The organism is Actinomyces minihominis, from assembly GCF_900187855.1.
Classification (GTDB): Bacteria; Actinomycetota; Actinomycetes; order Actinomycetales; family Actinomycetaceae; genus Scrofimicrobium; species Scrofimicrobium minihominis.
Genome location: NZ_FYEG01000005.1, coordinates 1 through 57,671 on the forward strand (window position 1 = coordinate 1; position 57,671 = coordinate 57,671).

Sequence of the window (57,671 nt, forward strand, 5' to 3'; positions counted from 1 at the left end):
CCCACAAGGAGTCCTCCTTGTCAACGACCCACCCCTTATTAACTCTGTGGGAGTTAATAACAGCCACTAACACGCGCCACCACGCCACCAACCCCGATCATAAACACCACGTTCTGGCCTTTATCCCTAGGTTGCGAGCCGCTCCTGGGCGTGGGCGATCCCCAACCAGGTGTGGCGGTTGTTCCACCAGCACCAGCCTAATTTGGCTGCATTTCGCTTTTCCACGCCATCCCTGCCTGTACCGTTACTGATCCACAGGGCAGGTGTCCTTGAGTCGAAGGACCCCTTCGGCTTCTCTTTGGGTTTACGGGTGGCGATTGTCATGAAGCAGTGATTGCGTTCAAGCACGCCGGGACCTGCGGCAGTGGGAGGACACTGCAGTGCCCACATAATCCCCTCAGTAGCGGTGATTGCCACCCGGTTCCTCCCTTGAATCTCAAAGAGAGCCTCGGCAGGTGTGGCATTCTCGAACTCATCACCACGTTGAGGATCAACCAGGAGGTACCAGGTTTGGTCCGGGAGGGTGAGGGCTTGCATGCCGTCATAGGAACGGAAGTCTGTGAGGTCGATGAGATCCTCGACGATGAACCCGGGTTTACTGTTGAGGACGACAAGGCGCATGAGTTTGTCGTACGCCTTAATCGGCCCTCCGGGCACAAGAAGAGAGCCAGAGGGTGCGGAGGGTGTGAGTGCTTCAGCAGCTGCCTGCACCGTTGAGTCATGCTGTCCGAGTATGTTGGGCACACCCAGTGAAACTAGGCGCTGCGCCTGGTCAATCAGAGAGGGTATCGCAAGATCTGGCCGCGTAGTCATGGGTCTATTTTTCCACGGGTGGCGTCTGGTGCCCAGGGTTCAAAGATAACTGCCCCTCCGGCTCTGCTGGGGAGCGGAGGGGCAGCCCTTGAATGAATCGGCCCTATCTAGGAGCGGTGGCGACCAAGATGACGGCTAGCGTACCGGTACTGCAGAATCAGGGCGGTGAGCCCGGTGGCTATCAACCCACCTCCTCCTGCAAGAAGGAGCAAACTTCCGGAGGCGCCGGTGTTGGGGAGCGCGGGCAGCACGGGATCCGGAAGGACGGGGGTCTTCGTCTCACCCTTTTCATCAGGGAGGCCCGGAACAGAGCCGGTAGCGGTGTTGTAGACCTCTCCGTTGCTAACATCCTTGGCTAGCACCGTATAGGTGTACTTGGGGTTGCTGAGACATTTTGCCGTAGATCCGGGCTTCAGAACAGTTCCTTCGGCGAGGCAGCCGACCCCGGAGACTCCGAGTAGGGCATCGGAGATGTACACCTGTCTCAGGTCCACATTTCCGGTATTGGTTGCTGAAAATGCATAGGTGATTTTGTCACCCCTTGATGCCTTCCCACCGGTGACGAGTTTGCCGCTGGCATCTCTAATGCTCTCCACTGACTTGGAGAATGTGAATGCAGGTCGCACAGTCGGAGTGGTGGTTGAGTCTGTTTCGCAGGTAAGGCCGAGTTTTGGATCAACACAAACTGTTGCAGTGTTCGTTACTTGGCCCGCGCCGATGTCCGCCTTATCTATGGTGTGGGTAAAAGTTCCCGGGCAGGTGGTGCTCTTCCCCGGGGATAGTGGTCCTTTCAGACACTCCAGGTCCTTGAGTCCCAACTTGAGGTCAGTGAGCTTGGCGCTGCTAAGAACGGTCTCTCCGGTGTTCTTCACCGAAAATGAGTAGATGATCTTATCGCCCTCATCGCCAAGCCAACCGTTCTCATTGGTGTCCTGGACCTCAGAGGACTTTGTAAACGCGAACGAAGGTCGACCCAGTTCGGACGTAACCTGGGCCTTGCACACTGACTGTGCGTCACTCTCACCGCAGACCCCATCGGCCCTGTTGGTGACGATGTTCGTGACGGAAGGAACCGCTGGAACCTCCACTACCTCTGCTTTGACAGTGTCAGTGAAGTTACCGGTTGAAGTGAGGAGTCTAGGTCCCCAGGTAATAGTTTGGTCTGACGGGTTGAAAACACCACCATTGGTTGCAGATATGAACTTCAGACCTTTGGGCAAGCTATCCGTAGTCACCACATTCGATATCGAGCGGCCATTTTTGGGACCGGGTGAGGTCGTGATCGTGTAGGTGATGACGTCGCCGAGAGAAGGCTTTGTCTGCCCTGACGGGAGGGAGCTGGTTGCTGTCTTGGTCGTGGTTAGAGCTAGGTGATCGGCCTCGCTCAAGTCTCCCTGACCCGTTGTGGCTCGGAGGTTCCAGACAGTCTGCCCGCTAATCGCAACGTTTGAAGTTAGTCGAAGGGAGTATGAAGTGTTTGGTAGGGCGCCGTACATGGTCGTCCTGAGGTTGACCGGGGTCGACCCACTTGCGCCGAGGCTTTGCGCGAGCTCACGGGTAACAGTAAAGGTTTGAGAAGTAGCAGTGCAGGGGTTGCCATCCGTGTTCCCAGCCATGTTGTAGATCCATCCATTCTCATCGGCCAGCTGGACTTGGACACGGCCTAAGCAGGAGGCGGTGAGCCCAGGAGCCAGGTTGCTGATCGTTACCTTCCATCCCGTAGTGGGAATCCGATTGAAGGCAACACGAATGACAGGGGTGACGGTGGGTTTGCCATCCCCGAACCCACCATTGGCCGTGGCTGACTCTATCTGCATCCCGATGGCGGGGACGACCCAGTTGCCGGTGGTCCTAGTTAATTCAGTCGCTCCACTGGTCGCGATGATCGGACCCGTGAAGGAGGTGCGTCGTTGTGCGCTAGTGAGTGAAAGTTCAAGGAAGCCCCTGATTTCAGCGTGGGTATCCACAGCGTCAGTGAGGATGATATCGATGCCCCAGCGGGAGGTTTTGCCCTGCTGCACCGTCTCGGTCGGCTGCGCCACAGCAAAGACGATGCCATTGGCATCCTTGATCTCGGTTGCTCTAGTCGAAGTGAAGAACCAGGGTGCGTTCAAAGTGATGGGGTAGACGTCTCCAGACCGCGCAGTGGGTGGAAGAGCTAAGTCAACGCGGATCCTAGGGCTGGCTGTTGTTCCAACCGTTCCCGAGGCCGGACTGATCGAAGCCGATAGGACTTCTTGAACAGGGGAGACCGCAGCGAGCATCGGAATGGGAGCCTGGTCAACCTCACGCCAGTGGGTCACTCCGGACCGGGTGACTACTTCTTCGCCCGTCTCCGGGTCGATGTCTATCCGAACATCGGCATGACCAGGTTCGCTGTAGATGACCCCCTCTTCACTGGTGCTACTTCGTGGTGGACCGGCGTCCGATTGAGATTGTGGGAGGGCCAGGGCGCTTCCGCTGCCGATCATGAGTGCCAGCAGTGCGATTGTAGTAGTCAACCTACCGAGAGGTCGTAGGTGTTGTTTGGTTCGAACCATTCCTTGTCTTCCTGATCTTGGTCATATCCGCCAATGCGGCGGTTCATGTCGCGGAACCAAAATAGGGGGGAGACAGGCAAGCCAAAATGCTTCGGCCGGGTCCCTGTGGACTGCACCGAACTCCCGGCTAAGGGGATACCGGGATTGAAAGCAAAAAGTACGCCCTGGGAAACCAAACGATTTCCCAGGGCGTACCCGGAGTAGTTGCGCTATCCCTCTTTCAGGGAGTGCGTTAGCGTCTAGTAAAGGTGTTGATGATCTCTACGATGCCGTAGATGACACCCGCGATACCGAGAATCCACCAGAGCGCGAATGTGGAGTAGACGGGTGAAAAGATAACCATCAGTCCAGCGAGGATCGAGATGATGGCGTAGAAGACCGTCCATCCCTTGGATGCGGACGATCCCAAGGAGGCGAAAGCCACAAAGCCCTCATAGATCCAAGTCACGCCAATCATGATCGCCATGAAGACGAAGAAGAACGCGGAGGTAGCCTGCAGGCTAGTCAGAGCAATGATGCCAGAAGCAACGAAAAGTGCTCCGACGATCAGTCTCCAGAACCGGGAACCGAATGCCATGCCGCGGCTGAAGAAGCTGGCTCCGACATAAACGATTCCGGCAACGATCACGTACACGGCAAAAATGCCGGTAACGATCATGGCTGTCTTCATCGGCCAAAGCAGAATCGCAATACCTGCGGCAAGGGTGATGAGGCCGAAGACGCCCATCGCCACTCTTAGCTTATTGCGAGTTCTCTCAATAAGAGTTTCACTCATTAGTCAAAATCTTTCATTTGGTAACTGTCAAGAGATCGATGCGGAAACCACAGTAGATCAGGAAAGTGTTTACTTAGCCCAGATCCTCAACATCCAGAAGGCCCTTCTGGTATGCCTTGGCCAGACGACGGGGGACGCGGACCTCGCGACCACCGACCTTAATCGTCTGCAGCTCAGTCAGCTTGGCCTTCCAAGCCGAACGACGGGTGCGGGTATTCGATCGCGACATCTTGCGCTTGGGTACTGCCATGGCTCTGTCGCTCCTTCCGGATCCTAGTGGTCTTTGCCCCTACTTAGAAAGCAATTGTGCTGCCATTCTTGAGGAGCTGACGTCGTAAAACGTCCATATTGAACTGCTCAAGTCTGCCACGGATTCGCGTCAAACCGCCAGTTCCTCGGGGAAGCTCCAGTGTGAAGTTAGTCCCGAGCCGTGTAATGATAGCCCAATGCTGACCTTAGTTGCGGGAACCCGGTCCGAAGTGGAATCTGAGATCAAGAAATCCCGTTTTCTTGGTTACCTCCAGCCCGTGTACTCAGTCGCTGAAGCCCGAGATGTCATCGGAGAGGTGAAATGCAGGTACCCTGACGCGCGCCACCATTGCTCCGCTTACGTCCTCGAGTCCGAAGGCGCCACCCCACAAACTCACTTTTCCGATGACGGAGAGCCAGCGGGGACAGCAGGGGCTCCCATGCTTGAGGTACTTCTCGGGCGCGACCTCGTCAACGTCGTGGCTGTTGTGACTCGCTACTTTGGGGGAACCCTCCTGGGAACCGGTGGCCTCGTTCGCGCCTACTCAGGGGCAACCCAAGATGCAGTTGCAGCTGCTCGCCTCGCCCGGATTGAAGACCTCCCCTCTTACCTAGTGCTCCTAGAGCCCGATGTTGCCGGTCGGGTGGAATCCGAAATACGCAGGCGCAACTGGACCATCGAGGGGACGACCTGGACCAACTACGCCGAAGTTTGCTTCACGGTTCCCCCGGATGAAGTAGACGAGGTCGAACCGCTTATATCTTCTTTAACGAGGGGAGCAGCCCAGGCTAGGCGCGGCCCTGATCGCAGGGTCGAAGTTCCGCTCTAAGACCAAATCGTCTTCAATCGACGAGCACTTTGTTGGTGGAAGTGGCTCAGGGACATATGATTTACGTGATCCATCACTTTCGTAATGAGACAGGGGTTCCCCATGGCCAAGATCTACCCGTCGATCGCCGCAACCGTAGGAAACACTCCGCTGGTCCAGCTTGGGCGGACAGTTCCCGAGGATGTCACCGTCCTCGCCAAAGTCGAGTACTTCAACCCGGGTGGGTCTGTGAAAGACCGCATTGGACGGCAGATTGTGGAGGCCGCCGAAGCGTCAGGGCAGCTTAGGCCCGGTGGAACTATCGTTGAAGGCACCTCGGGTAACACGGGCATCGCCCTCGCGATGGTCGGTGCAGCCAAGGGGTACAAAGTCGTTCTGGCGATGCCGTCTTCGATGAGTAAAGAGCGCCGGGCGATTGTCCGCGCTTACGGTGCGGAGCTCATCCTCACTGAACCGAGCCTTGGAATGAAGGGTGCCGTCGCAGCGGCAGAAGAGTACGTGGCAAGTCACCCGGGATCCGTCCTCGCCCGCCAGTTCGAAAACATTGCCAACGTTGAAGCACACATGCAGACAACAGCGGAAGAGATTTGGAATGACACTGACGGTGACGTCGACATCGTCATTGGCGGGATCGGAACGGGCGGTACCATTACCGGGGTCGGGAAGGTTCTTCGTGAACGGAAGCCGGAGGTCGAGATTATCGCCGTGGAACCGGTTGACTCACCACTGCTGACAAAAGGAACGGCCGGCCCCCACGTCATTCAGGGAATCGGCGCCAACTTCATCCCGTCAATCCTTGATCAGTCGGTGATCTCCGAGGTGATTGACGTGGAGGGCGAAGACTCGCTTCAGGTCAGCCGCGAAGTTGCTGCTGAGGAGGGACTTCTTGTGGGAATCTCTTCCGGTGCGGCGCTGGTCGCTGCCAAGCAGGTAGCGGCCCGCCCGGAAAACAAGGGAAAGACCATCGTCGTGATCCTTCCTGATGGTGGAGAGCGCTACCTGAGCACCAAGCTCTACGAAGAGTACATGGTGTGATTGAAGGCTCCGGACATTCTCAGAAGGCATAGGCAGAATCAGATGCGTGGTTTCTTTCAGAAGGCCCTCGGCCTTGTTCGCGAGGACGTTCAGGCAGCGATGGATCGAGATCCTGCGGCTGCCAGCCCCTTGGAGGTGGTGCTCACCTACCCCGGATTGCACGCGATCTGGGGCCACCGATTGGCCCACGCGGTATGGGGTAGAGGCCTGAAGTTTCCGGCGCGTCTGATCCAGAACTCGACCAGGTTCTTTACAGGGGTGGACATCCACCCGGCTGCAATACTGGGCCGCAGGCTGTTTCTGGACCATGCCGAGGGAGTCGTCATTGGTGAAACCGCGGTGGTGGGCGAGGACGTCCTCATCTTCCACCAGGTCACACTGGGAGGAACATCCAACGAACCGGGGAAACGTCATCCAACTGTAGGAGACAGGGTCGTTCTTGGGGCGGGTGCAAAGATCATAGGGCCCGTGTCGATAGGTGATGACGCCAAGGTTGGGGCGAATGCGGTTGTCGTACGTGATGTGCCTAAGGGCAAGGTAGCCGTCGGAGTTCCCGCCCGCTTGCTTGAGGAAAAGCGCCGCCACAAGGTTCACTGAAATCCCTCGGCAGTTGCCGAACTGGGACCTTTGAAGCAGCCAGATATTCGAAGGGTTCCGTTAAGCTGGGATCATGAGCGAACTCACACTTCAAGCGGTTCGGCAAGAGATTCAGGATGGCTTGCGCCGAGAAGGGTTGGAAACTGCAACTCTGACGTTTTACGACATTCCTGCTTTGGCTGCACTCTCGGTTAGTGCTTACGGTAATCCGCAGACTGCGGAGAGTCTGTGGGAAGCAACTGATGAGATGCGGATGTACTTTGACGGGGCCTTTGGGACACCTCGAGATGACTCCTTCATTGGGGCTTGGCTCGATGGTGAACTTGTGGGGGCCGTCTTCGGGGTTCTCGACTCACCCATTGATGGTGTCCCCCGAGGCCCATTTGTCATTGATCTGATGGTTGATCCAAGGTGCCGTCGCCAAGGCATTGCCAGCACACTTATTAGTGAGCTCGCCTCGCGGGTCGGGGAGTGGGGGTACGACGACCTCGCCCTGCAGCTTGACTTACGTAGATCACCCGAGGCACTGCAGCTTTACCGCAGCCTGGGCTTCTCCGAGCTCGGAGGGTAGTTCCTACTTCTGGCAGGAAGAACACCAGAATAGATTGCGTCCCTGCATCACCTTTGTCTTGACGGGTGCACCGCAGACTTGGCACTGCTGATCGGCGCGCTTGTAAACGAACCACTTTTTGGCTTCGAGGTCATCGACTTCGACCTCATCACTTACTAGTTCAGGAAGAACCGTGCGAATCCGCCCGTCTGTGACCCCGTCTTGTAAGAGGACGACGAAGTCATCCCAGAGGCGCTTCAAACGAGCTTCAGAGATGTTGTTCCCGCGACGGAACGGAGAGATTCCCTGCCGAAACAGAGCCTCTGCCCGGTAGATGTTCCCGACTCCGGCAGCTACTGACTGATCCATGACCAGCTCACCGATAGGACGGCGGCTGTTGCGGACACGGCGTAGGAACTCGTTGCGAAGCTTCACGGGATCTGTGGTGTGATCCAAGGGATCTGGCCCGAGACGATCCAACACAGCTTCGACACCGGCAGCATCAAGAACTTCACATCTGGTCGGCCCGGTTAGATCAGCTGCAACCCTATCTGTGACAATGCGTAGTCGCACTGCCCCGCGCGGAGGAGGAGGCGTCCATGTGTCATCCTCCGGGAAGTAGTCGTCTTTGTCGGCTTCGGTCTGCTCAACGCCCCGGGCCTCGGATGCTTCCGCTGTCACAACTTGGAAGGCATCCCCGCCGGTGTCGCCAAGATCAGGGAGGAGGGCCCCATCCCCGTAGAGTGCGGGTACCTCTCCGTTCAGTGAGGTGACCCTAAAGCCATTAGTTGAGTTCGAACCTGGATCTGGTAGACGAGGGGCCCCGATTGAAGGTGTCACCCTCATACCCGGGCTGCCGTAGAACCGCCACGAACCATAGAGGCCGAGATGTACGTGCAACCAGAGCTGAGTTCCTGTCAGCCATGCGCCTTCAGTTGCGAGACTTTCAGTGGCTGACGTAGTTCGCTGATCCTCAAACTCAAGGAAGAGATGCTTACCCACGGACTCGGAGCCGACCAGCGTCATTCCGTTGAGGCGAGCTGCCCCCTGTGAGAACCTCCCCTGCGGGGAGGAGGTCTCACAGGTACTTCCGACAAACCACTCGCTAAATGCGAGTGCCAATCGCCTCAGCGAGTGACCTTCCGGCATGAAAGACCGCTACTTCTTCTGGGGGGTGACGAAGTTGACGAGCTTGGGAGCCCGCACGATGATCCGCATTGGTTCTTGGTCCCCCAGGGTTCGCTTGACGGGTGAGAGCTCACGTGCCAGGGCCTCAAGGTCTTCTGCTGAGATATCGGCAGGAACCTCAGCTTTGGCACGAAGCTTGCCGTTGACTTGAACGATGCACGTCACGGTATCTTCCACCAGCAGCGACTTGTCCTCGACGACTGGGAAATCCAGCAGTGCGAGCGAGGAGTCGTGGCCCAGCTTCTGCCAGAGTTCTTCGGCAACGTGTGGGGCAACTGGGGCAACCATCAGAACCAGGGGTTCAATGACCTCCCTGGGGACGGCAGGTAGCCCGGTGAGGTGGTTGTTGAGGACGATCATGCGGGCGATAGCCGTGTTGATGCGCATGTGCTCGAACTCTTCGGTGACCTCGGTGACGGTACGGGCCAAAAGCCTGCGCGTCTGCTCATCAGCCGGCTGCTCAGTCACAGTCAGCTCTCCGGTTTGCTCGTCAATCGCATTGCGCCACAGACGCTGCAGGAATCTGAGGGAACCTGAAACAGCCCGGGTGTCCCACGGGCGCGACAGGTCTAGCGGAGCCATTGACATCTCGAAGAGACGGAAGGCGTCGGCGCCGTAGCGGTCACACATCTCATCCGGGGTGACGGAGTTCTTCAGCGACTTGCCCATCTTGCCGTACTCGCGTTCAACCGGTTCGCCCCTGTAGGTGAAGCCGGTTTTCTCATCGCCCTCTACCTCTTCGGCTGGAACATAGACACCGCGGGAGTCCTTGAAGGCGTAGGCCAGAATGTATCCCTGGTTGAAGAGTCGGTGGAAAGGTTCAGATGCTTCGACGTACCCCAGGTCAAAGAGAACCTTCTGCCAGAAACGTGCGTACAGCAGGTGCAGCACCGCGTGCTCAACGCCGCCTACGTAAAGGTCGACGCCCCCCTGCGGCTTCCCCTCGCGGGGGCCCATCCAGTAGGTATCATTGGTGCGCTCAATGAGGTGCTCAGAATCGTGGGGATCCACGTAACGCAGCTCGTAGTAGCAGGAACCGGCCCAGTTAGGCATCGTGTTGGTATCGCGGCGGTAGGTTTTCAGGCCGTCACCCAAGTCCAGCTCAACATTCAGCCAGTCTTCAGCACGTGTCAGTGGGGTTTCAGGTGAGGATTCTGCATCATCTGCGGCGTAGGTCTTGGGGGAGAAGTCATCCAGGTGAGGAAGAGTTACAGGCAGCATGGATTCAGGAAGATCATGTGCTCGACCGTCCTCGTCGTAGACAACCGGGAACGGTTCGCCCCAGTAGCGCTGGCGAGAAAAGAGCCAGTCACGTAGACGGAAGGTCGTAGTGGGCTCACCGATCTCACGGGCGGCTAGCCAGTCGATCACTTTGGCAATGGCTGCGTCCTTACCCAGCCCGTTGATCGAGAAACCATCGTGCTCGGAGTTGATAATGACGCCGTCCCCAGTCCAGGCGGACTCATCGATGCTGAAGCCCTCAGGGACCTCAACGCCCTCAACTCCGGTGGGGTCAATCGTCTGGATGATGTCAATATCAAACGCCTTAGCGAAGGCGTAGTCGCGGTCATCGTGTGCTGGAACCGCCATGATGGCCCCCGTGCCGTAGCCCATCAGGACGTAGTCAGCAACGAAGACCGGAACGAGGGTCTCATTCACCGGGTTGACGGCATAGATGCCTGTGAACACGCCGCTCTTGCCACCGGCCTCAGCCTGGCGTTCAGCATCGGTCTTAGCGGCAGCCTGTGCGCGGTACTCCGCAACGGCCTCCGTAGGCGAAGCGAAACCACCAGTCCAAGCTTCGCGAGCACCCGCAGGCCACTCGGCTGGTACAGCGTCGGTTTCTAGCAGCGGGTGCTCCGGCGAAACAACCATGAAGGTGGCGCCAAACAGGGTGTCAGGACGGGTCGTGAACACCTCTAGCTTCCCGTGGTCAGGCACTGTGAAGTTCACCTTGGCACCCTGCGACTTACCGATCCAGTGACGCTGCATCAGGCGGACCTTCTCAGGCCAGTCAATATCTGACAGTGCTTCTGCAAGCCGATCAGAGTAAGCCGTGATCCGCATGTTCCACTGGCGCAGGTTTCGTGTGAACACAGGGAACCCACCGCGCTCTGAAAGCCCCTCGGAGGTCACCTCTTCATTCGCGAGAACAGTTCCCAGCCCGGGGCACCAGTTCACCGGAGACTCAGACAGGTAGGCCAGGCGGTACTCCGAGAGAACGTCACTTCGTTCGCCCTCGTCAAGATCAGCCCAGGAGCGACCATCTGTGGTGAGGCGCTTTCCGGACTCAAACTGAGCCACCAAATCGGCGATTGGGCGTGCCTTACCCTTCGATCCCTCTTCGTTAGGCATATCAGGGTCAAACCAGGAGTTGTAGATCTTGAGGAAGATCCACTGTGTCCACTTCACATAGTCATCATCAATGGTGGCGAGACCGCGGCGCTGGTCATGCGACAGGCCCAGGCGACCCAGCTGCCGCGCAAAGATCTCCATCGCGTGCTCAGTTGTGACGCGGGGGTGCTGCCCGGTCTCAATCGCATACTGCTCAGCCGGCAGACCGAATGCGTCAAAGCCCAGGGTATAAAGGACGTTCTTCTGGTTCATTCGCTGGTAGCGCGCCAGAATATCCGTGGCGATATAGCCTAGGGGATGGCCAACATGCAGGCCCGAGCCCGAGGGGTAGGGGAACATGTCCATAATGAACCAGGGCTGAAGCTCAGCGCGTGGACCCGCTAGATCACCCGTCGGGTTATCAGCGTTGAAGACACCGTCACGGGCCCAGATTTCCTGCCACTTCTGCTCAATTTGTTCCGCCATCTTCGCGTCGTAACGGAAGGGGGGAGTATCCAGTGCAGATGTGGTGCGCGCGCTATCAGACATCGTTTACTTTCCTCCTGAAATGTTGCCAGTTCCAAGGTTAGCGCAGGGCCCCGACATCTCCGTTTCTCATGGGGACAATGAGAGAGAATGTACCCATGAGTACTGTTTTTGAACTGATAATGGGCGGCAAGATTCCAGGGCGATTTGTCTGGTCCGATGACATATGTGTTGCCATCATGACCATCGAGCCCGTTACCACGGGCCACGTCCTAGTCATTCCACGGAGTCCAGTTGATAAGTGGACGGACCTAGAACCGGCCGACCTCGACCATCTGATGCGAGTCGCTCAGATTCTTGGCAAGGCGCAGGAACAGGCCTTTGATGTTCCACGTTCCGCTGTGATTATTGCTGGATTTGAGGTACCCCATGCTCACATCCACGTCATCCCGGCCCGGTCGGAAGCCGCAGCTTCGCTAAGTAATGCTCGAGCCGAGGACGCAGTAGCGCTAGATGAGGCCGGTCATGCTCTACGTGAAGTTCTTCGCAACCAGGGACACACGGCTCACCTGCCACTTGTCATGGAGTCCCCGAGGACGTTCTGACTCCTAAGCTGAGACCAGTAAATGAATGAGGGCGACGCCGGAGTGATCCGTGATCGTCGCCCTCTTCAATCTGGAGACTTAGAACAGCTGGGCGATCTTGTCGGACATCGTGAGAACGATGGTGAGGACGACGACCAGGTAGAGAACCAGAATGATCAGCCAGGAGTAGCGCAGAACCGTTCGCCCTCTCTCTTCCGAACCTTCACCAAGGGCGCCAGACGCCAATGCTCCTCCGAGGACCAGTGGGAGCAGACCGAGGGTTGCCACCCACATAACCATGCAGTAGGGGCAGAGAGCCTGGAACGTAGACACCGAGGCGTAGACAAAGAAGACGACGAATGCTAGCCCGGCGACAGCGCCCGCAACCATTCCCCACCACACGACCGTCGGAAGAGAACCTCGAAACAGTAGGACTACGGCGAGGGCAGCGAGGGCTCCGAATGCCATAAGTCCCACCGCGGCATTGGGTAAGCCGAGGATGTGCGCTTCGGGAGAAAGCAGTGACGACGAGCAACCGATCAACGGGTTCACATCACAGATCAGGCTGGCTTCAGGGTCCTGAAGGATCTGCAGCTCCGACTGAATAAGCATCCCTGAGGAGAGCAGTCCAAGTATCGCAAAGGCGAGTAGCGCGAGGCCCAGACCTGGACTTGTCCACCTTGAGGCGCGAGATGAGCTGGCGGCCATGTTTCCCCCTGAGCTTTCTGTTGGCTAGCTGTAACGCAGAGTGTATATGCAGGCTCGGTTGATAGGAGCAGGCTCACAGTGGGAGAGACCCATTCAGATTTGCCCCGGGCGGGATACTCCTACTAGAGTTTCTATTCGTTACGAGGGTTGTTCGCAGCCCTAGAAACAAGCGCCATTAGCTCAGTTGGCTAGAGCAACAGACTCTTAATCTGTGGGTCCAGGGTTCGAGTCCCTGATGGCGTACCAAACCGAGAAGCCGCACTATCCGTTGAGATGGTGCGGCTTCCTCGTTATCCGAACCACAGGACCCGCAGGTTCAGCCGAAAGCTAGCGGCAGACCCGAATCCAACAGGCGAGGGCGTGGCTGCGGTGTTAGCATCCAAAGAGCGGCCCCCGTCCGGTGGCTGAAGCGCGTTGTGCAACTCGACCGACCTGCGCAGAAGCGTTGTAAAACGCGCTGTTCGCAGAGCGTGCCTAGGCGGGGGTGGCCCCGCACTCGACTTAAGAAAGGGGATCACGAATGTGCACCGTAGTTGTATGGGCTGATAACGGCCAGGCAGTTGTTTCCTCCAGGAACATGGACTGGTTTGAAAAAATGGACACCAAACTGTGGGTGGTACCCGCGGGGCGTGAGGTCGACGGCGCAGGGGCCGGCGATCCGAAGCCGCTGACGTGGACGTCCAAGTACGGAAGTGTCATCGCCTCCGTTTACGACCTTGGAAGTGCCGACGGGATGAATGAGAAGGGGCTCGGCGCTCACCTGCTTTGGCTGACGCCGACTGAGTACGGGGACCGCGATCCTGACATCTACGGCCTTTCCGTCAGCCTGTGGGCCCAGTACTACCTGGATAACTACGCCACCGTCGCGGAAGCCGTGGAGGCGTATGAGAAGGAGCCTTACCAGATCATCGCGGCGGACCTGGCGGGCCGTGAAGCTGTCGTCCACTTGCAGATCAGTGATGCGACGGGCGACGTGGCGATCTTTGAGTCGATTGGTGGAAAGATGACGATCCACCACGGCAAGGAATACACGGTCATGACCAATAAGCCGACCTTCGATGAGCAGCTCGCCTCCTTGAAGCTCTACAAGCCTTTCGGTGGCACCCAGGAGCTGCCTGGGACCACGCAGTCCGAGGCGCGGTTCGCCCGGGCCACCTACTACCGCAACCACCTCACCACCCCGGTTACAACCGACATGGCAGTCGCCGAAATCCTGTCTGTGCTGCGCAACGCAGCCCAGCCGTTCGGGGCAGCTTCTGAGGATCAGCCGATGATCGCTCCGACCATTTGGCGCGCAACCTTGGATCACACGAACCTGCGCTACTACTTCGAGTCCATGTACACCCCGTACTTGATTTGGCTAGACCTCTTGGATCTAGACTTCACTCCGGGGGCGCCCGTCAAGTGCCTCGACATGATCGAGATGTCAGACCGGATCGGGGACCAGGTGGACGCCCTGGTGGACGCGGAGCTCTTTAAGTTCTCGGAACCGGTGGAAACCCACCCGACCGTGAACCCCGCGTAGAGGCGCCCGCTTCATACGTGACCGCTCAACTTCTTCAGGGGAGAACTTAATATGGGAACTCAAAGCCCGGGAACGCCGCCAGGCGGCAACGCAACGTCGGCGGGTGCTCCGAAAGGCAAGAGCTCGGACCACTCTATCGGGATGATTTCTCTGATCGCCTTCGCGGTCGGAACCATGGTCGGTGGCGGCGTGTTCGCACTGTCTGGCATGGTCGTGAAGGACGCTGGAGCCGGGGCCATCATCGCGTACATAGCGGCGGGGATCGTCATGACCCTTTCTGCGCTGTCGTTCGCGGCGGTGGCGTCCCGGGCTAAGCCAGGGGAGACCGGCTACGCGCCAATCGGCACCGTTTTATCGCCGGTGTGGCGGTTCGTGACCATGTGGGCCTTCTACATCATGGGGGTCACTGGCGTTGCGTACGTGCTGATGTCCTTTGGCAGCTATTTCCTGGTGTTCGTCCCGAAGTCGCACGCAATAATCGTCGCGATCATCGCCGCCCTCGCCCTTATCCTCTTGAACTACGGGCCCGCGGGCCTGGTAGGTAAGGCGGAGACGGTGATGGTGGGATTCAAGCTCACCGTACTTTTGATCCTCATCGTGTTTGGTCTGAAGGCGTTCAAGCCCACGTTCTTCGACCACTGGACGCCGGACGGTATGGGCTCTGTCTTAGCAGCTACGGCAATCCTGTTCACCGCCTACTCGGGCTTCAACGTGATCACCAACATGTCGGGCTCGGTGAAGAACGCACAGAAGAAGGTGCCGCTGGCCATCGTGTTGTCGTTGGTGATCGTTGCGGTCATCTACATCGGCGTGGCTGTGGCGCTGGTCGTGTCTGGAACGTCCTCGGAATCGGGGTTCGAAGAACACGGTCTGACTTTGGCGGCGGAGAAGCTCATGGGGCACTGGGGAGCGGTCCTGGTTGGCATAGCGGCTTTGGTCTCGACCCTGTCGGGCGCCAACGCGAACCTTCTGGGTTCCTCTGACCTGATCGTCCGCATGGCGCAAAACGGCGACATTCCCTCCAAGTTGGGGCGTCTGTCGAAGAAGGGAAACCCAATCTCGGCCGTGACCTTGTCGGGAGCGATCATTTTGGTGCTGATGGTGGCCGCTCACCTCTCTGGCTCGGGCGGCATGAAGATGATCGTCGTGTTCACCAACGTTTCCGGCATCATTGCGCTGGTGATCGTTGACATCACGGCTGCGAAGATGGGCTTCCAAGGTTGGAAGACACCGGGAATGAAGCTGTTTGGTGGCGGCGTCATCCCGGTCCTGGCCGTTGCTGCGGCCTCTTTGCAGATCCCTTCACTCGGCGAGTGGTGGCAGGTAGTCATCGGCGTGGCTATGGTGGCGGTCGGTTTCCTGATTTGGGCCAGGCGCGCCAACTCTGACCCCCGTGACGTTCAGGACATCACGAATCATGTGTCCAACATGAGCACACCCCTGCTTCGCGTGGCATCGGCGCGCAGCAACAACCCGAATTAGGCAAGAGAATCGCCGGGTGCCCCGTGGAGCCTTCACTGGGCCGCGGGGCACCCGCGTACCTGAGGTGGGTTGGGCATGCGGCCAGCGGTAGTATCTGGCTTGGGAGCGTGACCACTGGTTCAAGGGGGATAGTCGGTGAAGGGGAGTCGAGAGTCAAACCTGGGGGACGTCGCGGCCCTTGCGGGGGTGTCTCCGACTACGGTCTCCCGCGTCCTGAATAACCGCGGCTACTTGAGTTAGGCAACCAAGGACGCGGTGGCAGAGGCCATCGAGCAGTTGAACTACCGGCCCAATGAGGTTGCGCGCTCGCTGCTGGGCAAGGCGACTCGCGTGGTCGGGATTATCGTTCCCACGACCGCCCACCCTTTCTTCGGTGAGATCAGTGCCGCTTTGGAGAACGCCCTGGCAGCCCGCGGCTACCGGGCGCTCATTTGCAACAGTCAGGGCCGGCGTGACAAGGAGATCGACTACCTCCACCAACTGGAGGGACGGCGCGTCGACGGTTTGATCGTGGGCGCCCACAACGACTCAATCGAAGAGTATGAGACGACCCGGCTGCCCATCGTCATGGTGGATCGGCAGGTAGCGGACCAGATCCCGAATGTTCGAGCAGACAACCTGGAGGGTGGTCGGCTGGCCACGCAGCTGCTCCTTGACGCGGGCAGCACGCGCCCGGCTTTGATCACGTCCAGCCTGGGGCCAGCGAATCTGAGGGAGGAAGGCTACCGTCGCGCGGTCGCGCAGGCCGGAGTTGAGCCCCTGGTGGCCTGCGTGGAGTTTGGGACGCCGGAACCCCGTCACACGGAGTTGCTGTCAGCCGCCCTCGACCGGCTCCGAGATAAGGCGGACGGTGTGTTCGCGACAGATGATCTTACGGCCTGTTCGGTAGCCGACTGGGCCAGTGGCGCTGGACTGCGCGTGCCCGAAGATCTGAAGATCGTCGGATTCGACGGGACCAGCGCAATCCGGATAGCCGCACCTTGGCTCTCCACGGTTCTTCAGCCTATTTCTCAGATCGCTGCGACGGCGGTAGAGGTTCTCCTGGCGCGTATTGGCGAGGGCGGAGGGGACATCCCCCCGCGCGAATCCCTGGTACTCCCGGTGTCGGTTCTGGAAAGCCGCTCCACTGGAGGAGCCAACGCAGCGCGGCAGACGCCGCCGTCCGTGTGGAGCCTGTAACGGCCCGAGAATTGAGACCGGGGGTGGGCCTCCGTGTCCTTTGAGTCCCACCCCCGGCGTCATCACCTGTCAGTCGGCCGCCGGTTTTTTCGGCTCAACGACAAGTAGCTCATCTCCGAAATCAATCGGTCCGCCCGCAACCAAGTCTACGGCGGAGAACCGCCGACGGTTGGTTACTAGGACCGGGGTTATGGGGGAATACCCGGCCGCTTCTATGGCGTCTCGGTTGAAGGAGACGAGGGGAGTGCCAAGGTCGACAGAATCTCCCTTGCGTACATGGACCTCGAAGCCTGTCCTATTCATCTGGACGGTGTCTATTCCTATGTGGATTAGCACCTCCAGCCCGCTGTCCAGTCTCAGGCCCACCGCGTGGCCGGTTGGGAAGTTCATTACTACTTTGCCGCTGCCGGGGGAGCGCACCAGGTTCTCGGTCGGGTAGATTGCTGCGCCGGCCCCCACGGCGCCGGAGGCAAAGCCGGCGTCTGGCGTGTTCTCCAGTGCAACGACGATTCCCCGTAGAGGTGAAGCCAGTGGGACATCATCGCGGGGGCCGAACAGCCCCTGCGCCGTCATCACGTTATTCAGCGACATCATCAAGCCGCCAGCAACCAGGGCGGGGAGCATCGGCACGAAGATGTCCGCGATCATCTTGATGAAGCGGGATAAGGCATTCTGGTTCTGGGCGGCCTCCGACTTGGCGTCGTCTTTGGAAACCTCCCGCACGTCCTCGCCCGTCATGTCCTGGCTGAGGTCACGGAAAGACGGAACATTCCCGTTGGCAACTGTCACGGGACGCAGGTCAACCGTGTACAGGACATCACCGGCATTAACCAGGTCGCCGGTGCTCACATTCAGCGACGTGAGAGTACCTTCTGCGCCGTTGACACCCAGCGGTGTGGTGTCCCATGCGGCTGTTACCGGAAGCGGTACTGTCAGGCCGACCTCGATTATCTCCACGGTGACTGAAGCGGGAGCCTCCTCCACACTTTCGATTGCCGGAGGAGCAAAAGCCCACCAACCAAACAGGACCCCGAGGCCAACGCCTCCCAACAGGAAGGCCACCCAGGTCAGAGCAGACCACACACTGCGACGTCGCGAAGGGATGGTTTCGTCAACTCCCCTTGAACCGTGGGCTCCGCTAGAGAGTGGTTCGTGCTGCATCACTATCCTCTGGGCTACAGAGCGGGGGCAACCGCTTCGATGACCATTCCCCCGCCCTGAGGGCAGACACTATTGAGTCGAGAGAGCTCCTCCCACGAGACCTCGACGTAATACGCGGAAGACCGATCGGAAAACACCACATAAGGGCTGTAAGCCGACGCGCCCGTGACCGAATCAATCCACACTTGAGCCGAAGGAGCTTCCGGAATTTCATACCCCTGGTCGATCAGACAGGCCCGAGTATCCAAAACGCGCTGGTACATCTCTTCATTGACCGCTCCAGTCAAAAGACCCGGTTCAGTAACTTGCCCACTGCAGTACTCCGAGGCGGCCTCAGCCAAAGCCGCCTGCGCCGGATCAGTCTTACCTTCACTGTCAGTGGGTGTACTGACCCCAACCATTCCCGTACTTGTAATCGCAGCACGCACCTGGCTAGAGAGAGCATCCGGGGCCGCCACACCTTGAGTTTCCAAGCAGGAGAGCATCGCCAAACGGCTCTCCTCAACCTGCTGACGAGCAGTCGCCATCCACACAGGCTCCTCGTAGGAGTTACTCACCGACGTCGTGGTTGAGGCACACCCCCGGCCAGCAGCGCGAATACTGCCACTGCGGCGCCTACTGAAAGCTTCCAATAGCTCACTACTCGTCGTCCATTAGCTGCAGAAGTAGGATCCCGAATCGATATTCGCCCCAAATCTGGACCAGTTGCCTACTGGAGCGTTACCGTACACTTCCGGTGTGAACGCATATGCCCAGTTAAGCGTTGTGCTAGCAGCAGTGCGCTAACAGTCGATGCAAGTTTCTTCGGTGTTTCCCCCGCTTCTATGCGTGGTGTCCCAAGCATTTCTTGAGATTTACACCATAATAACAGGCAAAGTTGCTCGTTACTTTGAGCAAAGGTGCAGGGTTAGACTCTAGTTCCCTATCGCAGCCATTTCATCAGGGCCGCCTTTGCAGCCTCAACCACGAGGAACGTCGCCAGGGACAGCCCCAAGATGAGCCCCCACGCGCGCAGACCGATGGAAGCCGACCCGAACCATGTGTGCATAAACGGCGTATACACAAACACCAGTTGCAGGGCGATCATGATCCCAGCCGCCAACCAAATCAAGCGGTTACCGGTCAGGACACGAACCGTCAGCGCGGAAGTGTTGATGAACCGGGACGAGAACAGGAAAGCGAGTTGCGCGAAAGCCAGCATGGTGACAGCCGTGGTCTGGGCCTGCGCGTGAGTTTGTCCGTGGGATGAGGCGTAGAGGAAGACTCCGAACGTCAGTCCGCCAATAAGCACGGAAGCAAGAGCGATGATCAGCAGGTGGCGGGCACTAAGTAGCGGCTCATCCGGGTCGCGCGGACGACGATTCATTATGCCGGGTTCGGCCGGTTCCGCGGCGAGCGGCAGCGAAAGAGTCACCGCGGTGATTAGGTTGATCCAGAGGATCTGGACGGGGGCCAGCGGCAGGGTCACCCCGAAGAGGACAGCAACCAGGATAACCAGGGACTGGGCGCCGTTAGTGGGGAGGAGGAACACCAGGGACTTACGTATGTTGTCGAAGATGCGCCGACCTTCTTCAACAGCGCGCTCGATCGTGGCGAAGTTGTCATCGGCGAGGACGATGTCGGCGGCTTCCTTGGTGGCCTCGGTTCCCTTGATTCCCATTGCGACACCGACGTCAGCGCGCGTCACCGAGGGTGCGTCGTTGACTCCATCTCCGGTCATCGCCACCACTTGACCGCGGGACTGCAGGGCCCTCACGATGCGGATCTTGTGTTCGGGGCTGGTTCGGGCGAAGACATTCACGTCCTTGACGCGCTGACGTAGCTCATCTTGCGTCATGGCTTCGATCTCTGCGCCGGTGATCGCGAGTTCTGCCGGAGTGCCATCTCGCTCCGCGATTCCCAGCTCTTGGGCGATTGCCACCGCTGTTCCTGAGTGGTCGCCGGTGATCATCTTGACGTTGATTCCCGCACCGTGCGCCTTGGCGATAGCAGCAACGGCTTCGGGGCGGGGTGGGTCGACAATCCCAAAAAGGCCGAGGAAGGTGAGGTCCTGAACATCATCAAGACTCAAGGTTTTGGGGTCGAGGTCGGTGGCGTCCCGGCTTGCCGTGGCAAGAACACGGAGGCCGTGGCTCGCAAGCTCCGCGTTGTACTCGTCCCAACCCGGCTCATCAACTGGGTGCTTCGTGCCGTCGCTATCCACTTCCCAGTTGGAGCGGGCCATGATTCTGTCGGGGGCGCCCAGAACGTGCAGGACGCGTGATCCGTCGGGCATCTGGTCGAGGGAGGCGGAGAACTTGTGCTCGGAATCAAATGGGATCTCTGCGAGTCGCACGCTTTGCGAAGCAAGTCCCGCTTTGCGGGCCAGGGTTGTCAGGGCACCTTCGGTCGGGGCGCCGACCAGCGTCCATTCCCCATCTTTCTGTTGGATCTCCGCGTTGCTCGTAGCAGCGCCGGCCCCGATGAGTTCAGCTAGGCGTGGGTGAGTATTGATATCAACAACTTCGCAATCAACCAGCACATTGCCAACGGGGGAGTAGCCGCCACCGGTGACTTCAAAGATCTGGTCGCGGGTCGCCCCTTCCCGTACGGTCATTTCGTTCTGCGTCAGCGTTCCAGTCTTGTCGGAGCAGATAGTCGTGACCGATCCCAGTGTCTCCACCGCAGTCATCTTGCGTGTGATCGCATTGTTGGAAGCCATCTGCTTAACACCCAGAGCCAAGGTGATGGTGACGAGGGCGGGCAGACCCTCCGGCACTGCCGCCACCACGAAGCTAATCGCCGCGGAGGCGAGGTCGTCAATGCTCATGTTGTAGACAACGCGCCCAACTACCACGATGATCAGGGCGATTATCCCGATGGCTAACGATATCCGCCGCGCTAGAAGGCCTAGTTTTTGGGCGAGGGGAGTCTCCATATCCTCGACCTCGTCTACCATCGCGGTGATCCGCCCGATTTCTGTGGCCATCCCGGTTGCGGTAACGACCCCGATAGCCGTGCCACTGGAGACGATGGTGGAAGAGAACAGCATTGAGGACCGGTCGCCAACTCCGGCGTCGACGCCTACGGAGCGGTTGTCCTTCTCGCTCGGCTCGGACTCTCCTGTCAGCGCGGCTTCATCAACCCGCAGGTTCGTCGCTTCCAGGATCCGCACATCGGCCGGCGCCCGATCCCCCGCAGACACACGAATGATGTCTCCGGGAACCAAGTCTTCCGAAGGTACCTTCACCCAGGATCCATCCCGAAGGACCCGCGCTTCCAAGGAAAGCATCTTCTTAATGCCCTCCAACGCGTCCAAAGCTTTGCCTTCCTGGATGAATCCGACCAAGGCGATGATGACCGCAGCCGCGAGGATTACCGCGAAGTCCACCCAGTCGCCAATGATGGCTTTCAGGGCCGCAGAGCCAAGCAGGATGTAGATGAGGACGTCATCGAAGTGCATCATGAACCGCACGATTGCGGGTTTGCCCTTCTTGGCGTCAAGGGCGTTTGGCCCAACGGCCTCCAAACGGGTCTGTGCCTGTGCGGAGGTTAGCCCGTCCGAGGAGGTATCTAGAGCTGTCAAACTCTCCTCGGGTGAGATCGCGAAAAAGGCGGTGTCCCCGGGAGCAGAGACACTGGGCGGCGAAGACTGGGTCATGTTCGGCCTTTCGAAGAATGCGCCTATTTTACTTCACGCGCCGTTCTGCCCTCACGAACGCGACAACGAAGAGACAGGAAGGTGGACTTTTCCTTTAGGGGACTTGTGCGTCAGGGTGTCGCAGCTGGAGACTTAACGGGCCTTGGAACCTCTGGAGGATGTGACGAAGGGGTAGAGGATCAGCCACAGGATGATGCCAATGGCTAGGACCAGACGTGGGTCTTCGGGTAGACCGGCGAAGTAGCCAAGATTGAGCCCGATAATAGTTCCGGCGGCACCGAAAGTGAACGACCAGCTCATGATGCGGGTGTACTGCTCACCCCTGAAGAAGGTTTGGCGGTGCGATTGAAGGAGAACGGCGCGCGAACGGCTCAGGGTCCCGTTCACGAAAATAAAGATGCTTCCCCAGATGAACCCGGGATCACCAAGGAGGAGGGCGCCTAGTAGGACTGCCAGGTTGAGGGCTGACAGGACCGCGGTGAGTCTGAGTGATCTTGCTGTCCCGAAGTAGTGGCCCATGAACCGCCCAACCTGCGGGCCCAGGGTGGCAGAGATTCCAAACACCGCGACTACTAGCGCCATGGCATCAGTGGTCGGGATCGATGCCTGGCGTGCCACCCAGACCAGCATCAATGTTCCGGTCAATGAGGAAACCATGCTCAGTCCGAACTCAATCAATGGTGAGGTCGGACCAGATGCGAACAAGTCATGGAAGAACTGCCTGGCCCGCATACCTGAACCGACCAGCTCGAAGTCGTCCATGTCGACATCTACGATGGCTCCCATGGGGTACTTCTTCCGAGCCCTCCCCCTGATGAAGGCTCCGATCAACGACAAGACAACGTTGATACCCAGAGCCAGAGGGATTGAGATGCCTGCCAAGAAAGCACCCAAAGGGGATGCAATCACGAACCCACTGAAGGCGAGCAGGGAGTGGAGGTGGGCATTAAACCGGAGGTTCGCCTCAGGCTCGACCTCAGCAACTTTCGCCCCGTACATTTCCTCAGAGATATCTGTGACCGGGAGCAGAAGCGTTGTGAAAATGAGATAGAAGATGACAGAGCCTATTGCCCAGTCGGGGATCAGAAGAATCACTATAACGAGGACGGTTGAAACAACTGCCTCCGTTAGGTCAGACACGATCATCGCTGTGTCTGGCGAGAACCGCTTCAGCACCCGCGCGTAGAGCGGGAATGCGAAGACTACGACCTCGTTCAGCGATTCAAGTAGCACCAACGCAACTGAGGCGATCAGGCCCGCGGCTACTAGACCGTTGAAGGTTCCGTCAATTAGACGGTTCCCTAAGACTGATACAACCAGGCCCGCGATCATGAGGAACCGGGCACGTACCAGCAGGCGGGCTGCTGGTTTACTCATCCGCACTCCTTGCATCTTTGCAATCTTGACCGGATCCGATCATAGGTGACCCAGCCGTTGCTGCGCGAGGTGAGAGCCCAAGTAACCTGACGCTGTTATAGCGTCCGCTCGCTAGCGGGTAGTGGAGTTCCTTTTGGAAATCCTTTCCGGCTCAGAAACTCAAGGTTTGGTGGGCCTCGAGATCCTGCTATCAGGCAGGTCCTAAGGCGCCGCGGCATGGGCAGGCGACAAACTCTGGTTCGCTTCGTAAGGCTTGCTGCGTCGCTTGCGGACGGAGTTGGCAACCAGTGCGAGTGTGAGCAGAGTGCCCACGATCAGTGCTGTGGTGACAGGGGTTTTACCCAGTATGACTGGTCCTTCGAGGGGGATTGCAATGGGGTTTTCAGTGTGGGTAGCGATCGCTTCCACCCTCTCTGCGATCACTAGCAACCTGTGGGTGTTCACCCCGTAAGGGGTGCAGGTGACAAGGGACAGTAGGTCCCGACCCGGCTGGGCGCGCAGGTGGTGGAGGCCGTCTTCCGGTGTGTCAACCACATGGTCAACCACGCTGTAGGTCAGGGTCTGGCCGAGGACGTCGATGTAGATCAGGTCTCCCAGGCCTAACTGTGGAAGGGCGTCAAACATTGAGGCGGTTATCATTCCTGAGTGCGCGGTGATTGCGGCACTAGTGCCGCTACCGCCAACAGGGAGGCTGGTGCCCTCGAGGATTGCCGCACCTTTCAACAGGTTCTCTTCACTGGAGGTAGCGTAGACCGGAAGGTCGATTCCAACTGAAGGGACCTGGACTCGGGCTCGTACACGGCTTCCTTCCAGCTCCAGTGCACGCCCAGCCCCGCTGAGATCCCCTGCCTCATTAGCGCTAACCGCAAGCGCGAACTTCTCATCGCGGTCTGGTGGTTGTGCCAGAGAGTACTCCGCAAGGTCTTGTGAGTGGCCCGCGTTGGTCCACCATTTTGCCACTGCGGGGAAGGTGAGCAGGAGGAGCCCAACCACGATCACGACCAAGCCGATGATGAGCTTGGCGTGACTGTGGCCGGGTTCCTTCTTTTGCCGAGGGCGGGCTTCCCTGAGTGACCTGCGGCTGGGGTGGGGGGAGGTCCTCAGGTCAGAGTTCACGCCTCGACCTGGAGAATGCCACGGCCCCACCACCAACTGCGATGAGGGCAAGTCCGGCAATGATGATTCCTGTGGTTCCTGCCGCACCAGTGAGGGGTAACGTGCCTCCGGCATTGTGGGGAGTGTTGACCACCTCTATCGTGGCTGCGGATTCAATCTGACTGGTAACGGTGAAGGGGATGGGTTTTGCAAGCAGTTCAAAGCCTGCTGGAGCCTTGGTCTCAACTAGCCAGTAGTGGTTGTAGCCGGGTTCTCCCACTGCAGTCTGCTTGCCATCAGCCCAGTTTGAGTAGCGCAGACCACTGATGGTCACCTTGCCGTCGGCGCCGCTCTGCCACTGTCCGGTTCCATTAACCGTGACCTTGGCTGCGGTGGAGAAGTCATTGGTGTGAGAAGCGTGAACCTCAAAGATGGCTCCGGCAAGGGACTTTCCATCTCGGTCCTTCTTGAAGACGTTGATGCCCCCGAACTTGGTTTCGACAACCGTGGAGGGGACTTCGGTGACATGTTCGTCCTCACGCTGGAATGTCAGAGTGGCATCGTTGGCGATTTCGCCGGCTGCAATGACCTGAGCCGTGTGACTCACCGTCACCTTCGCAGAGGGGTTGGTCTGGAGGGCATCGAAGGCGGCTTTGCGGGCCGATGCCCCCAGGGTCACGGTGACGAGGCCGCCGGTGTGGGTGGCGGTGAAGTCGGCGGTCGGGGTTCCGGAGACGCGAACGTTGGTTGAGAGGTACTTCAACTTTGGATCAAGCTGGTCAGTGACGATGTATTTCGTAGTCTGCGCACCTCCGGGAATGGTCGAGTCGATGCTGTATGTAATCTCCTGTCCGAGCGCATAGATGGGGGCGTCGGTGACAGATTTTTCGACCTCGCTGATCACATTCTTGGGGTAGGCGTGGACGTCGTACACCCAGCTGCTGCGGTCCGAGGGGTCCGTGAGGGGCACGGTGATGAGGAACGGCAGCGACTTGGTTACAGCTGCGTTGGGGGCAACTTCCGGGGCGGCAGTCTCCTCGACCAGGTACAGGCCAACGGGCAGGCTGGAGAACTTTGCGATGCCCTGAACGTCAGTGATCAGCGTTTTCGCGCCGGTGAGGGTGTGTCCCGACTGGGTGATGGTACCTGGATCGAGCGGATCAAAACTGTCAACCAGGGCCTGCGCTTCCTGCCAACCGGGGTTTGACTTCAGGTTGATACCGCTGACCTGCTGGATACGGAAGGTGGCTCCCGATAGGGGAGTGAGACCGCTGGTACTTCCTGAAGTAACCGCCATGCCCTGGTTGTCCGGAAGATAGGAGGGTGGCTGAACGAACTTGTAAATGGTGATACTTCCCATGGCATCATCTGGGATCAAGTTTGGGGGTGCCGCGCTCGCAGTCGTGGCAGAGGCTGCAAGCAGAGCGCTTGCGGTCAGGAGGCCGGCAATACTGTGTTTGCTCAAAGTGAGAACCTTTCTGGGTTAGGTGGGCCAGTCGGCGGTCAGCTCATACCTAGTAAGTGAGCCACCGTCGGCCTCGACCACACTTCCAACTGGGAGACGGTCATGTCGTCTACTTTTGCCGAGCCTGTGGATAGTGCCGGACTTCGGGAACTTGGGGTTCCGTTTGACGCGGCTACGTAGGATGGGGCTATGAGCAAAAGCGAAGTAGATGTAGCGGCCGAATCCTCTGATGTCATTCCAGACCTCGGTGTAGATGAAGGCGCCATAGATCCCGCGAGGATCGGTGCGTTTTTCGACGTGGACGAAACGCTGGTTCGCGGTGCGAGTATCTACTGGGCTGCCAAAGAGATGTTCCGGTTTTCACCTTTCGGCCTGCGCGAGGTCGCCTACGTGGCAGCCGAAACTTTCGCCTACATGCTGTTTGGTGAGAACCAGGACAAGATTGATGACTTCTCTACCCGGGCGGCGCAGATAGTCGCTGGTAACTCCGTCGAAGACATGGCGAAGATCGGCGAGGTCATCTATGAGAAGTACTTCGTTCCCAAGGTCTACCAGGTCACCTACGCGCTTTTGAAGCAGCATGTCGATGCCGGTCACACCGTCTACCTCATCAGCGCGACCCCATGGATCATCGCTGAAGAGTTCGCTCACCGGTTGGGTGCCATAGGCGGGATTGGCACCAAGACGAAGGTCGAGGACGGAATCATTCTGGGTGAACTGGACGGCGGGATTGTTCACGGACAAGCCAAAGTCGATGCGGTGCTCGAGGTTGCTGAAGAAAAGAACCTTGACCTTGAAAAGTCCTGGGCCTACTCAGACTCTTCAAGTGACATACCCATGCTTTCCACAGTCGGTCACCCCGTGGCCGTCAACCCGGACCGTGCCCTGCGCCATCACGCGAAGGACAACGGGTGGCAGATTGTGCGCGCTTATGAACGCCGAGATCTCGCCCTGCGCTGGGCTGGTCGAGCCTCCGTGGCCGCACTCGCCACCGCTGGCGCCTATCTGCTCTTCCAGAGCGGCAAGAAGGGTTCGAAGAAGGTCCTCGGTCGCAAGTCCTAACGGGCTCCGACGATACCCTTACCTGCGCCAGTAGCCCATGAAAGCCACCCGCTCGCGGGGGACTGCTAGATCCCGCACAAGGTGGCGACGAAGATTCGTCACCATGCGTGATTCCCCTGCTATCCAGAAGTAGTGGGAACGAAGGGCATGGTCCGTTAGGGACCGTGGTTCAGGCTCGATGTTGGAAAACCAGGCGGTTTCCCAAACAGGGTCGTCGTCCAGGGGGGCAACGTCCTCGACCTGCGGGGTAACGTCTTCCACACCGTCGAGACCGAGGTGGCGGAGAATGACAGGTGTGACAGAGGAACCTACCTCCCGTTCATCCCGAGCGAGCCACCGTATCCGTTGGTGATTACCCACAGCCAGGTCGAGGAAGTCTGCCTCAGTGGGGACTTCAAGAAGGGCGAGGACGTTGGCGGGCGAGGACGCAGTTTCCTCAAGGATGCGAGAGATCGCCGGAACCGCAGTTTCGTCACCAACGATGAGGATGTTCTGCGCGTCCCCGGGGTGATATTCGATGCCGCCGCCGTCAAGGCGCCCCCGCCGTGGTCCATAGACGAGTAGCTGTTGCCCCGGGGCGGCACTAGCTACCCACCGGGCTGCGGGTCCGACCTCGGCCGTCGAGGTCCCGTGAGCGAAGTCAATCACGAGGGAGCTCGAGCCGTCCTCGCCGACAACGAGATCACGGATCGAGTAGGTGCGCATGTCACCCCTGGATGACGGGGACAAGGCTGTCCATTCCGCGTATGTCGAGGTCGAATTGAGGTTGGGCAACCCCATTGCGCTGGGGAAAATCAGTTTGATGCGCTGATCCAGGATCCTGTGGGGATTACCGAAAGTGCGCAGTGCTACACCGCCGAAAGTGACGCGCTTGAAAGAGGGGGAGATCTGCTCTACCGCGGTGACAGTAACCCGGGTGAACTGGAACGCGGGCAGGGGAGCGGTATGGAGTGGGGGTTCCACCGAGACCTCTGAACTACTGGGCACGGGGCCTCCCAATCGGAACCACCATGGGACTTACGAACACGGGGTCGGGAATAATCATGGCGTCGAGGCCGAAGACGTCACCCACCAGCTGCCTGGTGACCACATCCTGCGGTTTGCCCGCGGCGTAGACCTCTCCGCCACGCATCGCGATCAGGTGATCGGAGTAGCGCGCCGCCATGTTGAGGTCGTGCAGCACCATGACGATGGTTGTGTGCAGGTTCTTGTTGAGGTCGCTGAGAAGCTCGAGAACATCCAGCTGGTGGGCGACATCAAGGAACGTGGTGGGTTCATCCAGCAGGAGGATCCCCGTCTGCTGCGCCAGAACCATGGCAATCCACACCCGCTGACGCTGACCGCCGGACAACTCATCAACTGCCCGATCCGCCAGGTCAACCGTGTTCGTGGCCAGAAGCGCACTCTTGACGGCATCGCTATCGGCTGCGCTCCACTTCGCAAACGGGCCCTGATGGGGGTGGCGTCCTCGTGAGACGAGGTCGAAAACCGTGATGCCCTCCGGGGCCAGGGCCGACTGGGGGAGCAGGCCGAGGGTGCGGGCCACCTCCCTGGTGGGGATCGACGAAATCGACCGACCGTTGAGGACGACCTCCCCAGAAGTTGGCTTAAGGAGGCGGGCCAGCCCACGAAGGAGCGTCGACTTGCCACACCCGTTGGCCCCGACAATAGAGGTGATTCCGCCGGGCTCAATGACGAGGTCGAGGTCGTGGATGATGTCGCCATCCCCGTAGCCGAGGGAAAGGTGACTGGTCGAGAGCCCCGGAAGTTGCTGGGATTCGTTCATGGCCTCACTTCTCCCTTGTTAACGCGCACTAGCAAGTAGATCAGGAAGGGGGCGCCGACGAGCCCCAAAATGACACCGACCGGGTAGGTGGCCGCAAACAGGTTCTGCGCGATGAGGTCCGCCGCCAGAACAAGTGCAGCGCCGATCAGGGCCGACATGGCTAGGGGAGGGCGCCCCGGGCCGAGAATCCGACTGGCAATCGGGCCTGCCATGAATGAGACGAACGCGATTGGCCCGGTTGTTGCGGTGGCGGCAGAGAGCAGGGCGACGGCGCTGATGATGAGTCCGGCACGAACTGCAGTGACATGAACCCCGAGGCCGCGCGCAGTGTCATCACCTAGGCGCAAGAGGTCGAGGTCACGGCGCAGGTAGAACAGGCACCCGCCGAAGATCACCAGTGTGACCCCGAGGATGAGGACGCCGCGCCAGGAAGCGCCACTCAGGCTTCCTGTCAGCCAGCGCATAGCGGTTTGCAGATCCCACGAAGCGGCCTTCGAAAGCACCCACTGGGTGACCGCGTTGAACATCGCACCAAAACCAATGCCGATGAGGATCATTCGGAAACCCGCGAAACCGGCCCCGTGTGAGAGACCGAAGACAGCCAGGGCAGTGAAAAGGCCGCCTGCCAGTGCGAAACCCGAAACCCAGAGATCAGTCAGGCCGAGAACGATGATGGCGAAGACCGCAAAGGTGCTGGCGCCGCTCGTAATGCCGATAATGTCGGGGGCCGCCAGGGGATTGCGCAGCATGGTTTGGAAGGTGATGCCCGCCAGTCCGAAGGCCAACCCGGCCAGCAGTCCCAGCGTGGCTCGGGGTAGGCGCAGCTCACGGACAACGAAGGTTTGCCCGCCCTCGCCGTTCCCAAACAGCGCGGAGAACACGGTCTTCAGTGACGCCACCTGCTCACCCAGCATCAGGGTGAGGAAAAAGAGTACGAGGACGAGAGCAACCGTCGTCCCGGTTGCAACCGCGGCGCGACGTTGGCGAATGAGGTGGGTTTGGGGGCTCATCACAGCTCCCTAATCTTTTGGCGGCGCACAATCCACACGAAGAAAGGCGCGCCAATAAGGGCCGTGAGGATTCCGACTTGGATCTCTTGGGGACGGGCGACAATGCGACCGACAATGTCCGCGCCGAGAAGTAGAGCCCCACCGGTCAGCATCGAGAAAGGAACGAGCATGCGGTAGTCCGGACCTGTGATCAGGCGGCAGAAGTGGGGAATGACCAGGCCGACGAAACCGATGGGGCCTGCTACAGCAGTCGCCACCCCAGCCAGCGTCACAGCGGCGAGGGCGATGTAGACTCGCGAAGCCCAGACACTCTCTCCGAGGCCGCGGGCCATGTCATCTCCCAGAGCCAGAGCGTTCATGCGTCGTGACAGAGCCCAGGTGGCAAGTGCGGCAACGGCGAGGACCGGGGTAATTGTTGCGACCTTGTCCCAGGTGGCGCCTCCGACTCCACCGATCTGCCAGAACTGGTAGTTCTGCAGCATCTCAACTCGGGGAAGGAGGACGATGCTGATCAGAGAAGCCAGTGCGGCTGCGGTCGCGGCGCCGGAAAGGGCCAGTTTCAGCGGGGATGCGCCGCCGGGACCCGCGGAACCAATGATGAAAACGAGTACTGCCGCCACGGCTGCCCCCAGAACGGCCAGCCCCATCTGGAGATAGGGGTTACTGGTTCCTAGAAAAACCATGCCTAGGACAACGGCGAGTGATGCGCCGTTGGAGATTCCGAAGATTCCCGGATCAGCGAGGGGGTTACGGGTCACTGCCTGCATGCCGAGGCCCGCAAGGGCCAGGGAGCCCCCGACGAGGAGGGCAAGGAACGTCCTCGGGACCCGCTTCGCGACTGCGACCTCGGCAATGGTCTGAGCCGAACCGGTGACCCCGGCGTAGATCTCATCGAAGGTCACCTGGCGTGACCCAGTGGAGACGGACAGGACGACCAGCACCAAAACGAGTGCCAACGACCCTGCCAGAACGAGAAGATTGCGCGCAGCCGTGTTTCCGTGGGCTCGCTCGATCTTCGGTTGAGTAGGCAGGGTCGCGGTCACGTCGGGACGGCTCGTTCTGGTAGCGGTTAGTTCGCGGACTGCGACGTTGTGCTGTTGAGCAGGGCGAAGTAGTCGGAGATTCCCCAGGACACTGAGAGGGGTGAGGGGTTAGCGGCTGTCGCTAGCGGCGTGTTGTTGATGAGGACGACTAGGTTACCGTTCTGAACCGCGGGAATCTTGGAGAGGATCGGGTCGTTCTCGAACAGCGCGCGACCGGCCTCTTCGGAGTCTGCATAGGTGACGATGACGTCGACATCATCAAACACGTCGGCCTGCTCGGAAGAAATGGTCGTAAAGAACTCATCTCCCGCTTCGGTGGCCTTGACAACCTGTTCGGGTTGGGGCATTCCGGCTGAGGCGAGGAGGCCCGGGCGGGTGTCGTTCAGCGTGTAGTAGAGGATAGAGCTGGTGTCCGCCGCATCGATCAGGGTGAAGAGGACCTTCTTATCCTTCAACTCGGGGTTCTCGTCGAGGGCGGCTGCGACCTGCGTTTCGAGGTCCTGGTACAGCTCTGCTCCCGAGGTTGACAAGCCGATGGCGTTGGCGTTCATGCAGATCATGTCCGCCATTGAGGTCCCCCAGGGGATGTCCGGGTACGCGACGGTGGGGGCGATCTTGGAAAGAGTGTCGTACTGCTCCTGGGTGATTCCCGAGTAGGACGCGAGGATGACATCGGGCTCAGCTGCGGCCACGGCCTCAAAATTAATGCCATCGGTCTCGTCAAAGAGCAGCGGCTTATCGGCCCCTAGCCCATCGAGCTTTTCAGCGACCCAGGGGAGGATCCCATCTCCGTCGTCGTCACCCCAGTAGGAGGGGGCCATGCCGATCGGGGCTACTCCCAGGGCCAGCGGAACCTCCTGGTTGTACCAGGAGACAGCTGCGATCCGCTCGGGCTTTTCCGTGATTGTCGTGGTGCCATAGACGTGCTCGATGCTGATGGGGAAGGTTCCGTCGGGGACGACCTCACAGTTTGCTGAGGTCGAGCCTGTTTCGAGGTCGGACCCACTCTGTCCGACCGCATCTGCTGACATTTCGGAACTGCTCGTACCACCACTTGTACATGCTGCAAGCGTCAACGCGGTGAGTGCGGCAACGGGAAGTAGACCTGCTTTGAGCTTGGACATCGGGTCTCCCTTATAGGTGGTTTGTGGTCGAGAGGGGATCTCGAAAGGTCGTCGCATCGCTTCAAGGAGAAAGCAAGGCTAATAAAGCGCCAGAACCAACTCTATATTTTCACAACGATCTCGTTGGCAATTTTGATAAGGGTAACCTAACTTGTCAAACTCGTTGGTCACGAAGTGGGAAACGAAACAGGAAAGTGATTAAGGATGCGCTGGCGACGCCAGGTTGGGTTGAGGGCGGACGACACAGTATTCTTTTCACCGGGTGGAAACGCCCGTGCCCCCGTAGCTCAATGGATAGAGCAACGGACTTCTAATCCGTCGGTTGCAGGTTCGAGTCCTGTCGGGGGTGCCAACCTAAATGCCGAATCGTCTTCGGTCCCTACTGAATCACGATTCGAGTCTCAACCAGCAGAGGAAGCCATGCCCACAGCATTTGTGACCGGAGCCAGTCGAGGCATCGGACGAAGTATTGCCGAGGGTTTGGCGGAAAACGGCTGGGACCTCGGCCTCGTCGCCACCAACCCAGAAACCCTGGCTGTGGTGGCCGATGGTTTTCGTGCCCGCATGGGTGTCGTAGTCGCGACTGCCGTCGCCGATGTTGCCAGCTACCAGTCGGTTGCTTCCGCAGTTCAGGCGCTAATGGACGAGGTCGGAGTCCCCGAACTGCTGGTCAACAACGCGGGTCGTATCGACAGCGAAGTGCCGGTTTGGGAGGCGGATCCAGCCGAACTTCGTTCAGTGGTGGAGGTGAACCTACTCGGGACTCTTTACTTAGAGAGAGCCGTCCTGCCGAGGATGGTTGAAGCTGAGGCAGTGGGACGGATCATCAACTTGGTTTCCGGGGCCGGAGCCCGCAGCTGGGATGTCGCCTCCGCCTACACCACCAGCAAGGCAGGTCAGCTTCGTAACGTCGGTGACCTGGCCGACCTGGGGGATCGCTATGGGATTCGCGCCTTTGGTGTTGCGCCAGGGGTGGTCCGAACCGATATGACGGCGGGAATGCAAGCACACCGAAACCGTGAAGAGTACACGCCGGTGGAAGAGACCGTCGCCCTCATCAACGCGATTGCCCGCGGCGAGCTAGATGCTTGGTCCGGTGCCTACCTGCGGGCGGGAACCGACACCGTAGAGGGTCTTCGGGCTGCGGCTTCTATTCGCGAGAGCAACCCCGGCGCCCGCCTCTTTGGGGTTGCGCCGTGGGGAATGGACGACCCGCTCAACTAAGGCGCCCCGGTCCCCGGACAGCTAGACCATGAAGCGAAGCAGTTCCGAATCAGCGTCGAGTTCCTGAATGTTGAGGTCGGACTGGGTCATCCTCGCGCGCAACTCCACCAGCGAGTTCTCTGATCCGGTGTCGATTCCGACGAGGGCCGGTCCGGTCTCACGGTTGTTGCGTTTGGTGTATTCGAAGTAGAGGATGTCATCCTCTGGACCGAGAACGTCATCAAGGAACTCCCGCAGAGCGCCGGGTCGCTGAGGGAATGACACCAGGAAGTAGTGGCGGAGATTGCGGTAGACCTGTGAGCGCTCCTGTACTTCGTTGTAACGGGTGAGGTCGTTGTTGCCCCCCGAAAGGATCCCCACGGTGACGCCGCCCTGCGTGAAATTACTGAGTAGGCCCGCAGCGGACATGGAAATCGCCGTAGTTGCGAGAGCGCCCGCTGGTTCCGCGATGATTCCGTCCAGATGGTAAAGGTCGAGCATTTCTGTACAGACCGCACCCTCTGGAACCACGACGACCTCGTCGACCAGGTCGCGCACGATTTCATAGGTGTACCTACCCGCGCGGCCCACAGCGGTACCGTCGACGAACATGTCGACGCGGGGGAGGTCGATGGCGGTTCCAGCTTCGAGTGCGGCACGCGTGGAAGCGGCGCCGGAGGACTCAACTCCGATGATGCGCACATCCGGTCGGTTCTCATGCAGCCAGGCGGCCATGCCAGCGATAAGCCCGCCACCTCCAACCGGGATGACAACGGTGGAGAGCGCATCCCCGAGCTGCTCACTGATTTCTTTGGCAACAGAGCCCTGACCGGCGATTACCGCCGGATCATCGTAGGGGTGGATGTAGGTCTTCCAGCTCCCCTTGGTCTCCTCCAGGGCCACTGCCTGGGTTTCATCAAAGGTTCCGTCTACGAACCGCATCGTGATCCACGATCCACCGATGGTGGCTATTCGCTGACGCTTCTGACGCGGGGTTGAGGAGGGAAGGAAGATGGTCCCGTGGATACCGAGTCTGGCGCAAGCCATGGCAACACCCTGGGCGTGGTTTCCCGCAGAGGCACAAACGACGCCTGCCTGGCGCTCTGAGTCTGACAGCTGGGCCATGGCGTTGTAAGCGCCACGAAGCTTAAAGGAGCGAACCGGCTGGAGATCTTCACGCTTGACGTAGATACGAGCACCGGTCGCTTCTGACAGTCGCTCGATCTCCTGAAGCGGAGTCACCCTCGCCACATGAGCCAGACGTTCTGCGGCCTCGTCAACGTCCACACCCGAGACGGAGTGGGGGATGGTTCCCGCATTCTTCCGGCCGAGTTTAGTGCCGGGTATCAGCTTGGGGAGTTCTGGGGATTCTTCAATGTTGTGCACAACGTCAGTGTATGAGGCAGGAGGGAAGGAACATGACCCTGGCCAAATGACGGCGTATGGTTGCCTGGTGAGTACCAATGACAATGGCCTAGTAAAGAACCCAATCGTCTGGATCGACTGTGAAATGACGGGGCTTGACCCCTCGGTAGATGAGTTGGTTGAGATTGCGGTAATCGTGACAGACTCGGATCTGAACCCCCTTGCTGAGGGAATCGACCTCGTCATCAAGCCATCAGCTGCGGCTCTGGCGCAGATGGGTGAGTTCGTGACACAGATGCACACCGATTCGGGCTTGATTCATGAGTTTGGCTCGGGTGTCTCCCTGGAAGACGCGACCCGGATCGTCCTCGATTACATAGCGGGACTGGTGCCCCAGTCCGGGGTTGCCCCTGTGGCTGGTAACTCGATCGGTCAGGATGTGCGCTTCCTGAGGGCCTATATGCCGGAGGTCGTCGACTACCTGCACTACCGAATTATCGATGTCTCCACCATCAAGGAGTTGGCGAAGCGCTGGTACCCCCGGGTCTACGTCTGCGCTCCCGAAAAAACCGGGGGACACCGGGCTTTGGGCGATATTCAAGATTCAATCGTCGAGCTGCAGTACTACCGCACGGCACTGTTCCCAGAGGACCTAATCGCTGAAAAGGGTGCTTATCACCGCATTGCTAACGAGGTGGCTGAGAGTGCGCAGGCCGCGTTCCAGGCGGTAGCTGAGTAGCTGGTCCACAGAGCCAGGAGACCGGGCTTTCCCACAGCTCGGCTTAACTCGTCAACTGCTCGCCAAGGCCTCCTGCGAGGCTGACACTCGCCAGATCGACCCCAGGTGGTCAAAGAGTGATTGGAGAGTGGTCATGAGTATTAGTGATCTGATGGTTCTGCGAGGACGGGTTGGCACCAACCTGACGCTACACAGAAGCGAAGAGGAAGGCGGACGGAGCTTCGTCCGTTTCCGCATGGTTGTTCCACGGGCGCGCCGTAAGGATAGTGGTCAGTGGGAAGATGGTGAGCCACAGTGGTACACCGTGCGGGCATGGGGACCGCTTGCGGACAACATGGCTGTGTCTCTGCACAAGGGGAACCCACTGGTCGTTGTGGGAAGGCCTGCGGCTCACGCATGGATCAACGGCGAGGGGGAGATCCGTTCGGAGATCGCGATCAATGCTTTCACTGTCGGGCATGACATGGGCTTTGGGATCTCCATGTACCGCCGCCTCATGCCGCTGCGGACAGATCAGGAGGGGCCGGAGGTGCGGATCACCCCCGCCAGGCCTGCAATCTCTGAGATTGAGGCCGAACAGGCCGAGGTCGAGGACTTTGAGACCGTCGAGGTCGATGGTGACGTGACCGTAGCTGAAGAGGCGAGGGAGAACGATGAGGGCGGCGAATCGCGCGAGTTAAGTGCCGCCTGATGTGAACTTGTGCTGTCTGCGTTCCCAGGGTGACAAGTCACGCCTAAAATAGGCAACGTTGTCTTCTTCCCCCTGAATGGAGAGTTGTGGCTGAGTACATCTACTCGATGGTTCGAGCACGTAAGGCGCATGGGGACAAGGTCATCCTCGACGATGTCACCATGGCGTTTCTGCCTGGCGCCAAGATCGGCATGGTTGGTCCTAACGGCGCAGGTAAGTCTTCGATCCTGAAGATCATGGCGGGAATCGATGAGCCGTCTAATGGTGAGGCCCGGCTAACCCCGGGTTTCACGGTCGGTATTCTCGAGCAGGAGCCCAAGCTCGATGAGGACAAGACGGTCCTTGAGAATGTTGAGCTGGGTGTTGCAGACATCATGTCGAAGCTGCACCGCTACAACGAAATCTCCGAGGAGATGGCGAACCCGGATGCTGACTTTGACGCCCTAATGACAGAAATGGGGGACCTGCAGACCGCGATTGATGCGGCCGATGCCTGGGACCTAGATTCTCAGCTCGCGCAGGCAATGGATGCTCTGCGCTGCCCCCCGGGGGACGCAGACGTTAAGGTTCTCTCCGGAGGTGAGCGTCGCCGAGTTGCCCTGTGCCGACTGCTTCTTGAGGCCCCCGACCTGCTCCTTCTTGATGAGCCCACCAACCACCTCGACGCTGAGTCCGTCCTCTGGTTGGAGCAGCACTTGCAGAAGTACCCCGGTGCTGTCATCGCAATTACTCACGACAGGTACTTCCTGGACCACGTGGCAGAGTGGATTGCCGAGGTTGACCGTGGTCACCTTTACCCCTACGAGGGTAACTACACCACCTACCTTGAAGAGAAGCAGCGCCGACTGCAAATCCAGGGTAAGAAGGACCAGAAGGTCGCCAAGCGCCTGAAGGATGAACTGGAGTGGGTTCGCACCAGCCCCAAGGGACGCCAGGCAAAGCAAAAGGCTCGTCTGGAACGCTACGAAGAGATGGCGATTGAAGCCGAGCGCACCCGTAAGCTCGACTTCGAAGAGATCCAGATCCCACCGGGTCCACGCCTGGGTTCGACGGTCATTGAGGCCTCGGACCTGAAAAAGGGCTTCGGGGATCGGGTTCTCATCGACGGGCTTTCCTTCTCCCTGCCGCCAAACGGCATCGTCGGCGTTATCGGTCCGAATGGTGTTGGTAAGACCACCCTGTTCAAGACCATCGTTGGTTTGGAGCCGCTTGACGACGGAGACCTGAAGATCGGTGAGACCGTCAAGATCTCCTACGTCGACCAGAACCGTGCCGGCATTGACCCCGACAAACCACTCTGGGAGGTCGTCTCCGATGGACTTGATTTCATCAAGGTCGGAAACGTCGAGATGCCCTCTCGTGCCTACATCTCTGCCTTTGGTTTCAAGGGCGCGGATCAGCAGAAGCCAGCCGGAGTCCTCTCCGGTGGTGAACGCAACCGCCTCAACCTGGCACTGACCCTGAAGCAGGGCGGAAACCTCCTCCTGCTCGATGAGCCCACTAACGATCTCGATGTTGAAACCCTTGGTTCACTAGAGAGCGCGCTCGAGCAGTTCCCGGGTTGCGCAGTGGTTGTCACTCACGATCGCTGGTTCCTTGACCGGGTTGCTACCCACATCCTCGCTTGGGAGGGGACGGAAGAACAGCCGGACAAGTGGTACTGGTTCGAAGGTAACTTCGAGTCCTACGAGAAGAACAAGGTTGAACGACTGGGTGCAGAAGCTGCTCGACCCAAGTCGGTTACCTACCGGAAGCTCAAGCGCGACTAAACGCGTAGCTTAGTAGCGGTTCAGACAGGGGCCGGGAGTGTCAGTAGGTGACAGTCCCGGCCCCTCAGTCATGTTCAACGGCAGCTAGGAAGAAAATCCCCAACGGGACCCTGCGATGGCTTCCGGATCGGCCACTCGCATCATTCCCTCTTGGGAAGCTGTGGCAACAACCTTCCCCTCGGAGGAGTAGACGGTGATGTGCGTCTTTCCGCGGCCCCCTCCGACCGCATCAGCGTGGCCCGAGAAAAGCAGCCAGTCATTAATATCAACATCTGCGTGGAACCACATTGCGTGGTCCAGGGAGGCAAGCGAAAGACCCGGGGTCATCCATGAGAGTCCCGTGGTTCGCAGGGCTGGTTCGAGCATGACCTGATCGATGACATATGCCAGTAGGGCACGGTGGGCAATCTGCGGGGTTCCGTCAGGAACCTGGGAGCGAATCTTCATCCACAGTTGCTGGTCGGCGCTGCGGGAGGGATCCGGACCCGTGTAGAGGGACTGCTGGACATGTCGAACATCGAAAGCCGCAGTCTTGCCCAGAAACTTTGCCACGGGGTGCTCCATGGTTCGGAACAGTTCAAGGGCACTGTTGAGCTTTTCGGGCCCGGGCACATCGGGGACTTCTGCCGTGAACTTCAGACCTGGCTCAGACACTTGGAACGAGGCGATCATTGAGAAGATCTCTCGCTCATCCTGGGTTGCCACCACACGCCGATTTGAGAAGGACCGTCCGTCCCGAAGCCGCGCCACTGAAAGTTCAAATGGGGCTGAAGGGTCACCTCCGCGCAGAAAGTAGCAGTGCAGGGAGTGGGGCAGCCGGGCGGGGTCTTCAATGGTCGCGGCGGCAGCGAGCAGGGACTGGGCAATCACCTGTCCGCCATAAACCCGCCGAACCTGGGGGAGGGAATGGGCCTCAAAAACGTCCTCCCGCAGGGGAACCAGGTTGAGGATGCGCAGCACAGAAGCCACGGGTTCGGAACTGATAAGTGGAACGTCGATCGGCAATGTCATAGTGCTATTGTCCCCTCCCGTGGTGACATTCCAAACCGTGGTGCACGTGACCTCTAGAATAGAGATACAGCATCACCTGACCCGGTATCCTCGTAGGTAGTAAAAACTTTTCGGACTAGAAGGTTTCGATGTACGTCAATGGAGACTTAGACCATGAGCTGGTCAAACGGCTCGCTGATCTGAATGGTGTAGCAACGTTCTTCTGGACCTGGGCCGGAGAGCAGCAACAGGTGGAAACCCTGAGCCTTCTCCGCGTCCTGAAGGCCCTTGGGGTCGCGGTTTCACCAGAGTCCACTAACGAGGACGTTCGGGCAGCGATCCTCGCAACTGAGGATGCGCCGTGGCTGGACACACTCCCTGCCTGCACGGTGGTGCGCCAAGGTAACTGGGGGGAAATCCCCATTCACGTTCGCCACGGAGATCCGGTGCACGTCTGGTATCGCCTTGAGGACGGGACTACGGGGGACCTTCGTCAACTCGATCGGCTGGTAGCACCTCGTGAGGTCAACGGGGAATGGCGAGGTCGAGCAACGTTTGAAGTGCCCGGGACCTTCCCACTCGGCTACCACACCGTGTTTGCTGAGGTTCATGGTCGGGAGGCCGTTTCTGCCCCCCTGATCGTGGTTCCCAAGCGGATTGATCCTAGCGTTTTACGCGGAAACCGCCGCTTCTGGGGTGTCAATGCCCAGGCCTACTCGGTTCAGTCCCGTTCCTCCTGGGGAGTCGGAGATGCGGCCGACCTAGCAGACCTGCTGGCCATCACGGCCAAAGAGGGAGCCGAGTTCCTGCTGGTGAACCCAATGCACGCGGCCGAGCCAGTGGCGCCGATTGAAAACTCGCCCTACCTTCCCGTGACACGCCAGTGGCTCAATGTCTCTTACATTCGCCCCGAACTGGTCCCCGAGTACGCGATCCTTCCGGATGGCGAGCGTGACGAAATCGAAGAACTTCGCGGTATCTCGATGGTCGAGGACGACGACATACTGCTTGACCGTGATCGCACCTGGGCTGCAAAAGAGAAGGCACTCCGGATGATTTACCGAGCCCCGCGCTCGGTCCACCGCGAGGCTCAGTTCCAGAACTTTTGCCTCGAAGGCAAAGAGGGGCTGGAGAAGTATGCGCTGTGGTGCGCTCTGGTCGAAAGTACCGGCAGCATTGACCTTCCGGACGAGTACGCCAGCCCCGACAAACCTGCCGTAACCGAGTTTGCCGCACAGCACAGGGCTGAGATTTCCTTCTTCAAGTGGCTTCAGTGGGTGGCTCTCGAGCAGCTTTCGTCCAGCAACCGTATTGCCAAGGACCTCGGAATGCCGATTGGTGTCATGGCTGACCTGGCGGTGGGAATCCACCCGGCTGGGTCAGATGTCTGGGCGGATCGGGGGGACTTTGCCCCGGGAATGTACGTGGGGGCACCCCCGGACATGTACAGCCAGCAGGGACAGAGCTGGAGTCAGCCTCCGTACAACCCCCGACGCATGGCTGAGCTGGGATATGAACCCCTGCGAAAGGTCATCGCAACCACCCTCAAGCTGGCCGGTGCCCTGCGCATCGACCATATTCTTGGTCTGTTCCGACTCTGGTGGTTGCCTGAGGGTGGCTCGCCCGCCGACGGCACGTACGTCTACTACGACCATGAAGCAATGATTGGTGTCCTTCTTCTTGAGGCACATCGCGCCGACGCGGTGATCATAGGTGAGGACCTGGGAACTGTTGAACCTTGGGTTCGTGAGTACCTCGGAACCCGCGGTATCTTCGGGACCTCAGTGCTTTGGTTTGAAAAGGAGGGTTCCGGATGGCCCCTGCACGCCGAGCACTACCGCCGCGACATTCTCGGGACCGTCAACACCCACGACCTCCCACCAACCCAGGGTTACATCGAAGGCATCCAAACCACGCTTCGAAACGAACTGGGGCTGCTGGTTGAGGACGTCGCCAAGGTGCGCGAGCAGGACACACAAGAGCAGGAGCAAATGGCTGTCCGCCTTCGTGAGTACGGTTTCATCGAAGAGGACGCCGATGACGCAGCGTTCATGGATGGGCTGCACCGCTACATTTGCCGTACTCCTGCACGACTGGTGGCAGCTGCTCTTGTCGATGCTGTGGGAGAGAAGCGACCGCAGAACCTACCGGGGACGAACGATGAGTACCCCAACTGGTGCGTTCCGCTGGCCGATGGAGACGGCAACAGAGTTTGGCTTGATGACCTTGCTCAGAAGAAGGGCAACCGACTCTTCAAGGTAATGCGGGATTCGCTCGGTCAATAGGCACTGCGGATAAGAAGCACCCCTGTGACTCTACGGAATCACAGGGGTGCTTCGCTGTCTTGTTGCTAGGCCCGATCGTTAATCTCATCAGCAAGGTTGTCGGCAATTGGTCCGACAACAACCTGGACGGTGTCCCCAACCTGCACTACGCCAAAGGCTCCGGCATTCTTGAGGGCCGCCTCATCAACCAGTGCCGAGTCAACGACCTCGACCCGAAGTCGCGTGATGCAGGGCTCAATCGTCTCAATGTTTTCGATTCCACCAAGTCCAGTAACAATGTCCTGTGCCTGAGACATCTCATCCTCTTTCACTGAAGTTGCAGCGCCAAACTAACCCGAGTTACGGCGGCCTGGTCGCCGTGATTTTCAAAGTACCACGGGGTCGAGCGGGTGGCTTTAAAAGGTGAGCAGGTCCTCGCAAAATCGAGGACCTGCTCAGCCTAGAAACAGAACAGCTAGTTCCTAAGCATCGGCCTTCTGGGCCTTGAGCATGCGCTGTGCATCATCGCGGCCCTCTGCAATCAGGCGGCGCAGGGAGTCGGGTCGCTCCTGGTGGTAGTCCAGCCATTCTTGGGCTCGCGTCACCACGTCCACCTCGGGGAGGTATCCGACAACGGGAAGGGGTTCCAGGTGCTGAACGATTCCTGATGCGATGTGGAAGGTGTGGGCCTCCCAGGCAAGCGCAATCTGGTCGTAGAACTTCTCTACGTAGGAAACGTAGGCTTCGGGCTTCGTGTTCACGTGAGCCCAGAAGCCAGCAACCATCGCCCAGCGAGTGTCGTTGGGAATAGAGACGTCATGCATGACGGCTTCATAGGTCTCTGCCCGCACCGCGTCTGAGTCAATGGTTGCAAGCGCACGCACAGCGTTCTGCTCTCCGGTCAGAGTGTTGTCCTCAGCCCGCAGAGTTGCAACTGCTTCCTTTCCGGCCAAGCCCCCGCGGACCAGAGCGAACAGGATGGCCCAGCGAAGGTCCTCACTCATGACCAGGCCCTCTTGGGTTTCCTCACCCCGGTAGAGGCGGTCCAGGTACTCAAACTGAGCGCGAGTGACTGCCCGTCGGCATGCCGCCATCACAAACATCTCCTGTTTGTCTGTGCCTGCTTCAGCGATCTTGGACAGCTCAATGAGCCCGTCTGCGACGGCAGCCATCTGGGCCGCCCGGTGTGCCGGGGCGACGTAGGAGGTAACAGCGGTATCGATTTGGCGAAGCAGAGCTGTCAGAGAGGCTACTGAAGTCTCAATCCTGGCTGCTCCGAGAGCCAGGTTCAGGAACCGTGAGGCAGGGAACTCTCCGTCACGGGTCATGTCCCAGGCAGCGGCAAGGATGACGCGACGTGTCAGCGGGTCAGAGAACTTGGTGATGTTTGCGATTGCAAATGCCAGCGAGTCCTCATCCATGCGGATCTTCGCATAGGCGAGGTCACCGTCGTTGACGAGGATAAATGCAGGACGTTTGATACCGCTTGCCGATTTGACGACCGTGCGGGCGCCATCGATATCCAGTTCTTCAGTGAAGACCTTCTCAACCGCTGAGCCGTCCTCATTCAGGTCGTAACCGGAAACGATGAGCCTGTGGGGGCGGAGCGTTGCCATGGGGGAGACGACCTCCTGGACCACGGTTAGTTCGCTGATAGAACCATCGGGGTCCACGATAATCTCGGGACGCAAGCTGGTAACCCCGGCCTCCTCAACCCAGACCTTGACCCAGTTGTCCATGTCGCGACCAGAAGCGGCCTCAAGTTCTTCAATGAGGTCGGAGAGGGTGGCGTTCTGGAAGGCATGCTTCGTCAGGTACTGGTGCAGTCCGTTGAAAAAGTTCTCGCGGCCAACATAGGCAACCATCTGTCGCAGCACCGCAGCGCCCTTGGCGTAGGTGATTCCATCAAAGTTAACCTCGACATCGGCCAGGTCGCGGATCTCAGCCTTAACCGGGTGGGTCGACGGCTTCTGGTCCTGGGCCAGGCCCCACTCCTTGCGAGTTAGGAAGCCAACCCAGGCATCCGACCAGCGGGTTGCCTCAGCCGTGGCGAGGTGGGCCATGTACTCGGCAAAGGATTCATTCAGCCACAGGTCATCCCACCACTGCATGGTGACAAGATCGCCGAACCACATGTGGGCGAGCTCGTGAAGGATCGTGTTGGTTCGTGACTCGAGCTGCCAGTCAGTTGGCTTCGAACGGAAAATGTACTGGTCCCGGAAGGTTACGCAACCGGCGTTCTCCATGGCTCCCGCGTTGTACTCGGGGACGAAGATCTGGTCGTACTTGGTGAAGGGGTAGGGAATACCGTAGGCGTTCTCGAAGAATCCAAAGCCCTGCTCGGTGATCTCCATGATGAGGTCTGAGTCGAGGTGCTTCACCAGGGAGGCGCGGCAGTAGACTCCAAGGTCGATCTCGCGACCATCCGTCGAGCGAATGACGCTGGTAGCGCCCTCGTACGGCCCGGCCACAATTGCCGTGATGTATGTGGAGATCCTCTGTGTCGGCGCGAAATCAAAGCGCTTCTTTCCACCCTCGAGAACGGTGGGTTCCGGTGTTGCTGTCACCGAGAAGACGGTGAAATCCTCCGGGGTGGTCACCGAGAACGTGAAGGAAGATTTCAGATCAGGCTGCTCGAAGGTGGGGTAGACGCGCCTCGCATCGGGTACCTCGAACTGCGTGTAAAGGTAGACCTTGCCGTCCGCCGGATCGACGGAACGGTGCAGACCCTCACCTGTGTGCATATAGATGAAGTCCGCATCGACCTCGACAACGTTCTTCTCCTTGAGGTTGCGAAGGGGAAGGCGATAGTCGCTGTAGTCGGCAGGATCAATCGAGTGTCCGTTGAGGGACGCCGAGTGGATCTTGTCGACTACGAGGTCGAGGAAGGTCTCCGAACCGGGGACGGCTTCGAAGACAATCTTTGAGGTTGACCGGAAGGTTTTATCACCGGTGGTCAGGTCAAGGGCGACATCGTAGCTCTCAACGCGCTTCACAGCCGCCGCGCGTTCCTGCGCTTCTGTTCGGGTCAGGTTTAGTCCAGGCATGGTGGCCTTTCTTGTTTTTCTTCTCTATCTGTTCTTGGAAAGGCGCGGGCCTACCAGATCTTGACGCGATCCTCGGGGGCAATCCACAGCTCATCACCGGGAGTCACTGCGTAGTAGTCAGCAAACTCATCGAAGTTGGCAAGGATACCGTTGCAGCGGAACTCGGAGGGCGAGTGGGGGTCGATGGCAAGCAGCTGAACCGCATAGTCATCGCGGTGCTTGCTGCGCCAGATCCTGGCCCAGGAGGTGAAGAAGCGTTCTGGGCCGGTGAGCCCATCAATCACTTCGTCGTCGTTGGGGGAGGAGATGCCCTTCTCTTCGAGGGCCTTCTGCCAGGCCTTCCAGGCAATGGTCAGTCCACCGAGGTCGCCGATGTTCTCACCGATGGTGAGGGCGCCGTTGACCTTGTTGTCGTCACTCAACTCACGTGGTGAGTAGGCGTCGTACTGTGCGATGAGTGCCTTGGTCCGCTTCTCGAATTCTTCACGGTCAAGGTCGGTCCACCAGTCGTTGACCTCTCCCTGAGCGTCAAACTGGCTGCCCTGGTCATCAAAACCATGGCCGATCTCGTGACCAATAACGGCTCCGATTCCGGCGTAGTTGACCGCGTCATCTGCCTCTGGGTCAAAGAACGGGGCCTGCAGAATGGCGGCTGGGAAGACGATCTCATTCATCGAGGGGTAGTAGTAGGCATTCACGGTGTGGGGGGTCATCAGCCATTCGCTACGGTCCACCGGCTGGCCCAGCTTGCCGAACTCCCAGGCCAGATCGAACTGGGAAGAGGCCATGATGTTGTCAACCAGCGACTTCTTGGGATCGATCTCAAGCCCCTCGTATGAGCGGGGGTTGTCCGGGTAGCCGATCTTGGGCATGAAGGTATCGAGCTTCTCAAGGGCGCGGCGACGGGTTTCCTCTCCCATCCACTCCAGCCCATTGATCGACTCACGATAGGCGTCAAGCAGGTTCTGCACCAGGTGGTTCATCTGCTCTTTGTACTCAGCCGGGAAGTGACGTGCAACGTAGAGGCGTCCCATGTCGAAGCCAACCACCCCCTCAATCAGAGAGAGGGCACGCTTCCAACGGGGACGCATCTGCTCGATACCGGAGAGGGTGCGGCCATAGAAATCAAAGGCCTCTTCGGCAAACTCATCAGAGAGGTAGGGGGCGAAGCCATCAATGATCCTGCGCGCGAGCCAGAGTTTCAGCGTGTGAAGGTGGGTGTTCTTCCAAAGATTGGAAGCTGCCGACAGGAAATCAGGTTGAGAGACATTGAGGCTCTTTCCCTCAAAGTCCTGTCCCAGGGCATCGGCCCATTCCTGCCAAGCAAATCCGGGGTTCTGTTCGATCACTTCGGCCCAGGTGCGGGGGTTGTTCTGCGGGTCAATCTCGCGGCTCTTGACGACATCCCAGTGGTGGGCAGCCAACTCTGTCTCATAGAGCATGACTTCGGATGCTGCGTGCGCAGCCTCTTCCTCAGAGACCACCCCCGCGAGTACGAGCTGCTTGGCAATGTGCTCCGTGTACTTGCTGCGGTAGACCTCGTACTCATCTTCACGGTAGTAGGACTCATCCGGCAGTCCCAGGCCATCCTGCTCAAAGTTGGCGGAGTACTTGGTGGTGTCGTTCATGTCAGTCCAAACCCCAACACCGAAGTAGGACCCGACACCGCTGCGACCGAGGTCGCCCAGAAGCTGGGCCAGATCCGCATGCGTCTTGGCCGCTGCCACAGAGTCAAGCAGCGGCTGGATCGGTGAGACACCCAGTCGGTTCAGTTCCGCCTGGTCCATGAACTGTTCGTAGAGCACCCCGATCCTCTGTGCCTCATGGCCCGCGAGGGCACCTGAGGAGGCATCCTTGGCAATCTCGTGGCAGCGCTCTTCCGAGAGGTCACGGAGGGCGAGGAACGATCCATCAGACGCACGATCAGCGGGGATGACATGGTCCCGCAGCCAGGCGCCATTGATGTAACCGTAGAAGTCATCCTGGGGGCGGACATCAGCGTCCATTAGCGCAGGATCTAGGACATGGGCAAGCAACTGCTTCTTCTCTTCAGACATACACGTATGTTAGCGCCGCGGAGGAGGCCCCACTGTCCGCTATGCGCTGAGGTGAAAACCCTTCCTTAGAAAGGTGCGTCTTCAGGGGAGGCAAAGTCCTGACGTGAGGTCTGAATGGGGATTGACCCGGTATCGGGGTAAGCGTCTCTCTCCGGGTGCTGGCCCCCTCCGTAAGCCCCGGCGTCTTCCGCCAGGTTGCGCCTGGCGGGAACCACCCCGAGGAAGCGGGGAAAGCGTAGAACATACTTGTGGCCCTCAGTTCCGTCGCGGCGCTGAAACGTCTCAACCACCAGGGTGCCCTCTACCGTGACACGGTCCCCCTTATGGAGGACATCGGCCAGATGCTTGGCCTCTTCATCCCAGAAGGTGGCACCGACCCACAGGGGTGAGCCAAGATCAGACCACTGATTGGTAACCTTGTCGCGTGCGGACGCTGTCGCATTCAGCCGAAGGTCCAGTACTGCCTTTTGCTGTGGTGTCCATCGCAGCACCGGATCTGCGATGACCCCGGTTGTAAGTGCGCGGAGTGCCATCTTTCCCCCTTGAGTAATCGGTGACGAGCATCTCTCCTACCTCTCCAGGATAGGGGGAACATCCGACAAATTGAGGGGCTTCACCAGCTTCTGGGGACAGTCCCAGACCTGGAGAACTGTGGAAACTAAACATCCTCCAGTGACGGGTGGGTACGACGGTGCCTCTCCGAATCATTGGCGTAGGCATAGTAGAGGCCAATGAGGAGGCCGCCCCCGACGAAGTTGCCCACCAGGGCTACTCCGATGTTCCCGAGTGCCAGGCCGATATCGATACCGTTTCGCAGCCCCTCGACCGTAAAGAGGACGGTGTTGGCAACAGAGTGCTCGAAGCCGAGGAAGGCGAAGAGAAGAACAGAAACCACCATGGCGGCCACCCTCACGCCATCGGACTGAACAAAGCCGTTGTAGATCAACAGCATCGCAATGTTGATCATGAAGTTACAGAGAATGGCGCGGAAGAAAAGATCGGCTATCCCAGAGGCTCCCCCCGAGATGAAGGCCAGTTTGTGGTCCACAGAAGCCGTAACGAGTTCACCCGTGGGGCCGTCCAGCAGCGTGGTGAACCAGACCATACCTGCGACTGCCAGACCACCGAGGAAGTTACCCAGGTAGCACAGGGCAAGAACTGCACCGGCTCGACCAAACGACATCCGCCGGAAGTAAACAGCGATGGTCGTTACCATCATGTTCGATGTCAGTAGCTCAGACTTTGAGTAGTAGATGAACACAAGGCAGAAGCCAAAAGTAACTGCGCCGGCAATCGAGCCGACCTTTGCATAGTTCGTCCCGATCTCTGTGAACGCGGAGATCACCGAGTAGTTTGCCAGGTAGAAGATCCCAATCAGGACACCGGCCATTGCCGCGCGCATGAGAAACACCCTGGAGAGGTGCTTGGTCATAGAAGACTTGGCGTCAGCTGCCTGCAGGACCGTCGAAATGAACTCGGTACCCGGGAAGATCTTGCGATTGTTGCTCACCATGACCCACATGTTTCCAGATTCGCCGTGGACCCGTGCACACACGGGAGAAAACTGGTGCTGTTTTTAGGTAAACGTGAGGGCAATTACGTCGGAGGCACCTGGGATGGGGTGTTAGTTCGAAGAGCGCTGCTCTAAGATGAAGGGCGTATTGATCCGGCCTCGACCGCACCAGTCACGAAAGTGGAGGGTAAGTCGGGGGTATCACCGGGGAGCATTCGGAAGAAAGATGCCGGCTCAGGCACCAAGTAGAACCGGACGGGTGGCCCGTTACAGCCCAATGAGCGGTGGTTGCCGGTCTGATCCTGGGAAACCAGGAAGCCGCGGGTGACCACAAGCGAGGTGGTACCGCGGGATGAGAGATCATCTCGTCCTCGAACCAGCAGTGGATTATAAAGAGGATGAAGATGGCGGATTCAAATAGCAAACGGCGTTTCCCGTTACACCGTGACGACCAAGAGGTAAACCCGAAACCTTCCTTCCCCGCAATCGAAGAGGACACTCTTTCCTACTGGAAGAGCGACAGCACCTTCAAGAAATCGATCGAGCGGCGCCCGGCAGGGGAAAGGGGATCGAATGAGTTTGTCTTCTACGACGGCCCCCCATTCGCCAACGGCACACCCCACTACGGTCATCTCCTGACCGGCTATGTCAAGGACGTCGTCGGCCGTTACCAGACCATGCTGGGACACCGGGTCGAACGACGTTTCGGCTGGGATACCCACGGCCTACCAGCCGAGATCGAAGCAGAACGCATACTCAACATCGTTGACAAGTCCCAGATTGAAGGTCCCGATGGAATCGGTATCCAGGCCTTCAACGAGACCTGCGAGACCTCGGTGCTTCGCTACACCAAAGAGTGGGAGGACTACGTCTTCCGCCAGGCACGTTGGGTGGACTTTGAGAACGACTACAAGACACTCGACCCCGACTACATGGAGTCAACCCTGTGGGCGTTTAAAACCCTCTTTGACAAGGGCCTGATTTACGAGGGGCACCGCGTACTGCCCTACTGCTGGAACGACGAAACCCCCCTGTCGAACCATGAACTAAAGATGGATGACGACGTCTACCAGGACCGAACCGACCAGACCGCCACGGTTGGCGTTACCCTCTTGGACGAGGACGGTGCCCCCACGGACGAGGTTGCGCTGATCTGGACGACCACCCCCTGGACGCTTCCCTCAAACCTGGCCATCGCAGTTGGCCCCGATGTCGACTACGTCTCCGTTGTCCCCGTTTCGGGTCCTCTCGAAGGCAAGCTGGTCATTGTGGCGGAAGCGCTTGCGGGCACCCTCGCGAAGGAGTTTGGTATCCCGGCCGCGGTTGCTGAGGGCGACCTCGCGTCTCTCCCGACCTCCGTCGATGAACTCATAGTCGGGCGTTTCAAAGGTTCCACGCTGGTGGGCAGGCGCTACGCCCCCATGTTCAGCTACTTTGCAGACGCCAAGGAAGACGAAGCTCCCGGCCCGAACGCCTTCCAGATCGTTGCGGCTGACTTCGTGACCACCGAGGACGGCACAGGTCTGGTTCACCTCGCCCCTGCCTTCGGTGAGGACGATATGAACGTGTGCCTGGAAAACGGCATTAGGACCGTTGTTCCAGTTGGCGAGTCGGGGAAGTTCACCTCGGAGGTTCCCGACTACGAGGGCGTCCAGGTTTTTGATGCCAATCGCCGCATCTTGGCCGATTTGCGGGACCAGACCGGTCCGCTCGCCAGGGTGGAGGAGAAGCTGCGCCCCGTCCTCGTCAAGCAGGCTTCGTACCAGCACAGCTATCCCCACTGCTGGCGCTGCCGCCAGCCTCTGATATACCGCGCTGTTTCGTCGTGGTTCGTTGAAGTCACCAAGTTCCGCGACCGCATGGTTGAGCTGAACCAGGAGATCTCCTGGGTGCCGGACCACCTCAAGAATGGTCAGTTTGGTAAGTGGCTTGAGGGAGCTCGTGACTGGTCGATCTCGCGCACCCGCTTCTGGGGTGCGCCGATTCCCGTGTGGAAGTCGGACAATCCGTCCTACCCGCGTGTGGACGTCTACGGTTCTTACCAGCAGTTAGCCGATGACTTTGGCGTGAAGGTAGAGGACATCAACCTGCATCGTCCGGCGGTGGATGAACTGGTGCGCCCGAATCCGGATGATCCGACCGGGCAGTCGATGATGCGTCGTGTTCCTGAGGTGTTGGATTGCTGGTTTGAGTCCGGGGCGATGCCCTTTGCGCAGGTCCACTACCCCTTCGAGAACCGTGAGTGGTTCGACAACCACTACCCGGGTGACTTCATCGTCGAGTACATCGGGCAGACTCGTGGCTGGTTCTACACGCTGCACGTCCTCGCGACCGCGCTCTTCGACCGCCCCGCATTCAAGCGTTCGCTTGTCCACGGGATCATTCTTGGCAATGACGGTCGGAAGATGAGCAAGTCGCTTCGTAACTACCCCGATGTCCAGGGTGTGTTCGACAGCTACGGGTCGGACGCGATGCGCTGGTTCCTGCTGGCCTCCCCGGTGGTTCGTGGTGGAAACCTGATCGTCACAGAGGAGGGGATTCGCGATGCTGTTCGACAGGTCCTGCTACCCCTGTGGAATGCCTACTACTTCCTGACGCTCTACGGCAACGCCTCTAATGGCGGAGCCGGCATCAGCCCCACGCGACTCGATCGGGTCGAAAACCCCAGCGAGGTTTTCGCGGCCCTTCCCGAGATGGATCGCTACCTGCTAGCCCGCACCCGCGAGGTGACGGAAGCGGTTCGCAAGGCAATGGATGAGTACGACCTCCCGAAGGCAACCGCACGTGTCCGTGACCATCTCGACGTCATCACCAACTGGTACGTCCGCACCCAGCGTCAGCGGTTCTGGGATGAGGACGGGGCGGCATTTGACAGCCTCTACACAGCGCTCATCGTCCTGGCGGAGGCAGCCGCACCGCTGCTACCGATGGTGACGGAAGAGATCTGGCGGGGCCTGACCGGCGGTGAGTCGGTTCACCTGGTCGACTACCCGGCACTTCCCGATTCGTGGAGGGACGATGCCCTGGTGACCGGGATGGATGAGGTCCAGGAGATTGTGTCTGCCGCGCATGCGCTGCGCAAGACCGAGAAGCTGCGCGTTCGTCAGCCACTGGCGACCCTTCGGGTCGTCTCGGCCGAAGCGGAGTCGCTCGCAACCTTTGCGCCCATCATCGCCTCGGAGGTCAACGTGAAGGCTGTTGACTTCGAGACTCCAGATGATTCAGGCCTGGTCCTTCGTGAGGATCTCAGCCTGAACCCGCGGGCATTCCCAGCGCAGGTCCGCTCCAAGACCTCCGCCCTCTTCCAGGCAGCGAAGTCGGGAGAGTGGGAGGCGTTGGAGGGGGGAGCAGTCGTGCGCTTCCCAGGTGTGGAAGTTGACGGAGCCCCCGTTCAACTCTCAGGGGATCAGTTCGCGTTGACGGTGCGGGTTGAGGCCGAGGGAGACGAGGCCGCTGCCATCCTGGATTCGGGTTGCTTCGTCGTCCTCGATAAGGTCGTCAGTCCGGAGCTAGAGGCTGAGGGCTGGGCGCGGGACGTAATTCGCCTGATCCAGGACACGCGCAAGTCGGAAGACCTACACGTGGCCGACCGTATCGACGTGGTGCTCACGATCCCAAAGACTCGCGTTGAAGCACTGCGAACCCACGCGGAACTGATCAAACACGAGACGCTGACGATCGACCTCGACTCGGTTCTCGGGGATCAGCTGGCTGCGACCGTTACCAAGAGGTAGCTGATTAGCTGTTGGCCCGCGGCGAACTGTGCCGTGGGCCAACACCTTTTTAACCGGTGGCACAGTATCCTTGACCGGCACGGGTAGTGGCGGGTTCAGTGTGAACAGTAAGCCGGAAAGCATCCCGGGCATTCTACTGAGGGGGAACCAGATGGCCACCGACGATCAAGAGTTTGAGCTTCCAGAGGGCATTGATCCCGAGATGGTGCAGTTCTTCCTCGCCGCCGAGGAGGAAGAAGAAGAGGCCCTCCCGGAGTCGGAGGAGACCCCGGATGAGGATCCTGACCTTGAGGTTCTCCGAGAGGTCGTTCGTTCGACGCTCCTGCAGGGGGCCGACCCGGAGCTGATCGATTCCGTTCTCTCCGGTGATTTGGAAGAGGACGAGGACGGAACCTCCCCGGGTGATGTTGACGTGGAAGCCGAGGAGGCCGCGGCAGTTACGGCAGCCCACGATATCTACCGTTCTCTGCTTGAACGGAACCCCGAACATGACTTTGAGCCGACTCTCACCCGGGTTGAGGCGGTCATGGATATCCTCGGCGATCCGCAGGATTCCTATCCGAGCATCCACGTGGGCGGCACGAACGGAAAGACTTCAACCACCAGGATGGCCGCTGCCCTCCTCCACGCCTTTGGGATTCGTGTCGGCGCCTTCACATCACCCCACCTCAAAAATGTTCGCGAGCGGATCGCGATCAACGGCGAGCCCCTGTCTGCAGCCGAGTTCGTGGCGGCCTGGGAAGATGTGGCTCCCTATGTCGGAATGGTTGACGCCCAGTCCGCTGAGGAGGGCGGTCCCCGCATCTCCTACTTTGAGTCTCTGGCGATCATGGCACTGGCAGCTTTCGCTGACGCTCCGGTCGATGCCGCTGTCATCGAGGTCGGCATGGGTGGGCGCTGGGATGCGACGAATGTGATCGACGCCGGAGTCGTGGTGATCAACCCGATTTCCCTAGACCACACCCGGTGGTTGGGGTCCACGCTGACCGAGATTGCCTTCGAGAAGGCGCAGATCATCAAGGATCGCTCCATCGCGGTGGTGGCCCAGCAGGAGGAAGAGGTCCTGGAGGTGATTGAACGCCGTGCTCTAGAGGCGGACGCTGTTCTTTGGCTTGAGGGTCGCGACTGGGAGCTCCTATCGCGAACCAGCGGCGTCGGCGGTCAGATCATTGACGTACGCACACCCACCGGCGTCTACGAGCAGCTCTTTGTTCCGCTCCATGGGGAACACCAGGCACACAATGCCGCAGCTGCCCTTGTCGCGGCTGAAGCCATGATGGGTGGTAAGTCCCTTCCCGCCGAGGTCATCGAGGAAGGCTTCCTCTCAGTCCGCTCGCCGGGGCGCCTCGAGGTGGTGCGCACCTCGCCGACCGTGGTCATCGATGCGGCGCACAATCCAGCGGGGGTAGCTTCGCTGCGCAGGGGAATCGAGGAGTCCTTCGCCTTCAACGTCACCATCGGACTCTTCTCAGCGATGGCAGATAAGGCAATCGAAGAGATGCTGGTAGAGATCGAACCAGATCTAAACGAGATCGTCCTCGCCCCCATGGGAGGGGACCGTGCTGCAGAGATTGAAGAGTTGAAGGAGATTGCCGAAGACGTGTTCGGGGAGGATCGTGTTCACGTGGCAGAAAATGTCACGGAAGCGATTGATCTGGCCACCCAGCTGGCCGATGCCCCGGTGGACCCGACCCTGACTCGCGGCATCGTGGCCTTTGGTTCGATTCAGTTTGTGGGTGAGATCGCCTCATTGCTTCAGAGGTAGGGACTGCACGGTTAGCCGCTCTGCAGCCGCGGACTGAAACTCCGTTCGCCAAGATATGAGTCCCTTTCAGAGTTTGACCAAGGCTGGCAAGATTGGGTGTGATCGGGCATACGCTCGCCGTCTCTAGATTGGAGTGCTCAATGAAGAAGCTCATCAACGATCCGCAGGCAGTGGTCAAGGAAACCCTCGAGGGATTTGAGGCCGCCCACGGCGACCTCGTCAAAGTCCACTACGAACCCGACTGGGTTGAACGTGCAGTTGCGAAAGCTGACGGCAAGGTCGGTTTGGTATCCGGTGGTGGCTCGGGACACGAACCCCTCCATGCCGGCTACGTCGGCCTCGGAATGCTCGATGCGGCTGTCCCGGGTCCCGTCTTTACGTCACCGACTCCCGATCCCATTGTCGAAGCTACCAAGGCTGTCGATCGTGGTGCCGGAGTTGTCCACATCGTCAAGAACTACACGGGAGACGTCCTCAACTTTGAGACCGCCGCCGAACTTGCAGGAATGGATGACGTGGCGGTAGAGACCGTTCTCGTCGATGATGACTGCGCCGTCGAAGATTCGCTGTACACCGCCGGGCGCCGCGGTGTCGCCGGAACCGTCCTCGTCGAAAAGATTGCCGGAGCAGCAGCGGAAGCTGGGCTGACACTGACCGAGGTGGCGGAGGTCGGCCGTGAGGTCAACGCCAACACCCGCTCGATGGGTCTTGCCCTCGGTCCCTGCACGGTTCCTCATGCAGGTAAGCCTTCCTTTGATCTTGAAGATAACGAGATTGAGCTGGGAATCGGTATCCACGGTGAGCCCGGGTACCGCCGCGGCCCCATGGAGGCCGCCGATGACCTCACCGAAGAACTCTACGAAAAGGTCCGGGACGACCTTGGTCTGACCAAGGGCGATCGCGTGATCGCGCTGGTAAATGGTATGGGTGGAACGCCGGAGTCCGAGCTTTATATCGTGTTCCGTAAGCTCGCACAGCTGCTTGAGGCAGATGGGATTGATCTGGTTCGCCCGATGGTCGGCAACTACGTCACCAGCCTTGAGATGCCGGGAGTCTCAATCACCCTTACCAGGGTCGATGACAAGATGCTCGAGTACTTCGATGCGCCTGTTGATACACCGGCGTGGAAGAACTAGTTAGATACTAGGCGTGTGAAGCGCCCGGCCGACACCTGTGGGCCGGGCTGTTTCATGGGCCCGAAGGGTCGCAGTGCGACCCCGATGTAAATCCACAACAGAAAGAGCGAATCATGGGAAACAACGTTGAATGGGCGCGCCGCTGGGTGGAGCTTTCCGCCGGGGTTGTTGCTGAGAACCGAGAGCTACTCATCGACCTGGACCGCCAGATCGGAGACGGCGACCACGGGGAGAACCTGGATCGTGGCTTTTCGGCGGTCGTGCGTGGGGACGGCCTCGCTGAGAGCGTCAGCGGTCAGGATGTCCTCAAGTACGTTGCCAAAACCCTGCTCTCCACCGTGGGTGGAGCAGCCGGGCCACTGTACGGAACCGCCTACCTCCGCGCGGCGGGAGCCATGCCCGAGGAGGAGATGACCAGCGAGGACGTGGTCGCCGTTCTCGATGCAGCCGTCAAAGGTGTTCAGGCGCGTGGGAAGGCTATCGCGGGAGAAAAGACCATGGTTGACGCGTGGCTGCCAGCAGTTGAGGGAGCTCGAGCTGCCGCCGCAGCGGGTGAGGACGTCGCTGGGACATTCGCTGTTGCTGCTCGCGCCGCAAAGGAGGGTTCCGATGCCACCGAGCCGATGAAGGCGACGAAGGGACGCGCTTCCTACCTTGGTGAGCGCAGCATCGGCCACCTTGATCCAGGTTCGGTATCTTCGGCCCTGCTACTTCAAGCCGCGGCGGATGCTGCGGCTGAAACCTTCGGGAAGGATGCTTAGTCTCCATGGCTAGAGTTTCGCTCGTTCTGGTTTCTCATTCAGACGCACTGGCTGCCGGCCTCGTTGAGTTGGCGGCAGCCATGGCCCCCGACGTCCATATCGCGGGTGCCGGAGGCATGGATGGTGGGGGACTGGGAACCTCATTCGATCTTGTCGACTCCGCAGTCGAGAAGGCTCTGGGTGCCTCCGAGGGGGCCGGGGTGGTGCTGCTGTCCGACCTCGGTTCAGCAACCTTGACCGTGGACACAGTCCTCGAGTTTGCGGACAACCCACTGCAGTTACGTTTCGCGCCGGGTCCGCTTGTCGAGGGCGCCGTGGCCGCAGCGGTGGTCGCGCAGCAGGGTGGCGACATCGATCAGGTGGTCGCTGCGGTTTCTGAGGCTGCAACGCAGTGGTGCGACTCCGCTACGATCAGCGAGGGTGATGGTGAGGCGAACATAACTGCCGGGGAAAGTGAAGTCTCCACAGAAGCCGTCATTGCAGATGCCGCCGGATTGCACGCACGTCCCGCGGCTATGCTCGCCAACCTTGTCTCATCCTTCGACGCTGATGTATATGTGAACGGGGTGGGGGCCGACTCCATGATAGAAATTATGGGTCTTGGGTCCCGCCAGGGCGATAGGGTTACAGTCACCGCTACTGGCGCTCAGGCGTCGCAGGCTGTTCGCGCTGTCGCGGATGCCATAAACATCGGCTTTGATTAGCCCGCCGTATTACGAAGTAAGGAAGTTACATGCCTACACCTGATCTGTTGGACCCCCGGAAAGAGCACACCCTCGTCCTCATCAAGCCCGATGGTTTTCGTCGTGGCCTGACCGGGGAGATTCTGCGCCGCATCGAGCAGAAGGGATACGTGCTGAAGGGCCTAAAGATCAAGAAGGCTCCCCTTGCTCTTCTTGAGGAGCACTACGAAGAGCACATTGAGCGACACTATTTCCCAGCGTTGGCCGAGTACATGATGGAAGGTCCCCTGGTGGCGATTGTGGCCGAGGGTGACCGTGTCATCGAGGGCCTTCGCATTATGGCCGGTGCTACCAACCCCACCCTCGCTAATCCGGGAACCATCCGGGGGGACCTCGGGCGTGACTGGGGCCCGGATGCCGTGCAGAACGTTGTTCACACCTCCGATTCCCCGACCTCGGCGATCCGCGAAATCTCCCTGTGGTTCCCTGAGCTCGCGTATGACGAGTCAGGAGAGTCTGCACTCTAAGTGCACTTTCGGGTAGGCAGGCATGTACCTCAAGGAACTGACGGCTGCGGGTTTTAAGTCGTTTGCCTCTACAACCAGGTTCCAGTTTGAACCGGGGATCACAGCCATTGTGGGTCCCAACGGTTCAGGGAAATCGAATGTTGTTGACGCCCTAGCGTGGGTGATGGGGGAGCAGGGGGCGAAGTCCCTGCGTGGCGGCAATATGGCGGATGTCATTTTTGCCGGCGGTACCACCAGGGGTCCTCTCGGGCGCGCCCACGTGGAGCTGACCATCGATAACTCTGATGGTCGCCTTCCGATCTCCTACTCCGAGGTCACGATCTCACGAACAATGTTTCGATCCGGGGGGTCCGAGTACGCCATCAACCGCCAGCCGGTTCGCCTCCTGGATGTTCAGGAACTGCTGTCAGACTCGGGCTTGGGCCGGCAGATGCACGTCATCGTCGGCCAGGGGCAGCTCGACACGGTCCTTTCAGCTTCGCCAACTGATCGACGTTCCTTCATTGACGAGGCCGCTGGCGTCGCCAAGCACCGTCGCCGTAAGGAGCGAGCTCTCCGTAAGCTCGAGTCAATGGACGCCAATCTTGTCAGGGTCCTCGACCTCACCGAAGAGATGCGTTCACGACTTCGACCTCTGGCAAGGCAGGCCAAGGCCGCTCGGGAGGCAGCCGGGGTTCGCTATGCCCTCGGCTATGCGACGGCGAGGATCCTCGGCGAGGATCTCGTGAAGGGACGCGCTGATCTGGCGCGCGATAGCGAAGTCCTTGAAAGGTTGCGGGGTGCCGCGCGCGTTAGTGCGGAAGAGCTCGATGAGCTCAAGAGGCGCCAGGTGTTGGTCTCGCAGCTGCAGGCTCGCGCCCGGGAGCGTGCCGACATGGTCGGGGAGCGGTACCGGGATTTTACGGAACAGCGAGAGCGTCTTATCGGGATCGAAGAGATTGCCCAGGAAAGGGCTTCTTCGGCGGCTAGAACACCCACTGCAATATCAGAGAGCTCCGTGCAACTGGCTGTGAAGCGTGCGGAGGAGGCCGAGGCTGAGGCTGCTGAGCAGCGGTCGCTTTCCGCGCAGGCCGAGGCGGCTCACCGTGAGGCAACCGTCATTCGTGAGCAGCGCGAACCCCTCGTTCGTGATGCTGAGCAGGCACTACGCCGGGCCCAGGGAGATGTCCGCTCCCGCCAGGAGAGGTACGCGCGGTTGGTGAGAGAGGCAGAGAATGCCGCACTCTCCTCACAGGCTGCTCGCGGCCAGTTTGACAGCGCCCAGCAGCGACTTGTGGCCGCGGAGCAACGCCACGCCGCGGCAACCAAAGACGCGAGGACATTTGCCTCTCAGGGTCTCACCGCGCACGATGGGCAAACTACGATCGAGGGCAACTCGGAAGCCTCGGCCTTCGAAAACGCCTCAATCGCGGAACAGGGATCACGCGATATGCTCGCTGCCGCTGAGCGGGAGGAACGTGATCTCGGTGTTGAGGTTTCGCGGCTGCGCTCCAGGCGCGAAACGCTTGAAGCATCCCTTTCAGGAGGGGCTGGAGTCCAGCGCTCGGCCTCTGAACAGATCCGCGCCTTCGGTGACCGTTTGCTTTCTTCACCACGTCTTGAGGACACCCTCCAGATCGAGCGCGGTTGGGAAGAGGCACTGACCGCGGTGCTCGGACCACTGCTTTCCGCCCATGTTGTTGAGGGTCAGGAGCTTTATGGCGAGCTGCTTGATGAGATCCCCGCGGGCATCAGTGCGCCAGATCTTGACTCCGCCGGGCTGGTCACCCAAGTGGGGACTTCGCCCATC

At 59.4% G+C, this 57,671-nt stretch carries 48 protein-coding genes and 2 tRNA genes (1 of these 50 running past the window's edge); 24 read left to right on the forward strand and 26 right to left on the reverse strand.

All coding sequences use genetic code 11. The features are described from left to right. Positions 1–126: 126 nt before the first annotated feature. From CS903_RS06095 to rpmF, 5 genes are all read right to left on the reverse strand, one after another. Positions 127–813, reverse strand: coding sequence for a DUF5701 family protein (locus CS903_RS06095; RefSeq protein ID WP_099332673.1), 687 nt, complete (start codon positions 811–813; stop codon positions 127–129). A gap of 107 nt (positions 814–920) precedes the next feature. Then, positions 921–3,314: a CLIPPER-2 domain-containing protein gene (locus CS903_RS06100; protein ID WP_164996697.1), complete on the reverse strand. Its 2,394-nt coding sequence runs from the start codon at positions 3,312–3,314 to the stop codon at positions 921–923. Beyond that, positions 3,311–3,433, reverse strand: a complete 123-nt coding sequence (locus CS903_RS09605) for a hypothetical protein (RefSeq protein ID WP_277984875.1) — start codon at positions 3,431–3,433, stop codon at positions 3,311–3,313. The genes CS903_RS06100 and CS903_RS09605 overlap by 4 nt, the downstream gene beginning before the upstream one ends. 152 nt (positions 3,434–3,585) lie before the next feature. After that, entirely contained in the window at positions 3,586–4,128 is a 543-nt protein-coding gene (locus CS903_RS06105) for an HdeD family acid-resistance protein (protein ID WP_099332675.1), read from the reverse strand. 73 nt (positions 4,129–4,201) lie between these two features. Continuing rightward, positions 4,202–4,378 (reverse strand): 50S ribosomal protein L32, encoded by a 177-nt coding sequence (rpmF, locus tag CS903_RS06110; protein WP_099332676.1) that lies wholly within the window; start codon positions 4,376–4,378, stop codon positions 4,202–4,204. Positions 4,379–4,574: 196 nt separating this feature from the next. Here rpmF and CS903_RS06115 point away from each other — a divergent pair, with 196 nt between their 5' ends. The 4 genes from CS903_RS06115 to CS903_RS06130 all read left to right on the forward strand — a co-directional run bounded on the left by CS903_RS06115 (position 4,575) and on the right by CS903_RS06130 (position 7,410). Then, positions 4,575–5,207 (forward strand): IMPACT family protein, encoded by a 633-nt coding sequence (locus tag CS903_RS06115; protein ID WP_099332677.1) that lies wholly within the window; start codon positions 4,575–4,577, stop codon positions 5,205–5,207. Between the two features lie 102 nt (positions 5,208–5,309). Beyond that, on the forward strand, positions 5,310–6,242 hold the full coding sequence (gene cysK, locus CS903_RS06120) for a cysteine synthase A (protein ID WP_099332678.1): 933 nt from the start codon (positions 5,310–5,312) through the stop codon (positions 6,240–6,242). 42 nt (positions 6,243–6,284) lie between these two features. Continuing rightward, the gene (cysE, locus tag CS903_RS06125; RefSeq protein WP_099332679.1) at positions 6,285–6,839 is read left to right on the forward strand and encodes a serine O-acetyltransferase; all 555 of its coding nucleotides are present in this window, start codon (positions 6,285–6,287) and stop codon (positions 6,837–6,839) included. A 73-nt stretch (positions 6,840–6,912) separates the two neighbouring features. Then, the gene (locus tag CS903_RS06130; protein WP_099332680.1) at positions 6,913–7,410 is read left to right on the forward strand and encodes a GNAT family N-acetyltransferase; all 498 of its coding nucleotides are present in this window, start codon (positions 6,913–6,915) and stop codon (positions 7,408–7,410) included. A 3-nt stretch (positions 7,411–7,413) separates the two neighbouring features. On the opposite strand, the gene CS903_RS06135 is transcribed toward CS903_RS06130, so the two are convergent. Next, entirely contained in the window at positions 7,414–8,511 is a 1,098-nt protein-coding gene (locus tag CS903_RS06135) for an Fpg/Nei family DNA glycosylase (RefSeq protein WP_242491777.1), read from the reverse strand. A 36-nt stretch (positions 8,512–8,547) separates the two neighbouring features. Continuing rightward, on the reverse strand, positions 8,548–11,460 hold the full coding sequence (gene leuS / locus CS903_RS06140) for a leucine--tRNA ligase (protein WP_099332682.1): 2,913 nt from the start codon (positions 11,458–11,460) through the stop codon (positions 8,548–8,550). A gap of 95 nt (positions 11,461–11,555) precedes the next feature. On the opposite strand from leuS, the gene CS903_RS06145 reads away from it, so the two are divergent. Further along, entirely contained in the window at positions 11,556–12,002 is a 447-nt protein-coding gene (locus CS903_RS06145) for an HIT family protein (protein WP_099332683.1), read from the forward strand. 78 nt (positions 12,003–12,080) lie between these two features. Here CS903_RS06145 and CS903_RS06150 read toward each other — a convergent pair whose 3' ends face one another. Then, positions 12,081–12,689, reverse strand: a complete 609-nt coding sequence (locus tag CS903_RS06150; RefSeq protein ID WP_099332684.1) for a vitamin K epoxide reductase family protein — start codon at positions 12,687–12,689, stop codon at positions 12,081–12,083. 169 nt (positions 12,690–12,858) lie between these two features. Between CS903_RS06150 and CS903_RS06155 the strand changes: the two genes are divergently transcribed. The 5 genes from CS903_RS06155 to CS903_RS06170 all read left to right on the forward strand — a co-directional run bounded on the left by CS903_RS06155 (position 12,859) and on the right by CS903_RS06170 (position 16,875). Beyond that, a tRNA-Lys gene (locus CS903_RS06155) sits at positions 12,859–12,935 on the forward strand. A gap of 274 nt (positions 12,936–13,209) precedes the next feature. Next, positions 13,210–14,214: a linear amide C-N hydrolase gene (locus CS903_RS06160; RefSeq protein WP_099332685.1), complete on the forward strand. Its 1,005-nt coding sequence runs from the start codon at positions 13,210–13,212 to the stop codon at positions 14,212–14,214. 141 nt (positions 14,215–14,355) lie between these two features. Beyond that, positions 14,356–15,696, forward strand: a complete 1,341-nt coding sequence (locus CS903_RS06165) for an APC family permease (protein WP_164996698.1) — start codon at positions 14,356–14,358, stop codon at positions 15,694–15,696. A 186-nt stretch (positions 15,697–15,882) separates the two neighbouring features. Further along, positions 15,883–15,936 carry a LacI family DNA-binding transcriptional regulator gene (locus tag CS903_RS09715; protein ID WP_242491783.1) on the forward strand — a complete coding sequence of 18 codons (54 nt, stop codon included), beginning with the start codon at positions 15,883–15,885 and terminating at the stop codon, positions 15,934–15,936. 15 nt (positions 15,937–15,951) lie between these two features. Further along, positions 15,952–16,875: a LacI family DNA-binding transcriptional regulator gene (locus tag CS903_RS06170; RefSeq protein ID WP_242491778.1), complete on the forward strand. Its 924-nt coding sequence runs from the start codon at positions 15,952–15,954 to the stop codon at positions 16,873–16,875. 69 nt (positions 16,876–16,944) lie between these two features. Here CS903_RS06170 and CS903_RS09720 read toward each other — a convergent pair whose 3' ends face one another. The 6 genes from CS903_RS09720 to CS903_RS06200 form a co-directional block, all read right to left on the reverse strand. Next, positions 16,945–17,448, reverse strand: coding sequence for a PTS sugar transporter subunit IIA (locus tag CS903_RS09720; protein ID WP_370737655.1), 504 nt, complete (start codon positions 17,446–17,448; stop codon positions 16,945–16,947). A gap of 602 nt (positions 17,449–18,050) precedes the next feature. Next, the gene (locus CS903_RS06180) at positions 18,051–18,563 is read right to left on the reverse strand and encodes a hypothetical protein (protein WP_099332688.1); all 513 of its coding nucleotides are present in this window, start codon (positions 18,561–18,563) and stop codon (positions 18,051–18,053) included. Positions 18,564–18,958: 395 nt separating this feature from the next. Next, complete coding sequence (locus tag CS903_RS06185) at positions 18,959–21,676, reverse strand: cation-translocating P-type ATPase (protein WP_099332689.1); 2,718 nt, start codon at positions 21,674–21,676, stop codon at positions 18,959–18,961. 132 nt (positions 21,677–21,808) lie between these two features. Continuing rightward, a complete protein-coding gene (locus tag CS903_RS06190; RefSeq protein ID WP_099332690.1) occupies positions 21,809–23,053 on the reverse strand; it encodes an MFS transporter in 1,245 nt (414 codons plus the stop codon). Positions 23,054–23,254: 201 nt separating this feature from the next. Next, the gene (locus CS903_RS06195) at positions 23,255–24,169 is read right to left on the reverse strand and encodes a class C sortase (RefSeq protein ID WP_164996699.1); all 915 of its coding nucleotides are present in this window, start codon (positions 24,167–24,169) and stop codon (positions 23,255–23,257) included. Then, a complete protein-coding gene (locus tag CS903_RS06200; protein ID WP_099332692.1) occupies positions 24,159–25,613 on the reverse strand; it encodes a SpaH/EbpB family LPXTG-anchored major pilin in 1,455 nt (484 codons plus the stop codon). Before CS903_RS06200 ends, CS903_RS06195 begins: the two co-directional genes overlap by 11 nt. 189 nt (positions 25,614–25,802) lie before the next feature. Between CS903_RS06200 and CS903_RS06205 the strand changes: the two genes are divergently transcribed. Next, positions 25,803–26,675, forward strand: coding sequence for an HAD family hydrolase (locus tag CS903_RS06205; protein WP_099332693.1), 873 nt, complete (start codon positions 25,803–25,805; stop codon positions 26,673–26,675). Between the two features lie 18 nt (positions 26,676–26,693). Here CS903_RS06205 and CS903_RS06210 read toward each other — a convergent pair whose 3' ends face one another. From CS903_RS06210 to CS903_RS06230, 5 genes are all read right to left on the reverse strand, one after another. Further along, positions 26,694–27,662, reverse strand: coding sequence for a siderophore-interacting protein (locus CS903_RS06210; protein ID WP_164996700.1), 969 nt, complete (start codon positions 27,660–27,662; stop codon positions 26,694–26,696). Beyond that, complete coding sequence (locus CS903_RS06215; RefSeq protein ID WP_099332695.1) at positions 27,652–28,461, reverse strand: ABC transporter ATP-binding protein; 810 nt, start codon at positions 28,459–28,461, stop codon at positions 27,652–27,654. The genes CS903_RS06210 and CS903_RS06215 overlap by 11 nt, the downstream gene beginning before the upstream one ends. After that, on the reverse strand, positions 28,458–29,471 hold the full coding sequence (locus CS903_RS06220) for a FecCD family ABC transporter permease (protein WP_099332696.1): 1,014 nt from the start codon (positions 29,469–29,471) through the stop codon (positions 28,458–28,460). Before CS903_RS06220 ends, CS903_RS06215 begins: the two co-directional genes overlap by 4 nt. Next, on the reverse strand, positions 29,471–30,427 hold the full coding sequence (locus CS903_RS06225) for a FecCD family ABC transporter permease (protein WP_242491779.1): 957 nt from the start codon (positions 30,425–30,427) through the stop codon (positions 29,471–29,473). The genes CS903_RS06220 and CS903_RS06225 overlap by 1 nt, the downstream gene beginning before the upstream one ends. 113 nt (positions 30,428–30,540) lie before the next feature. Continuing rightward, positions 30,541–31,638, reverse strand: coding sequence for an iron-siderophore ABC transporter substrate-binding protein (locus CS903_RS06230; protein ID WP_099332697.1), 1,098 nt, complete (start codon positions 31,636–31,638; stop codon positions 30,541–30,543). A gap of 276 nt (positions 31,639–31,914) precedes the next feature. Between CS903_RS06230 and CS903_RS06235 the strand changes: the two genes are divergently transcribed. Next, positions 31,915–31,990: transfer RNA gene (locus tag CS903_RS06235), tRNA-Arg, on the forward strand. Between the two features lie 68 nt (positions 31,991–32,058). Further along, the gene (locus CS903_RS06240; protein ID WP_099332698.1) at positions 32,059–32,862 is read left to right on the forward strand and encodes an SDR family NAD(P)-dependent oxidoreductase; all 804 of its coding nucleotides are present in this window, start codon (positions 32,059–32,061) and stop codon (positions 32,860–32,862) included. A gap of 21 nt (positions 32,863–32,883) precedes the next feature. Here CS903_RS06240 and ilvA read toward each other — a convergent pair whose 3' ends face one another. Then, positions 32,884–34,149 carry a threonine ammonia-lyase IlvA gene (ilvA, locus tag CS903_RS06245; protein WP_099332789.1) on the reverse strand — a complete coding sequence of 422 codons (1,266 nt, stop codon included), beginning with the start codon at positions 34,147–34,149 and terminating at the stop codon, positions 32,884–32,886. 145 nt (positions 34,150–34,294) lie between these two features. Here ilvA and orn point away from each other — a divergent pair, with 145 nt between their 5' ends. The 3 genes from orn to ettA all read left to right on the forward strand — a co-directional run bounded on the left by orn (position 34,295) and on the right by ettA (position 37,405). Further along, complete coding sequence (gene orn / locus CS903_RS06250; protein ID WP_277984877.1) at positions 34,295–34,945, forward strand: oligoribonuclease; 651 nt, start codon at positions 34,295–34,297, stop codon at positions 34,943–34,945. Positions 34,946–35,078: 133 nt separating this feature from the next. After that, a complete protein-coding gene (locus tag CS903_RS06255; RefSeq protein WP_099332700.1) occupies positions 35,079–35,636 on the forward strand; it encodes a single-stranded DNA-binding protein in 558 nt (185 codons plus the stop codon). Positions 35,637–35,722: 86 nt separating this feature from the next. Next, positions 35,723–37,405 carry an energy-dependent translational throttle protein EttA gene (ettA, locus tag CS903_RS06260; RefSeq protein ID WP_099332701.1) on the forward strand — a complete coding sequence of 561 codons (1,683 nt, stop codon included), beginning with the start codon at positions 35,723–35,725 and terminating at the stop codon, positions 37,403–37,405. Between the two features lie 84 nt (positions 37,406–37,489). Here the strand turns inward: ettA and CS903_RS06265 are convergent, their stop codons facing one another. Next, entirely contained in the window at positions 37,490–38,416 is a 927-nt protein-coding gene (locus tag CS903_RS06265; RefSeq protein WP_099332702.1) for an acyl-CoA thioesterase, read from the reverse strand. 128 nt (positions 38,417–38,544) lie between these two features. Here CS903_RS06265 and malQ point away from each other — a divergent pair, with 128 nt between their 5' ends. Continuing rightward, positions 38,545–40,680, forward strand: a complete 2,136-nt coding sequence (gene malQ, locus CS903_RS06270; RefSeq protein WP_099332703.1) for a 4-alpha-glucanotransferase — start codon at positions 38,545–38,547, stop codon at positions 40,678–40,680. 65 nt (positions 40,681–40,745) lie between these two features. On the opposite strand, the gene CS903_RS06275 is transcribed toward malQ, so the two are convergent. The 5 genes from CS903_RS06275 to CS903_RS06295 all read right to left on the reverse strand — a co-directional run bounded on the left by CS903_RS06275 (position 40,746) and on the right by CS903_RS06295 (position 47,276). Beyond that, positions 40,746–40,976 (reverse strand): PTS sugar transporter subunit IIB, encoded by a 231-nt coding sequence (locus tag CS903_RS06275; protein ID WP_099332704.1) that lies wholly within the window; start codon positions 40,974–40,976, stop codon positions 40,746–40,748. A gap of 165 nt (positions 40,977–41,141) precedes the next feature. After that, the gene (gene pepN, locus CS903_RS06280; protein ID WP_099332705.1) at positions 41,142–43,706 is read right to left on the reverse strand and encodes an aminopeptidase N; all 2,565 of its coding nucleotides are present in this window, start codon (positions 43,704–43,706) and stop codon (positions 41,142–41,144) included. A gap of 50 nt (positions 43,707–43,756) precedes the next feature. Continuing rightward, positions 43,757–45,763: a M13 family metallopeptidase gene (locus CS903_RS06285; protein WP_099332706.1), complete on the reverse strand. Its 2,007-nt coding sequence runs from the start codon at positions 45,761–45,763 to the stop codon at positions 43,757–43,759. Between the two features lie 65 nt (positions 45,764–45,828). Next, entirely contained in the window at positions 45,829–46,296 is a 468-nt protein-coding gene (locus tag CS903_RS06290; protein ID WP_099332707.1) for a single-stranded DNA-binding protein, read from the reverse strand. Between the two features lie 125 nt (positions 46,297–46,421). Then, complete coding sequence (locus CS903_RS06295) at positions 46,422–47,276, reverse strand: formate/nitrite transporter family protein (RefSeq protein ID WP_099332790.1); 855 nt, start codon at positions 47,274–47,276, stop codon at positions 46,422–46,424. Positions 47,277–47,680: 404 nt separating this feature from the next. Between CS903_RS06295 and ileS the strand changes: the two genes are divergently transcribed. The 7 genes from ileS to smc all read left to right on the forward strand — a co-directional run. Beyond that, positions 47,681–51,010, forward strand: coding sequence for an isoleucine--tRNA ligase (gene ileS / locus CS903_RS06300; protein WP_099332791.1), 3,330 nt, complete (start codon positions 47,681–47,683; stop codon positions 51,008–51,010). Positions 51,011–51,161: 151 nt separating this feature from the next. Beyond that, positions 51,162–52,775 (forward strand): bifunctional folylpolyglutamate synthase/dihydrofolate synthase, encoded by a 1,614-nt coding sequence (locus CS903_RS06305; RefSeq protein ID WP_099332708.1) that lies wholly within the window; start codon positions 51,162–51,164, stop codon positions 52,773–52,775. A 140-nt stretch (positions 52,776–52,915) separates the two neighbouring features. Further along, complete coding sequence (gene dhaK / locus CS903_RS06310; protein ID WP_099332709.1) at positions 52,916–53,911, forward strand: dihydroxyacetone kinase subunit DhaK; 996 nt, start codon at positions 52,916–52,918, stop codon at positions 53,909–53,911. Positions 53,912–54,024: 113 nt separating this feature from the next. After that, a complete protein-coding gene (gene dhaL / locus CS903_RS06315; RefSeq protein ID WP_099332710.1) occupies positions 54,025–54,672 on the forward strand; it encodes a dihydroxyacetone kinase subunit DhaL in 648 nt (215 codons plus the stop codon). A gap of 5 nt (positions 54,673–54,677) precedes the next feature. Continuing rightward, positions 54,678–55,376 (forward strand): dihydroxyacetone kinase phosphoryl donor subunit DhaM, encoded by a 699-nt coding sequence (gene dhaM, locus CS903_RS06320; protein WP_099332711.1) that lies wholly within the window; start codon positions 54,678–54,680, stop codon positions 55,374–55,376. 29 nt (positions 55,377–55,405) lie between these two features. Beyond that, a complete protein-coding gene (gene ndk, locus CS903_RS06325; protein ID WP_099332712.1) occupies positions 55,406–55,882 on the forward strand; it encodes a nucleoside-diphosphate kinase in 477 nt (158 codons plus the stop codon). A gap of 22 nt (positions 55,883–55,904) precedes the next feature. Beyond that, positions 55,905–57,671, forward strand: the start of a protein-coding gene (gene smc / locus CS903_RS06330) for a chromosome segregation protein SMC (RefSeq protein WP_099332713.1). The gene runs 2,013 nt beyond the window's last position; the window shows 1,767 of its 3,780 coding nt (coding positions 1–1,767); its start codon is at positions 55,905–55,907; its stop codon lies beyond the right edge, outside the window.

Excerpts from the sequence above, each read along its gene's own strand:
- CS903_RS06205 (WP_099332693.1), top strand. The coding sequence starts at position 25,803 with ATGAGCAAAAGCGAAGTAGATGTAGCGGCCGAATCCTCTGATGTCATT.
- CS903_RS06275 (WP_099332704.1), bottom strand. The coding sequence starts at position 40,976 with ATGTCTCAGGCACAGGACATTGTTACTGGACTTGGTGGAATCGAAAAC.
- CS903_RS06105 (WP_099332675.1), bottom strand. The coding sequence starts at position 4,128 with ATGAGTGAAACTCTTATTGAGAGAACTCGCAATAAGCTAAGAGTGGCG.
- ndk (WP_099332712.1), top strand. The coding sequence starts at position 55,406 with ATGCCTACACCTGATCTGTTGGACCCCCGGAAAGAGCACACCCTCGTC.
- malQ (WP_099332703.1), top strand. The coding sequence starts at position 38,545 with ATGTACGTCAATGGAGACTTAGACCATGAGCTGGTCAAACGGCTCGCT.
- rpmF (WP_099332676.1), bottom strand. The coding sequence starts at position 4,378 with ATGGCAGTACCCAAGCGCAAGATGTCGCGATCGAATACCCGCACCCGT.
- CS903_RS06165 (WP_164996698.1), top strand. The coding sequence starts at position 14,356 with ATGATTTCTCTGATCGCCTTCGCGGTCGGAACCATGGTCGGTGGCGGC.
- CS903_RS06115 (WP_099332677.1), top strand. The coding sequence starts at position 4,575 with ATGCTGACCTTAGTTGCGGGAACCCGGTCCGAAGTGGAATCTGAGATC.
- cysK (WP_099332678.1), top strand. The coding sequence starts at position 5,310 with ATGGCCAAGATCTACCCGTCGATCGCCGCAACCGTAGGAAACACTCCG.
- pepN (WP_099332705.1), bottom strand. The coding sequence starts at position 43,706 with ATGCCTGGACTAAACCTGACCCGAACAGAAGCGCAGGAACGCGCGGCG.
- dhaL (WP_099332710.1), top strand. The coding sequence starts at position 54,025 with ATGGGAAACAACGTTGAATGGGCGCGCCGCTGGGTGGAGCTTTCCGCC.
- dhaM (WP_099332711.1), top strand. The coding sequence starts at position 54,678 with ATGGCTAGAGTTTCGCTCGTTCTGGTTTCTCATTCAGACGCACTGGCT.
- CS903_RS06145 (WP_099332683.1), top strand. The coding sequence starts at position 11,556 with ATGAGTACTGTTTTTGAACTGATAATGGGCGGCAAGATTCCAGGGCGA.
- CS903_RS06185 (WP_099332689.1), bottom strand. The coding sequence starts at position 21,676 with ATGACCCAGTCTTCGCCGCCCAGTGTCTCTGCTCCCGGGGACACCGCC.
- CS903_RS06095 (WP_099332673.1), bottom strand. The coding sequence starts at position 813 with ATGACTACGCGGCCAGATCTTGCGATACCCTCTCTGATTGACCAGGCG.
- ileS (WP_099332791.1), top strand. The coding sequence starts at position 47,681 with ATGGCGGATTCAAATAGCAAACGGCGTTTCCCGTTACACCGTGACGAC.
- CS903_RS06130 (WP_099332680.1), top strand. The coding sequence starts at position 6,913 with ATGAGCGAACTCACACTTCAAGCGGTTCGGCAAGAGATTCAGGATGGC.
- dhaK (WP_099332709.1), top strand. The coding sequence starts at position 52,916 with ATGAAGAAGCTCATCAACGATCCGCAGGCAGTGGTCAAGGAAACCCTC.
- CS903_RS06180 (WP_099332688.1), bottom strand. The coding sequence starts at position 18,563 with ATGGCGACTGCTCGTCAGCAGGTTGAGGAGAGCCGTTTGGCGATGCTC.
- cysE (WP_099332679.1), top strand. The coding sequence starts at position 6,285 with ATGCGTGGTTTCTTTCAGAAGGCCCTCGGCCTTGTTCGCGAGGACGTT.
- CS903_RS06190 (WP_099332690.1), bottom strand. The coding sequence starts at position 23,053 with ATGAGTAAACCAGCAGCCCGCCTGCTGGTACGTGCCCGGTTCCTCATG.
- CS903_RS06255 (WP_099332700.1), top strand. The coding sequence starts at position 35,079 with ATGAGTATTAGTGATCTGATGGTTCTGCGAGGACGGGTTGGCACCAAC.
- CS903_RS06265 (WP_099332702.1), bottom strand. The coding sequence starts at position 38,416 with ATGACATTGCCGATCGACGTTCCACTTATCAGTTCCGAACCCGTGGCT.
- CS903_RS06150 (WP_099332684.1), bottom strand. The coding sequence starts at position 12,689 with ATGGCCGCCAGCTCATCTCGCGCCTCAAGGTGGACAAGTCCAGGTCTG.
- leuS (WP_099332682.1), bottom strand. The coding sequence starts at position 11,460 with ATGTCTGATAGCGCGCGCACCACATCTGCACTGGATACTCCCCCCTTC.
- CS903_RS06230 (WP_099332697.1), bottom strand. The coding sequence starts at position 31,638 with ATGTCCAAGCTCAAAGCAGGTCTACTTCCCGTTGCCGCACTCACCGCG.
- CS903_RS06290 (WP_099332707.1), bottom strand. The coding sequence starts at position 46,296 with ATGGCACTCCGCGCACTTACAACCGGGGTCATCGCAGATCCGGTGCTG.
- CS903_RS06295 (WP_099332790.1), bottom strand. The coding sequence starts at position 47,276 with ATGGTGAGCAACAATCGCAAGATCTTCCCGGGTACCGAGTTCATTTCG.
- CS903_RS06240 (WP_099332698.1), top strand. The coding sequence starts at position 32,059 with ATGCCCACAGCATTTGTGACCGGAGCCAGTCGAGGCATCGGACGAAGT.
- CS903_RS06305 (WP_099332708.1), top strand. The coding sequence starts at position 51,162 with ATGGCCACCGACGATCAAGAGTTTGAGCTTCCAGAGGGCATTGATCCC.
- CS903_RS06160 (WP_099332685.1), top strand. The coding sequence starts at position 13,210 with ATGTGCACCGTAGTTGTATGGGCTGATAACGGCCAGGCAGTTGTTTCC.
- CS903_RS09720 (WP_370737655.1), bottom strand. The coding sequence starts at position 17,448 with ATGACGGCGCAGGGGCTGTTCGGCCCCCGCGATGATGTCCCACTGGCT.
- CS903_RS06215 (WP_099332695.1), bottom strand. The coding sequence starts at position 28,461 with ATGAACGAATCCCAGCAACTTCCGGGGCTCTCGACCAGTCACCTTTCC.
- CS903_RS06285 (WP_099332706.1), bottom strand. The coding sequence starts at position 45,763 with ATGTCTGAAGAGAAGAAGCAGTTGCTTGCCCATGTCCTAGATCCTGCG.
- CS903_RS06220 (WP_099332696.1), bottom strand. The coding sequence starts at position 29,471 with ATGAGCCCCCAAACCCACCTCATTCGCCAACGTCGCGCCGCGGTTGCA.